Annotated in this window: 59 protein-coding genes, 1 tRNA gene and 1 other RNA gene; 39 read left to right on the forward strand and 22 right to left on the reverse strand. The window is 71.2% G+C overall.

Features of this window, described 5'->3' with window-relative positions:
* Window positions 1–726 precede the first annotated feature (726 nt).
* The gene (locus tag Dsi01nite_RS07935; protein ID WP_203845392.1) at window positions 727–1,356 is read right to left on the reverse strand and encodes an Rv3235 family protein; all 630 of its coding nucleotides are present in this window, start codon (window positions 1,354–1,356) and stop codon (window positions 727–729) included.
* A 149-nt stretch (window positions 1,357–1,505) separates the two neighbouring features.
* Window positions 1,506–1,745: a helix-turn-helix domain-containing protein gene (locus Dsi01nite_RS07940; protein WP_203845393.1), complete on the reverse strand. Its 240-nt coding sequence runs from the start codon at window positions 1,743–1,745 to the stop codon at window positions 1,506–1,508.
* A gap of 122 nt (window positions 1,746–1,867) precedes the next feature.
* Between Dsi01nite_RS07940 and Dsi01nite_RS07945 the strand changes: the two genes are divergently transcribed.
* Window positions 1,868–2,374: a DUF6912 family protein gene (locus Dsi01nite_RS07945; RefSeq protein ID WP_203845394.1), complete on the forward strand. Its 507-nt coding sequence runs from the start codon at window positions 1,868–1,870 to the stop codon at window positions 2,372–2,374.
* Here the strand turns inward: Dsi01nite_RS07945 and Dsi01nite_RS07950 are convergent.
* Entirely contained in the window at window positions 2,371–3,213 is an 843-nt protein-coding gene (locus tag Dsi01nite_RS07950; protein ID WP_203845395.1) for a hypothetical protein, read from the reverse strand. The two genes, Dsi01nite_RS07945 and Dsi01nite_RS07950, sit on opposite strands and share 4 nt — an antisense overlap.
* Window positions 3,214–3,318: 105 nt before the next feature.
* On the opposite strand from Dsi01nite_RS07950, the gene pruA reads away from it, so the two are divergent.
* Window positions 3,319–4,938 carry an L-glutamate gamma-semialdehyde dehydrogenase gene (gene pruA, locus Dsi01nite_RS07955; protein ID WP_203845396.1) on the forward strand — a complete coding sequence of 540 codons (1,620 nt, stop codon included), beginning with the start codon at window positions 3,319–3,321 and terminating at the stop codon, window positions 4,936–4,938.
* Here the strand turns inward: pruA and Dsi01nite_RS07960 are convergent.
* Entirely contained in the window at window positions 4,935–6,521 is a 1,587-nt protein-coding gene (locus Dsi01nite_RS07960) for a WYL domain-containing protein (RefSeq protein ID WP_203845397.1), read from the reverse strand. The genes pruA and Dsi01nite_RS07960 overlap by 4 nt on opposite strands.
* Before the next feature lie 26 nt (window positions 6,522–6,547).
* Between Dsi01nite_RS07960 and Dsi01nite_RS07965 the strand changes: the two genes are divergently transcribed.
* The 15 genes from Dsi01nite_RS07965 to Dsi01nite_RS08035 all read left to right on the forward strand — a co-directional run bounded on the left by Dsi01nite_RS07965 (window position 6,548) and on the right by Dsi01nite_RS08035 (window position 21,942).
* Complete coding sequence (locus tag Dsi01nite_RS07965) at window positions 6,548–7,369, forward strand: tryptophan 2,3-dioxygenase (RefSeq protein ID WP_203845398.1); 822 nt, start codon at window positions 6,548–6,550, stop codon at window positions 7,367–7,369.
* A 94-nt stretch (window positions 7,370–7,463) separates the two neighbouring features.
* Window positions 7,464–10,190: a serine/threonine-protein kinase gene (locus Dsi01nite_RS07970; protein ID WP_203845399.1), complete on the forward strand. Its 2,727-nt coding sequence runs from the start codon at window positions 7,464–7,466 to the stop codon at window positions 10,188–10,190.
* Between the two features lie 81 nt (window positions 10,191–10,271).
* Window positions 10,272–10,787, forward strand: a complete 516-nt coding sequence (locus Dsi01nite_RS07975; protein WP_203845400.1) for a PadR family transcriptional regulator — start codon at window positions 10,272–10,274, stop codon at window positions 10,785–10,787.
* Between the two features lie 88 nt (window positions 10,788–10,875).
* Window positions 10,876–11,991 carry a peptide chain release factor 2 gene (prfB, locus tag Dsi01nite_RS07980; RefSeq protein WP_203845401.1) on the forward strand — a complete coding sequence of 372 codons (1,116 nt, stop codon included), beginning with the start codon at window positions 10,876–10,878 and terminating at the stop codon, window positions 11,989–11,991.
* Between the two features lie 216 nt (window positions 11,992–12,207).
* Window positions 12,208–12,888 (forward strand): cell division ATP-binding protein FtsE, encoded by a 681-nt coding sequence (ftsE, locus tag Dsi01nite_RS07985; RefSeq protein WP_033367409.1) that lies wholly within the window; start codon window positions 12,208–12,210, stop codon window positions 12,886–12,888.
* 60 nt (window positions 12,889–12,948) lie between these two features.
* Entirely contained in the window at window positions 12,949–13,824 is an 876-nt protein-coding gene (ftsX, locus tag Dsi01nite_RS07990) for a permease-like cell division protein FtsX (protein ID WP_203845402.1), read from the forward strand.
* Window positions 13,825–13,971: 147 nt separating this feature from the next.
* On the forward strand, window positions 13,972–15,267 hold the full coding sequence (locus tag Dsi01nite_RS07995; RefSeq protein WP_203845403.1) for a M23 family metallopeptidase: 1,296 nt from the start codon (window positions 13,972–13,974) through the stop codon (window positions 15,265–15,267).
* A 57-nt stretch (window positions 15,268–15,324) separates the two neighbouring features.
* Window positions 15,325–15,804, forward strand: a complete 480-nt coding sequence (gene smpB / locus Dsi01nite_RS08000) for an SsrA-binding protein SmpB (RefSeq protein ID WP_203845404.1) — start codon at window positions 15,325–15,327, stop codon at window positions 15,802–15,804.
* 69 nt (window positions 15,805–15,873) lie between these two features.
* A complete protein-coding gene (locus Dsi01nite_RS08005) occupies window positions 15,874–17,250 on the forward strand; it encodes an SRPBCC domain-containing protein (RefSeq protein ID WP_203845405.1) in 1,377 nt (458 codons plus the stop codon).
* 65 nt (window positions 17,251–17,315) lie between these two features.
* Window positions 17,316–17,690: a transfer-messenger RNA gene (ssrA, locus tag Dsi01nite_RS08010) on the forward strand.
* A 743-nt stretch (window positions 17,691–18,433) separates the two neighbouring features.
* Window positions 18,434–18,910, forward strand: a complete 477-nt coding sequence (locus tag Dsi01nite_RS08015; protein WP_203845406.1) for an NUDIX domain-containing protein — start codon at window positions 18,434–18,436, stop codon at window positions 18,908–18,910.
* A 150-nt stretch (window positions 18,911–19,060) separates the two neighbouring features.
* Entirely contained in the window at window positions 19,061–19,432 is a 372-nt protein-coding gene (locus tag Dsi01nite_RS08020; RefSeq protein WP_203845407.1) for a nuclear transport factor 2 family protein, read from the forward strand.
* Window positions 19,433–19,624: 192 nt separating this feature from the next.
* Window positions 19,625–20,200, forward strand: coding sequence for a Uma2 family endonuclease (locus Dsi01nite_RS08025; RefSeq protein WP_203845408.1), 576 nt, complete (start codon window positions 19,625–19,627; stop codon window positions 20,198–20,200).
* Between the two features lie 105 nt (window positions 20,201–20,305).
* Complete coding sequence (locus Dsi01nite_RS08030) at window positions 20,306–21,283, forward strand: helix-turn-helix domain-containing protein (protein WP_203845409.1); 978 nt, start codon at window positions 20,306–20,308, stop codon at window positions 21,281–21,283.
* A gap of 146 nt (window positions 21,284–21,429) precedes the next feature.
* Window positions 21,430–21,942: a hypothetical protein gene (locus Dsi01nite_RS08035; RefSeq protein ID WP_203845410.1), complete on the forward strand. Its 513-nt coding sequence runs from the start codon at window positions 21,430–21,432 to the stop codon at window positions 21,940–21,942.
* Window positions 21,943–21,994: 52 nt separating this feature from the next.
* Here the strand turns inward: Dsi01nite_RS08035 and Dsi01nite_RS08040 are convergent, their stop codons facing one another.
* Both Dsi01nite_RS08040 and Dsi01nite_RS08045 read right to left on the reverse strand, forming a co-directional pair.
* Window positions 21,995–24,007 (reverse strand): glycoside hydrolase family 6 protein, encoded by a 2,013-nt coding sequence (locus tag Dsi01nite_RS08040; protein WP_203845411.1) that lies wholly within the window; start codon window positions 24,005–24,007, stop codon window positions 21,995–21,997.
* Between the two features lie 268 nt (window positions 24,008–24,275).
* Window positions 24,276–24,611, reverse strand: a complete 336-nt coding sequence (locus Dsi01nite_RS08045; RefSeq protein ID WP_203845412.1) for a hypothetical protein — start codon at window positions 24,609–24,611, stop codon at window positions 24,276–24,278.
* Window positions 24,612–24,790: 179 nt separating this feature from the next.
* Here Dsi01nite_RS08045 and Dsi01nite_RS08050 point away from each other — a divergent pair, with 179 nt between their 5' ends.
* From Dsi01nite_RS08050 to Dsi01nite_RS08080, 7 genes are all read left to right on the forward strand, one after another.
* Complete coding sequence (locus tag Dsi01nite_RS08050; RefSeq protein ID WP_203845413.1) at window positions 24,791–25,525, forward strand: metallophosphoesterase; 735 nt, start codon at window positions 24,791–24,793, stop codon at window positions 25,523–25,525.
* Between the two features lie 34 nt (window positions 25,526–25,559).
* Window positions 25,560–26,150, forward strand: coding sequence for a pentapeptide repeat-containing protein (locus Dsi01nite_RS08055; protein ID WP_203845414.1), 591 nt, complete (start codon window positions 25,560–25,562; stop codon window positions 26,148–26,150).
* Between the two features lie 350 nt (window positions 26,151–26,500).
* Complete coding sequence (locus Dsi01nite_RS08060) at window positions 26,501–27,019, forward strand: SigE family RNA polymerase sigma factor (RefSeq protein WP_203845415.1); 519 nt, start codon at window positions 26,501–26,503, stop codon at window positions 27,017–27,019.
* Window positions 27,016–28,230, forward strand: a complete 1,215-nt coding sequence (locus tag Dsi01nite_RS08065; protein WP_203845416.1) for a hypothetical protein — start codon at window positions 27,016–27,018, stop codon at window positions 28,228–28,230. The genes Dsi01nite_RS08060 and Dsi01nite_RS08065 overlap by 4 nt, the downstream gene beginning before the upstream one ends.
* 34 nt (window positions 28,231–28,264) lie before the next feature.
* Window positions 28,265–29,248 carry an aldo/keto reductase gene (locus tag Dsi01nite_RS08070; protein WP_203845417.1) on the forward strand — a complete coding sequence of 328 codons (984 nt, stop codon included), beginning with the start codon at window positions 28,265–28,267 and terminating at the stop codon, window positions 29,246–29,248.
* Window positions 29,249–29,298: 50 nt separating this feature from the next.
* Window positions 29,299–29,787, forward strand: a complete 489-nt coding sequence (locus Dsi01nite_RS08075) for an RNA polymerase sigma factor (RefSeq protein WP_239135766.1) — start codon at window positions 29,299–29,301, stop codon at window positions 29,785–29,787.
* Window positions 29,777–31,075 (forward strand): TolB family protein, encoded by a 1,299-nt coding sequence (locus Dsi01nite_RS08080; RefSeq protein WP_203845418.1) that lies wholly within the window; start codon window positions 29,777–29,779, stop codon window positions 31,073–31,075. The genes Dsi01nite_RS08075 and Dsi01nite_RS08080 overlap by 11 nt, the downstream gene beginning before the upstream one ends.
* A 178-nt stretch (window positions 31,076–31,253) precedes the next feature.
* On the opposite strand, the gene Dsi01nite_RS08085 is transcribed toward Dsi01nite_RS08080, so the two are convergent.
* On the reverse strand, window positions 31,254–31,592 hold the full coding sequence (locus tag Dsi01nite_RS08085) for a PASTA domain-containing protein (RefSeq protein WP_203845419.1): 339 nt from the start codon (window positions 31,590–31,592) through the stop codon (window positions 31,254–31,256).
* A 140-nt stretch (window positions 31,593–31,732) separates the two neighbouring features.
* Here Dsi01nite_RS08085 and Dsi01nite_RS08090 point away from each other — a divergent pair, with 140 nt between their 5' ends.
* Window positions 31,733–32,623: a sigma-70 family RNA polymerase sigma factor gene (locus Dsi01nite_RS08090; protein WP_203845420.1), complete on the forward strand. Its 891-nt coding sequence runs from the start codon at window positions 31,733–31,735 to the stop codon at window positions 32,621–32,623.
* A gap of 18 nt (window positions 32,624–32,641) precedes the next feature.
* Here the strand turns inward: Dsi01nite_RS08090 and Dsi01nite_RS08095 are convergent, their stop codons facing one another.
* Window positions 32,642–33,370, reverse strand: a complete 729-nt coding sequence (locus Dsi01nite_RS08095) for a hypothetical protein (protein ID WP_203845421.1) — start codon at window positions 33,368–33,370, stop codon at window positions 32,642–32,644.
* A gap of 97 nt (window positions 33,371–33,467) precedes the next feature.
* A complete protein-coding gene (locus tag Dsi01nite_RS08100; protein WP_239135767.1) occupies window positions 33,468–35,018 on the reverse strand; it encodes an MFS transporter in 1,551 nt (516 codons plus the stop codon).
* A gap of 61 nt (window positions 35,019–35,079) precedes the next feature.
* On the opposite strand from Dsi01nite_RS08100, the gene Dsi01nite_RS08105 reads away from it, so the two are divergent.
* From Dsi01nite_RS08105 to Dsi01nite_RS08120, 4 genes are all read left to right on the forward strand, one after another.
* Window positions 35,080–35,529 (forward strand): MarR family winged helix-turn-helix transcriptional regulator, encoded by a 450-nt coding sequence (locus tag Dsi01nite_RS08105; protein WP_203845422.1) that lies wholly within the window; start codon window positions 35,080–35,082, stop codon window positions 35,527–35,529.
* A 67-nt stretch (window positions 35,530–35,596) separates the two neighbouring features.
* Entirely contained in the window at window positions 35,597–35,986 is a 390-nt protein-coding gene (locus tag Dsi01nite_RS08110) for a hypothetical protein (RefSeq protein WP_203845423.1), read from the forward strand.
* Between the two features lie 63 nt (window positions 35,987–36,049).
* Window positions 36,050–36,730, forward strand: coding sequence for a response regulator transcription factor (locus Dsi01nite_RS08115; protein WP_203845424.1), 681 nt, complete (start codon window positions 36,050–36,052; stop codon window positions 36,728–36,730).
* The gene (locus Dsi01nite_RS08120) at window positions 36,723–37,736 is read left to right on the forward strand and encodes a sensor histidine kinase (protein ID WP_203845425.1); all 1,014 of its coding nucleotides are present in this window, start codon (window positions 36,723–36,725) and stop codon (window positions 37,734–37,736) included. Before Dsi01nite_RS08115 ends, Dsi01nite_RS08120 begins: the two co-directional genes overlap by 8 nt.
* 95 nt (window positions 37,737–37,831) lie before the next feature.
* On the opposite strand, the gene Dsi01nite_RS08125 is transcribed toward Dsi01nite_RS08120, so the two are convergent.
* Window positions 37,832–38,617 carry an S-methyl-5'-thioadenosine phosphorylase gene (locus Dsi01nite_RS08125; protein ID WP_203845426.1) on the reverse strand — a complete coding sequence of 262 codons (786 nt, stop codon included), beginning with the start codon at window positions 38,615–38,617 and terminating at the stop codon, window positions 37,832–37,834.
* A gap of 256 nt (window positions 38,618–38,873) precedes the next feature.
* Here Dsi01nite_RS08125 and Dsi01nite_RS08130 point away from each other — a divergent pair, with 256 nt between their 5' ends.
* The 6 genes from Dsi01nite_RS08130 to Dsi01nite_RS08155 all read left to right on the forward strand — a co-directional run bounded on the left by Dsi01nite_RS08130 (window position 38,874) and on the right by Dsi01nite_RS08155 (window position 42,566).
* Window positions 38,874–39,428, forward strand: a complete 555-nt coding sequence (locus Dsi01nite_RS08130) for a YqgE/AlgH family protein (protein WP_033367449.1) — start codon at window positions 38,874–38,876, stop codon at window positions 39,426–39,428.
* Between the two features lie 72 nt (window positions 39,429–39,500).
* Window positions 39,501–39,573, forward strand: a tRNA-Ala gene (locus Dsi01nite_RS08135).
* A gap of 519 nt (window positions 39,574–40,092) precedes the next feature.
* On the forward strand, window positions 40,093–40,356 hold the full coding sequence (locus Dsi01nite_RS08140; protein WP_203845427.1) for a hypothetical protein: 264 nt from the start codon (window positions 40,093–40,095) through the stop codon (window positions 40,354–40,356).
* A 1-nt stretch (window position 40,357) separates the two neighbouring features.
* On the forward strand, window positions 40,358–40,654 hold the full coding sequence (locus Dsi01nite_RS08145) for a ribbon-helix-helix domain-containing protein (protein ID WP_203845428.1): 297 nt from the start codon (window positions 40,358–40,360) through the stop codon (window positions 40,652–40,654).
* Between the two features lie 641 nt (window positions 40,655–41,295).
* The gene (locus Dsi01nite_RS08150) at window positions 41,296–41,778 is read left to right on the forward strand and encodes a SigE family RNA polymerase sigma factor (protein WP_203845429.1); all 483 of its coding nucleotides are present in this window, start codon (window positions 41,296–41,298) and stop codon (window positions 41,776–41,778) included.
* Between the two features lie 23 nt (window positions 41,779–41,801).
* Window positions 41,802–42,566, forward strand: coding sequence for a hypothetical protein (locus Dsi01nite_RS08155; RefSeq protein WP_203845430.1), 765 nt, complete (start codon window positions 41,802–41,804; stop codon window positions 42,564–42,566).
* A gap of 257 nt (window positions 42,567–42,823) precedes the next feature.
* Here the strand turns inward: Dsi01nite_RS08155 and Dsi01nite_RS08160 are convergent, their stop codons facing one another.
* Window positions 42,824–43,114 (reverse strand): ribbon-helix-helix protein, CopG family, encoded by a 291-nt coding sequence (locus Dsi01nite_RS08160; protein WP_203845431.1) that lies wholly within the window; start codon window positions 43,112–43,114, stop codon window positions 42,824–42,826.
* On the reverse strand, window positions 43,114–43,410 hold the full coding sequence (locus Dsi01nite_RS08165; protein ID WP_203845432.1) for a hypothetical protein: 297 nt from the start codon (window positions 43,408–43,410) through the stop codon (window positions 43,114–43,116). Before Dsi01nite_RS08165 ends, Dsi01nite_RS08160 begins: the two co-directional genes overlap by 1 nt.
* Before the next feature lie 161 nt (window positions 43,411–43,571).
* On the opposite strand from Dsi01nite_RS08165, the gene Dsi01nite_RS08170 reads away from it, so the two are divergent.
* Window positions 43,572–43,886 carry a hypothetical protein gene (locus Dsi01nite_RS08170; RefSeq protein WP_203845433.1) on the forward strand — a complete coding sequence of 105 codons (315 nt, stop codon included), beginning with the start codon at window positions 43,572–43,574 and terminating at the stop codon, window positions 43,884–43,886.
* Between the two features lie 12 nt (window positions 43,887–43,898).
* On the opposite strand, the gene Dsi01nite_RS08175 is transcribed toward Dsi01nite_RS08170, so the two are convergent.
* The 4 genes from Dsi01nite_RS08175 to Dsi01nite_RS08190 all read right to left on the reverse strand — a co-directional run bounded on the left by Dsi01nite_RS08175 (window position 43,899) and on the right by Dsi01nite_RS08190 (window position 46,737).
* Window positions 43,899–44,408 (reverse strand): hypothetical protein, encoded by a 510-nt coding sequence (locus Dsi01nite_RS08175; protein ID WP_203845434.1) that lies wholly within the window; start codon window positions 44,406–44,408, stop codon window positions 43,899–43,901.
* Window positions 44,409–44,743: 335 nt separating this feature from the next.
* Window positions 44,744–45,523, reverse strand: coding sequence for a hypothetical protein (locus Dsi01nite_RS08180; RefSeq protein ID WP_203845435.1), 780 nt, complete (start codon window positions 45,521–45,523; stop codon window positions 44,744–44,746).
* A gap of 46 nt (window positions 45,524–45,569) precedes the next feature.
* Window positions 45,570–46,346, reverse strand: a complete 777-nt coding sequence (locus Dsi01nite_RS08185) for a hypothetical protein (RefSeq protein WP_203845436.1) — start codon at window positions 46,344–46,346, stop codon at window positions 45,570–45,572.
* Window positions 46,347–46,392: 46 nt separating this feature from the next.
* Window positions 46,393–46,737, reverse strand: a complete 345-nt coding sequence (locus tag Dsi01nite_RS08190) for a hypothetical protein (RefSeq protein ID WP_203845437.1) — start codon at window positions 46,735–46,737, stop codon at window positions 46,393–46,395.
* Window positions 46,738–46,841: 104 nt separating this feature from the next.
* Here Dsi01nite_RS08190 and Dsi01nite_RS08195 point away from each other — a divergent pair, with 104 nt between their 5' ends.
* Window positions 46,842–47,426 (forward strand): thymidine kinase, encoded by a 585-nt coding sequence (locus tag Dsi01nite_RS08195; RefSeq protein ID WP_203845438.1) that lies wholly within the window; start codon window positions 46,842–46,844, stop codon window positions 47,424–47,426.
* Between the two features lie 78 nt (window positions 47,427–47,504).
* Here Dsi01nite_RS08195 and Dsi01nite_RS08200 read toward each other — a convergent pair whose 3' ends face one another.
* Window positions 47,505–49,733: a putative bifunctional diguanylate cyclase/phosphodiesterase gene (locus Dsi01nite_RS08200; RefSeq protein ID WP_239135768.1), complete on the reverse strand. Its 2,229-nt coding sequence runs from the start codon at window positions 49,731–49,733 to the stop codon at window positions 47,505–47,507.
* 101 nt (window positions 49,734–49,834) lie between these two features.
* Here Dsi01nite_RS08200 and Dsi01nite_RS08205 point away from each other — a divergent pair, with 101 nt between their 5' ends.
* Both Dsi01nite_RS08205 and Dsi01nite_RS08210 read left to right on the forward strand, forming a co-directional pair.
* Entirely contained in the window at window positions 49,835–50,812 is a 978-nt protein-coding gene (locus Dsi01nite_RS08205; protein ID WP_203845439.1) for a glycoside hydrolase family protein, read from the forward strand.
* Window positions 50,813–50,824: 12 nt separating this feature from the next.
* Window positions 50,825–51,358 (forward strand): hypothetical protein, encoded by a 534-nt coding sequence (locus Dsi01nite_RS08210; RefSeq protein WP_203845440.1) that lies wholly within the window; start codon window positions 50,825–50,827, stop codon window positions 51,356–51,358.
* Here Dsi01nite_RS08210 and Dsi01nite_RS08215 read toward each other — a convergent pair.
* The 5 genes from Dsi01nite_RS08215 to Dsi01nite_RS08235 all read right to left on the reverse strand — a co-directional run bounded on the left by Dsi01nite_RS08215 (window position 51,348) and on the right by Dsi01nite_RS08235 (window position 54,613).
* Window positions 51,348–52,001, reverse strand: coding sequence for an MOSC domain-containing protein (locus Dsi01nite_RS08215; protein ID WP_203845441.1), 654 nt, complete (start codon window positions 51,999–52,001; stop codon window positions 51,348–51,350). The genes Dsi01nite_RS08210 and Dsi01nite_RS08215 overlap by 11 nt on opposite strands.
* A 3-nt stretch (window positions 52,002–52,004) precedes the next feature.
* The gene (locus Dsi01nite_RS08220; protein ID WP_203845442.1) at window positions 52,005–52,877 is read right to left on the reverse strand and encodes a dioxygenase family protein; all 873 of its coding nucleotides are present in this window, start codon (window positions 52,875–52,877) and stop codon (window positions 52,005–52,007) included.
* A gap of 170 nt (window positions 52,878–53,047) precedes the next feature.
* The gene (locus tag Dsi01nite_RS08225; RefSeq protein WP_203845443.1) at window positions 53,048–53,269 is read right to left on the reverse strand and encodes a hypothetical protein; all 222 of its coding nucleotides are present in this window, start codon (window positions 53,267–53,269) and stop codon (window positions 53,048–53,050) included.
* Window positions 53,270–53,324: 55 nt separating this feature from the next.
* On the reverse strand, window positions 53,325–53,987 hold the full coding sequence (locus Dsi01nite_RS08230; RefSeq protein WP_203845444.1) for a phosphotransferase: 663 nt from the start codon (window positions 53,985–53,987) through the stop codon (window positions 53,325–53,327).
* 23 nt (window positions 53,988–54,010) lie between these two features.
* Window positions 54,011–54,613, reverse strand: coding sequence for a response regulator transcription factor (locus Dsi01nite_RS08235; RefSeq protein WP_239135779.1), 603 nt, complete (start codon window positions 54,611–54,613; stop codon window positions 54,011–54,013).
* Window positions 54,614–54,652: the final 39 nt, after the last annotated feature.

Here is a 54,652-nt window from a genome sequence, read left to right on the forward strand (position 1 = left end):
CGCGCTGCCCTCGGACCACGACGATTGCGCCAGCCACCACCACCAGCCGAGTCCGTCTCGACTCGCCGCGTCGATCCTTCCCCCACCCCGTGCTTCCAGACCCTCGCCCAATGTCACCGTTTCACCAGCGCTGCATTGCTGATCGAAGGCCGTGTCCGGCTGCCGTCGTCGGAGGCCTCGAACGCGTCGCCCGCACCGCCGCCCGCCCGGCGGCCACCCGGCGGCTTCGATCACGCAATTCACGGCGGCGTGGTGGGCAGCACCGGCGTGCGTCTCCGGGAGCACCTCGCATCGGATGGGGGGAGCCTGCCGCCGTGGTCACCGTGCAGGCGCCCACGAGGGCGCGCCGAATGTCGGGAGCTGAAGGGTGCCGTCCGGCGACACCTGGGTGATCGACAGGAGGCCCGGGTGGCCGCGGTCTCCTGTCGATCGCCGGCGACGCTGGCAACCGCGGAGTCGGGGTCTGGGAGTGGAAGCCCGGTGCGCCCGCCGCCCCTCCAGAGGGCGCACCGGGGGCCTGGTCGGCCCTTGCCGTCCGGGCCGCTGAGCAGCGGGGACCCGCCGGCCCCGCGAGGTTGGCCGGTGGGGTCCCCGCTGTCAGGTGGCCAGCCGGACAAGGGCTGGATGGTGGTGAGCCGCCGTCCTGCCCCGAATCGGGACGGTGGCTCAGGAGCGGGGTTGAGACCGGTGCGCCCGCCGCCCTCCCTCGGTGGGCGCACCGGAGCTTCAGACCACCTGGACCAAGGTGCACAGCCAGGTGGACGGATTGGGGCCGGGGCGGGCGGTGTGCTCCAGGCGGACCGCCATCGCCCAGACGGCGGGGCCCTGCTCGAGCACGGCGACGAGCTCGGCGACCCCGGGCAGCGGCTCGTTGACGAGCATGCGGCGGACGCGGACCAGGTGGCCCTGGCGGGCGGCGTGGGACGGGGGCATGCGGACCCGGACGGTGCGCCGGATCAACTGGTCGGTGACGGCGGAGCAGTGCTTCGGGTGGGTGACGCGGCGCAGGTGGGCGGCCGGGCGGTAGCCGTTGAGGATTTCGACGCACATGCCGACGAAGCGCTGGGCGGCGGCGTGCGGGGGTGGCGGGGCGGGATCGTCAGGGGGTGGGGCCGTGCGTCCGGGGCGGGAGGACGGGACCTGCGCCGGGCCGGGGAAGGCCAGCCAGTCGCCGGGGAGGAAGTCCATGCCGCCCGCCGGCTGGGACGGATGGCGGACGAGGGTCTCCTCGCACGGCGGGTCCAGGGGCGGTGCCGGGCGCACCAGGACGGCGATCGTCGAGGCCGCGGGTCCCCGGGTGCCGCCTCGTCCCGGGGCGCGGCGGCGCGGGCGAGCCGGAGTCGTGGTGGGCGCCATGACTGTTTCCCCCGATCCTTGCGTTTGCTTTCGTTTGCCTCCTTCTTTCTAAGACCCATCCGGAAGCCAGTCAAGGCAAACGTAGGCAAACGCAAGATCAACTAGAGCGGAAGAGTATGAAAAATGCGGAAAAGGTGGGAGGCGGAGCTTTACGCGAGCGGGTCGTCGTCGGTGCGCTCGACGAGCGGGTTGGTGCGCACCCACTCGGCGGTCTCGGCGTACTTGCGCGAGATGTACTCCTCGAGCTTGGAGCGCTCGATCCGCCACTGACCCCGCCCGCCGACCTTGATCGCCGGCAGCTCGCCGCTGCGGACCATGTGGTAGACCTGCGAGGTCGACACGTTCAACTGCTCGGCGACGTCGGCCATGAGCAGGAATCGCGGCTCCATGAGGCTCAGTTTGCCATCGTTCGCCCCCGACAGGTTGCGACGGCACCCCCGAAGGAAACGCGGACCGTGACACGCCCCCAAAGCGGAACCAAAACCGCGGCCGAAGGTGTAGGACAGGTGTCGTGACGAGTGACCTCACGCGTGTGTACCTGCCAGCGACCATCGCCCAGTTGGCCGTCCTGCGGGAGAGCGGCGAGCTGCCCCCGCCGGGGGAGGCGCACGCCGTCACGCCCGCGCTGCGGGAGTGGTATGCGGAAGGCGACGAGGAGGAGCTCGAATACGTCGCGTTCACGCGGGCGGCGCAGAGCGCGCTGCGGCTCCTGCGGCACGACCCGAAGGCGCCCCGCCGCCGGGTGGTGCTGTGCGTGGACCTGCCGGAGCGGTCGCTGAAGATGGCCGGGCTGGATCTCGGGTCCAGCCAGGTCGAGGTGTCGGGAAAGGTGCCGCTGCGGGCGGTCGCCGCGATCCACGTCGACGGCCGCGACGCCGAGCCGGAGGTGTCGGCCGCCGCGGACGTGGTGGAGGAGGCCGCCGCCGGCGACCCGGACGCGCAGTTCACCGTCGACGGCGCCGAGGATCACGAGCTGGAGTGGTACGACCCGTCCGAGCTGGACCAACTGGTCAGTTAAGCCCGGCGGATGGTCCGGCCGACGAGGATCATGGCGACGAAGGCGCCGGCGAAGAGCACGATCATGCCGTGGTTGATCTGCTCCGGCAGGCGGCTGTAGATGATCTGCGCGTCGAACTCGCTGTAGTCCTCGACGATCTCGGTCAGCGGGAGCCGGCCCAGCCAGCCGAGCAGCGTCGACACCAGGGTCAGGGCACCCGCGGCGGCGCCGGCTGCCGGGTACACCGGCCACGGCAGTGCGAGACCCGTCCGGCGCAGGTAGGCGAAGGCGACGGCACCGGCCAGGACGCCGCTGACGACGGACGTGGTCAGCTGCAGGCGGGACGCGGCCTCGGCCATCGTGCCGACGGTCTCCTGGTTGCCGAAGAGGTCGACGAGGTCATTCTGGAAGTAGGCGACGACCAGGCCGAGCCCGGTCGCGGCGACCCCGCCGGCGATCCCGGCGGCAAGGGGCCGGAACGCGGCGGTCGCACCGCCCAGCGCGCCGGTGACGGCGACGACCGCGGCCACGTAGGGCACGGCCGGCCCGTGGTGGTACGCCACCAGCGTCCCGGCCATGGCGAGCAGCCCGACGACCAGGCCGCCGGCAAGCCCCGCGAGCAGCGGGCGCCAGGGCAGCAGGCCGACGGCGAGGATCCCGGCGGCGCCGCCGGCCAGGATCGTCGCGAGCAGGATGCTGGGCAGCACGAGGGCGGCCAGGGTGGTGATGAGGAACTCACTCGCCGCGTTGGCGATGACGCTGTAGGTCGACCAGAGCGTCAACGCGAGCAGCACGAGCGCGACGACGACCACGGTGATCGGCCGGCGGGACGTGGACACCTTGGACGTAGCGGTACTCACGAGCAAGGAGCGTACGCGGAGCGACCCGAACGGCTGCTCAGGGGAGCGTGGGAGGATGAGAGGAAACCTCGTCAACGTTGCCGAGCAGAGATCTGGAGTTCTGTGATGGATGGCTTGTTCGCCGTGCCCGACCCGACCAACGAGCCGGTCCGCGGCTATGCGCCCGGGTCCGCGGAGCGGGAGAGCCTGCAACGCCGGCTGGTGGAGCTGGCCGGTGAGCGGTTCGAGCTGACGATGACGATCGACGGCAGGCAGCGGATGGCGGCCGGCGACGCGATCGACGTGGTGCAGCCGCACAACCACCGGCACGTGCTCGGCGTCACCCGCAACGCGACGACCGGCGACGCCGCCGACGCCGTCGAGGCCGCGAAGCGGGCCGCGCCGGGCTGGCGGGACCTGCCGTTCAGTGAGCGGGCCGCGGTGTTCCTGCGCGCCGCCGACCTGCTCGCCGGCCCGTGGCGGGACACGCTCAACGCCGCCACGATGCTCGGGCAGAGCAAGACCGCGATCCAGGCCGAGATCGACGCGGCCTGCGAGCTGATCGACTTCCTGCGGTTCAACGTGCACTTCGCCCAGCAGATCCTGGCGGAGCAGCCGAAGTCGTCGGCGGGAGTGTGGAACCGGTTCGACCACCGGCCCCTGGAGGGGTTCGTCTACGCGATCACGCCGTTCAACTTCACCGCGATCGCGGGCAACCTGCCGTCGGCGCCGGCGCTGATGGGCAACACCGTGGTGTGGAAGCCGTCGCCCACGCAGCAGCTGGCCGCGCATCTCACCATGCGGCTGTTCGAGGCCGCGGGCCTGCCGGCCGGCGTGATCAACCTGGTCACCGGCGACGGGCTGGCGACGTCCGAGGTCGCCCTGGCCGACCGCGACCTGGCCGGCATCCACTTCACCGGCTCGACCGCGGTGTTCCGCACGCTGAACCGGATCGTCGCGGAGCGGGAGTACCGCTCCTACCCGCGGATCGTCGGCGAGACCGGCGGCAAGGACTTCGTGATCGCCCACCCGTCCGCGGACCCGGCGGCGCTGACCACGGCACTGATCCGGGGCGCGTTCGAGTACCAGGGCCAGAAGTGCTCCGCGGCGTCCCGGGCGTATGTCCCCGCCAGCATCTGGGCGAAGATCAAGAACGACCTCGTGGACAAGGCCGACGGTCTCACCTACGGCGACGTGACCGACTTCAGCAACTTCGGCGGCGCCGTGATCGACCGGCGGGCGTTCGAGCGGCACGCTCAGGCCCTCGACCGGATCAAGAACTCGCCGGCGTGCACCGTCGTGGCCGGCGGCACGACCGACGACAGCGAGGGCTTCTTCGTCCGCCCGACCGTCGTGGAGGCCACCGACCCGGCGCACGAGGTGTTCACCACCGAGTACTTCGGGCCGATCCTCGGCGTGCACGTGTATCCCGACGCCGACTACGACGCCGTGGTCACGCAGGCGGAGTCGGTCGCGCCGTACGCGCTCACCGGGTCGATCTTCGCCACCGACCGGCAGGCGGTCGAGCGGGCGTCACACGCGCTGCGGTTCGCCGCCGGCAACTTCTACGTCAACGACAAGCCGACCGGCGCGGTCGTCGGCCAGCAGCCGTTCGGTGGCGGGCGCGCGTCCGGCACCAACGACAAGGCCGGCTCCTGGCACAACCTGCTGCGCTGGACGTCGCCGCGCACGATCAAGGAGACGTTCGTGCCGCCGACCGATCACCGGTACCCGCACATGGGTTAGACGGGCGCGACCGCGACGATCTTGTCGAGGGTGAAGGCCCGGTCGTCGCGGCGCAGCCGGCACCACGCGTCGATGTTGCCGCCCGACAGCTGGGCGTTGTCGATGACGCGTTCGGAGGCGCGGCCACCGGCGTCGACGTAGCGGATCCACACCGGTGAGCCGTCCTCCACCGCGGTCGCCAGCAGCTGGGCCTGTTCCGGGCGCAGCTGCGGCGCCCGCTGCCGGATGAGCTCGAGCGTGTCCGGCCGCCGCTGCTGGGGCACGAGCAATCGCGCCGCCAGCTCGCCCGGGTCCACGGTGGACCGCGCCGCCGGGCGGCGTTGGTGATCGACCCTGGCCCGGTGCAGCCGGACGGGCCCCGGGCCGGCGTCGCGGGCCGGCTGGTATCCCGCGGCCCGCAACGCGGCCAGGGTGTCCACCGGCGACAGCGCGGACCCGGCGACGGTCGGCGCGATCCGGCGTAGCTTCAACGGCGCGAGCCCCTCGGCGGCCACCACGTCGTCCAGCAGCGCCGTGTCGTCGCTGACGATGACGCTGCCGACCCCACGCACGTGCAGCGCGTCGGCCGCCGGCGCCGCGGGCAGCAGCCGCTGCGCCACGTCGGACACGCCGCGGCCGTCGGCGAGGGCCCGGCCGAGCGGGCTGAGCGCGCCCGACGCGCACACGCCCAGCAGGGTGGCCTCGGCCACGATCCCGATCACGACCGACCCGAGATCCTCCTGCGTCCGCGTCTGTAGCGGGGCCGTCCACCGGACGAGCGGCGCCAACGACGACACGTCGGCCACGGCGGTGTCCGGTGGCAGCTCGTGCATCGCCCGGACCACGACCTGCCGCAGCGGCGCGCCGGACCACCACTCCTTCAGCAGCCTGGCGAGCCGGTCCGCGGGGGCCCGCTCGGCCCAGTCGTCATAGGCGAGGGTCGGCACCAGCCGGACCCCGTCCGGGCCCAGCAGCCGCGCCGCGACCGCCAGGTCCGCCAGCAGCGTCACCGTCGGCTCGTCCAGCCCCGAGGCGAGCGCGAGCCGGCGCTGCTCGCGCACCGCGACCCCACCGGTGCGCTGCCGGCCCAACGGGCGGGCCGCCGCCGCGTCCAGCAGCACCGGGAGCCGTTCGAGCAGCAGCGTCGCCGCGCGGACCGCCGCGTCGCGCACCGCGGTCCGGTCGGCGGGCAGCAGCCTCGGCGCCGGCGGCACCGGCTGGAACGGCTCCGGCTCCTGCTCCGGCAGGTACGCGGCCGAGAACAGCGCGCCGTCGTCCTCCGACGGCCAGACGAGCGCCCGCTGGAGCAGCACCTGCAGGGTCGCGTCGAGGGTGGGGTCGTCCACGGCGACGTCGAGCCGGTCGGCGAGGTCGGGCAGCGACACCGGGCCGGGCCCGGACAGCGCCTCGAGGACCTGGACGGCGGGCAGCGGCAGCGACGCGACGATCTCGTCGACCCCGGTCCTGGCGGACAGCCGTGCGGCCAGTTGCACCAGGTCATCGGGGGGTGGTGCGCCGAGCGCATCGGGACGGCGGCGCAGCACGGCGCCCAACTCGTCCGGTGCCAAACGACTCAGCCAGCCGACCAGTGCACCTCTCGTCACGACTCGTGACCTTATAGGTTGAGGAGGTGACCAACCCATCGGCCGGCAACGTCGCCGGCAACTGGCAGGACGCGCATTTCGGCGAGCAGGGCGGGCGGCTCACGTACGGTGACTACCTGCAACTGTCCGGTCTGCTGGACGCGCAGGTCCCCGAGTCGGACCCGGCCGCGCACGACGAGCTCCTCTTCATCACCATCCACCAGGTGTACGAGCTGTGGTTCAAGCTCATCCTCCACGAGCTGACCGACGCCCGGGACCGGCTGCTGGTGGGGGAGACCTACCTGCCCCGCGTGCGGCTGGAGCGCTGCCTGGCGATCCAGCGGGTCCTGGTCGGGCAGGTCGACGTGATCGACACGATGACCCCGCAGGACTTCCTGCGCTTCCGCAACAAGCTGTCCCCGGCCTCGGGGTTCCAGTCCGCGCAGTTCCGTGAGATCGAGTTCCTCTCCGGTCTGAAGGATCCGACGTACCTGCAGCGCTTCCGCGGACTGTCCGATCTCGAAACCTCCCGGCTGACCCGGCGGCTGGACGAGCCGAGCGTGTGGGAGGCGTTCCTCGTCACCCTGGAGAAGGCCGGCTTCGCCGTGGCGAGCCAGGAGGACCGCATCGCGTCGCTGCTCACGATCTCCCGCGACCGGGAGCACTACGGCCCGTTCTGGGACCTGGCCGAGACGATGGTCGCCCACGACCAGGCCTGGTCGCTGTGGCGGGCCCGGCACGTCCTCATGGCCGAACGTCAGATCGGCACCAAGGCCGGCACCGGCGGCAGCGCCGGCGGCGCCTACCTGCGCTCGCGGGTCGAGCTGCGCTTCTACCCGGAGCTGTGGGAGCTGCGCTCGCACATGTAGCCGCGCTACTCCCTTCTTTGTGCCAACCGCCCCACCCGGTCCGTCGCGGGGCATCGACGCGGGCCTACCGTCCTAGGTGATGGGGAGGGGTCCGATGAAAACGAAGACCTTGCTTGGCAACCGGTACCGGCTCGAGACCGAGGTCGCCCGGGGTGCCATCGGCGCGGTCTGGCGGTCGTACGACGAGCAGACCGGCCAGTGGGTTGCGGTCAAGGTCATGCGGTCCGAGGCAGCCGAGGTGCCCGAGCTGGTCGACGGGTTCCTCGGCGAGGCCGAGCTGCTCGCCGGCCTGGACCACCCTTCGGTGATCAGGGTGCACAACCTGATCACCGGCAAGGGCCTGCTGGCCATCGCGATGGAGCTCGTCGCCGGCCCTGACCTGCGCCGCCGGCTGCGCTCCGACGGGCCGCTGCCGCCCGCGGTCGCCGCCGAGGTCGTCGCGCAGGTCGCCGACGCCCTCGCCTACGTCCACGCGGCCGGCATCGTCCACGGCGACGTCAAGCCCGGCAACCTGCTCGTCCCGCTCGACGGCGGCCCGGTGCGGCTCGCCGACTTCGGCGTCGCCCGCCGCCTCGACCAGCCGGCCGGCCCGACCCACGCCACCCCCGAGTACGTGGCGCCCGAGGTCGTCGCCGGTGGGCTGCCCAGCCCCGCCTCCGACGTGTATGCGCTCGGCGTGGTGCTCTTCGAGCTGATCTGCGGCCGGAGCCCGTACCGCGGCGGATCCCCCAACGACGTCCTGCGCCGGCACGCCGACTGCGTGCCCGTCCCACCGCCCGGGATGCCGGCCGCGCTCTGGCCGATCATCGAGGCCTGCATGGAGCTCGACCCGCGCATGCGCCCGGCGGCCGCCTCGATCGTGGGCCGGCTCCGGGTCGCGGAGGGCGCCCTGGACGGCTTCGAGCCGCTGCCCCGCCTCCCCGCCGAGGCGGTCACCTTCTGGGTCCGCTCCGCCGAGCTGACCGCCCCGGTGTCGGCGCCGGTCCGGCGGGTCGACTGGGTCCCGCTGCCGACCGCGCCCACCTCACCGGCCGCGGCGTCGGCGGCGCTGATGATGGCGGTGCCGATCAAGGACCTGCCGACCGAGCCCAACGGGCTGCCGCTCGGCGAGCTGCCGACGCAGGCGCAGGGGCCGGGCGCGTTCGCGGCGTCGGTCCGCCAGGACGTCGCCGACCTGCCGACCGCGCCGAACGGGTTCGACGCCGCGGACGTGGAACCGCCGACGGAGATCATCGTGACCCCGGCCGTGGCGGAGCAGTCCGTCGCGGCGGCGGCGGGGGAGCCGGCGGACGAGGCACCGGCTGCCGCTGCCGCAGCTGCGGACTCGGACTCGGACTCGGATTCGGAGGAGCCGACCGTCGTCGTGCACGAGGCGCCGGCCGCCGCTGTCCTGGATTCGGAGGAGCCGCCGGTCGCCGCTTCGGAGGAGCCGACCGCCGGTGTCCTGGATTCGGAGGAGCCACCGGTTGCCGCTTCGGAGGAGCCGACCGTCGTCGTGCATGAGGTGCCGGCTGTCGGTGTCCTGGATTCGGAGGAGCCGCCGGTTGCCGCTTCGGAGGAGCCGACCGCCGCTGTGGTGGTGGCGCCGGCCGTCGTGGAGGAGCCGACCGTCGTCGTGCTTGCCAAGCCGGTGGAGGCTGCGCCCGCCGGTGCGCTCGCGGCGCTGAACAAGGCGCTCGCCGCGCCGGTGGTCGGAGATGCCGCGGCCGCCCAGAATGGTGTCGTCGCGGAGGGTGGCGTTCCGGAAACCGCCGGTCCGGTTGCTGAGCCGGCTCCGGTTGCGGAGGCCGGTCTGGTTGCTGAGCCGGCCCCGGTTGCGGAGGCTGGCCCGGTCGACGAGACCGCCGGGCTCGCGCTCGTGACGGACGTGCCGCTGTGGGGTGCCGACACGCCGGCGCAGGATGGGAACGCCGCGCCGGTCGCCGATCCGGACGAGCCGCCCGCGGCGGACGCGTTCACCGCGGTGCTCACGCCCGGCATCCCGCACCAGCGGGCGGCGCACCCGGCCGCCCCCGATGCCATCCCGGCCGGCGCCGCGCCCGGCGGTGACGCGCGGCCCGCGGTGGCGGAGGAGCCGTCCACCGACGTGGTCGTGCCCGCGGCCTGGCCCGTGCTGCCCGATCCGGCCAACGCCCCCGCCGGCCCGCGCCCTGCGGTGCCGGAGGACCCGTGGAGCGCGCTGCCCACCGAGGTCCTGGCGTCCTCCGCACCGCCCCGGGCCGGCCAGGAGCCGCCGGCCGCTTACGAGCCGCCGATCGGTTTCGAACCGCCGGCCGGTTTCGAGCCGCCGGCCGGTCAGGAGCCGCCGGTTGGGAGCGAGCCGCCGGCCCTCCCGGACGGGCTGCCCTGGCTCCGGGCCGCCTCGGACGAGTCGGCCGAGCGTGCCGGCGACGGCGCGACCGGCCTGCCCGCCGACGCCCCGGCCGATGGTGCCGGCCGGTCCGACCGGCGGGTCCTCGTCGGTGTGGCCGGGGCGGTGCTGCTGCTGATCCTGCTCGGGATCGGCGGGGTCCTGCTCTCCGGTGTGTTCGACGGCGACGGCCGCCGGCCCACACAGGTGAACGCGACCACGCCCGCGGGTGACTCCGGTGCGTCGTCCGCGCCGAGCGCCGGGCCTTCCGGCGGCGCGTCGCCTTCCGTGGCGCCTTCCCCCGAGCCTTCCGCGGACGGTTCCGCCGCGCCCGGAGACGGCGGGAAAACGCCCACGAAGCGTCCGTCGACGGTGCCGTCGCCGACCCGGTCGCTGCCCGGTATCGGTGATCCACTGCCGCCGTTCCCGACGATGCCGTCCTTTCCCCCGCCGCCGAAATTTCCGTCCTAACTCGACTGTCGCGACGCGACAGTCGACAGTGGATTTGTCGAAATCCTGGACTGGGCCGGAGAAAGATGACAGCGTAGGTCCATGGCGGAATCTGGAGTCAACGCGACGGCGGCGGCCCTGCTCGGTCTGCTGCACGAGGGGCCGATGACCGGTGGGCAGCTGATGGCCGCCGCGCAGCGACGCCTCGGGGCCTACTGGTCGATGACGCGTAGCCAGGTCTACCGCGAGCTTCCCGCACTCGCCGCCGCCGGTTACGTGAAACTCGGCAAGCCCGGTGCGCGTTCGAGCCAGCCGTATGCGATCACGCCGGCCGGGAAGCGGGCATTCACCCGTTGGTTGTCGGAGCCGGCCGGTCGTGAGGCGCTGCGCAATCCCGTCGCATTGCGTGTCGCGTTCGGCGGGCAGCAGTCAGGTGCACAACTGCAGCAGGTCTATGCGCAGGCGTCCGAATATCACAATGCGGCGCTGACCGAGGCGCGGGAATTGGTCAAAGAGGCGAAGAAGTCCGGTGACGAGTTCTATGCCGCGTCGCTGGAGTTCGCGGTCGGCTATCACAAGGCGGCGCTCGCCTGGCTCAAGGGCGCACCCACCAAATAGCCTCGGGGCGCCCGTGACCGGTGCCGGTCGGTTCGCCGTACACCATCCACCGCCGGATACGCGCTCCGCTTCGGCGTAGTCTTTGAGGGTGACCGCTCTCGACCACGCCGAATCGCTGAAGCACCTTGATGGCATCCTGCGCAACATCGAGGCCGTCATCGACCTCGACCGTCTCCGGAAGGAGAAGGCCGAGCTCGAAGAGGCGGCCGCCGTGCCCAACCTGTGGGACGACCAGGTGGCGGCGCAGAAGGTGACCTCGCGGCTGTCCTACGTGCAGGGCGAGATCGGCAAGCTGGAGCGGCTGCGAGCCAAGCTCGACGACGCCGTGGTGCTGCTGGAGCTCTCCCAGGACGAGGACGACGCCGGCTCGCTCAACGAGGTCGCCGACGAGATCTCCGCGCTGACCAAGTCGATCGAGGAGCTCGAGGTCCGCACCCTGCTCTCGGGTGAGTATGACGCCCGTGAGGCGCTCGTCACGATCCGCGCGGGTGCCGGTGGCGTCGACGCCGCGGACTTCGCCGACATGCTCCTGCGGATGTACCTGCGCTGGGCGGAGCGGCACGGCTACGACACCGACGTCTACGACACCTCGTATGCGGAGGAGGCCGGCATCAAGTCGGCCACGTTCGCGGTGAAGGCGCCGTATGCGTACGGGACGCTGTCGGTCGAGTCCGGCACGCACCGGCTGGTGCGGATCAGCCCGTTCGACAACCAGGGGCGCCGGCAGACGTCGTTCGCCGCGCTCGAGGTCGTGCCGGTGGTCGAGCAGACCGACGAGGTCGAGATCCCCGACGACGATCTGCGCGTGGACGTGTACCGCTCCAGTGGCCCCGGCGGTCAGGGCGTCAACACGACCGACTCCGCGGTGCGCCTGACCCACCTGCCCACCGGCATCGTGGTCTCCTGCCAGAACGAGCGTTCGCAGATCCAGAACAAGGCGACCGCCATGACGGTGCTGAAGGCCAAGCTCCTCGCGGTGAAGCGGGCCGAGGAGAAGGCGACCATGAACGAGCTCCGCGGCGACGTGCAGGGCTCCTGGGGCGACCAGATGCGCTCCTACGTGCTGCACCCGTACCAGATGGTGAAGGATCTGCGCACCGAGCACGAAACGGGCAACCCGTCGGCGGTCTTCGACGGCGACCTCGACGGCTTCATCGACGCCGGCATCCGGTGGCGCAAGCAGCGCGAGCTCAACCCCGCGTAGGTCCGCCAAGGGCATGATCATCGCATTGGAATGCGACGATCACCTTGGGTAACCGATTGATCGAAGCCGCGAGTGTGATGTACGTCACTCTCGCGGCTGAAATCACGTGCTGCCCTGCGGTTCGGGTCAGCTCTTCGGGTTCGCATTTAGGGCAAACGACGCGCGACGCACTTCGTGTACTTGGCGTGGATGTCACACCGCGTAGACTCACGTCCCGTGATTCGGCTTGACCACGTGACGAAGACGTATCCGAAGGCGTCCCGCCCCTCACTCGACGATGTTTCCGTCAACATCGAGAAGGGCGAGTTCGTCTTCTTCATCGGACCTTCCGGCTCAGGCAAGTCCACGATCATCAAGCTGCTGCTGCATGAGGTCACGCCCAACAAGGGCAAGGTCGTCGTCAACGAGCGCGACGTGACCTCGATGCGCTCGTGGCGCATCCCGGCGTTCCGCCGGCAGATCGGCTGCGTGTTCCAGGACTTCCGTCTCCTGCCCAACCGCACCGCGTACGAGAACGTCGCCTTCGCCCTCGAGGTCATCGGCAAGTCGAAGGGCGTCGCCCGTCGCGTCGTCCCCGAGGTGCTGGAGCTCGTCGGGCTGGGCGGCAAGGAGCACCGCTACCCCCACGAGCTGTCCGGTGGTGAGCAGCAGCGGGTCGCCGTGGCCCGCGCGTTCGTCAACCGGCCGCTGATCCTGCTCGCCGACGAGCCGACCGGAAACCTGGACCCGGACACGTCGATCGAGATCATGCGGCTGCTCGACCGGATCAACCGGACCGGGACCACGGTCGTCATGGTCACCCACGACTCCAACATCGTGAACCAGATGCGCCGGCGGGTCGTCGAGATCGAGAGCGGCCGGATCGTGCGCGACCAGCCGCGTGGTGTCTACGGCTGACGACCTCAGTCGTAATCCACCTCTGACTTTGCCGGGTCCGCTGGGAAGGAACCCCACCCGATGCGCTTGAAGTACGTCCTGTCCGAAGTCCTGACCGGGCTGTGGCGAAACGTCACCATGACCATCGCGATGATCATCACGATGACCGTGTCGCTGACCATGCTGGGCGCCAGCCTGCTGCTGTTCTTCCAGGTCAACAAGATGGAGGACTTCTTCTACCAGCGCGTAGAGGTCTCCATCTTCCTCAAGGCCGACGTCACCGACGAGCAGCGCGACGGCATCAAGAGCGCACTCGACGGCAGCGCACTGGTCAAGGAGGTGACGTACGAGAGCCGCGACGATGCCTGGAAGCGATTCCAGACGCAGTTCAAGGACGCGCCCGACCTGGTGAACGCGACGAAGAAGGAGTCGCTGCCGGAGTCGTACCGGGTGAAGCTCAAGGACCCGACCAAGGTCAAGGAACTGACCGCTGAGGTCGGCACCATGCCGGGCGTCAGCGACGTCGTCGACCAGCAGGAGCTGCTGAAGAAGGTCTTCGAGCTACTGGGCGCGCTGCAGACCCTGGCGCTCACCGTCGCCATCATCCAGGGCGCGGCCGCGTTGCTCCTGGTGGCCAACACGATCCAGGTGGCCGCCTACAGCAAGCGCCGCGAGGTCGCGGTCATGAAGCTCGTCGGCGCCTCGAACTGGTTCATCCAGTTGCCCTTCGTCCTGGAGGCGGTATTTGCCGGTCTGCTCGGCGCGCTGCTGGCCTTCGGGGGGTTGGTCGCGGCGAAGTTCTTCTTCATCGACGGCTCGCTCAAGGCCCTGGCCAACGTCCTGCTGCCGATCGACTGGAGCAGCATCTGGCTGATGCTGCCGGTCCTCTGCGGCGCCGGCGGCCTGGTCAGCGCGATCACCGCCTGGATCACGCTGCGGTTCTACGTGCGCGTCTGACCTGCACGAACGTCAAGGGGTGGGCCGGTTTCGGCCCACCCCTTTCGTATATCCGAAGTGCGCCACGATAGGGGCATTTCGCCAAAATTCCGGACTTATGGGTCTTTTCCTGCGTACGGTAACCCTCAAGTGGTACTGGAGGGTTATGTGAACCGGATCGGGATCATCTGCGCCATCGGCGCCGTCGTCGTGCTGCTCGGCAGCGGCACGGCCGGACACGCCGACGCCCGCGACGACAAGGCGCGGGTGGACCGCCAGCTCCAGGAGACCCAGGCCACCCTCGAGGCCGCCACCGAGCGGGCCCAGCAGGCCGCCGCCGACCACGCCGCGGCGACCGCCGCACTGCCCGGCGCCCAGGACGCCCTCGAGGACGCGAAGGGCCGGGTCATCGCCGCCGAGGCGGCTGCCCGTCAGGCGCAGCGCGACCGGGACGCCGCCGACGCCGTCGTCGAGGCCGCCGACGCCGAGTACGACGGCGCCAAGGCCCAGGTCGAGCAGGGCCGCGACGACGTGTCCGCGTTCGTCGCGGCCGCGTACAAGGGCAGCGGGTTCGCGATGTTCAACTCGATCCTCGAGTCCGGCTCGCCGAACGACCTGGCGATGCGCATCTCCTACCTCGACCGGGTCGCCGCCGAGAGCCAGCGGGCCCTCGACGAGCTGACGATCGCCAGGATGTCGGCCAAGCAGCGCTCCAGCGCCGCCGAACTGGCCCGGCAGAAGGCCGCCCAGGCGGCCGAGCAGACCCGCCAGGCGCTGCAGGACAGCATGGCCGCGCAGGCCGGCGCCGAACAGGCCGCCGCCGACGTCAAGACCCTGATCGACAAGAGCGCGCAGGCCGAGGCCGTCGCCAGCTCCGAGCGCACCGCCGTCCTCGCCCGCTATCAGCAGCTCAAGGTCGACAGTGACCGGATCGCCGGCGAGCTGCGGGCCGAGGCGGCGGCGGAGGCCGCGGCGGCGGCGAAGGCGGCCAGGGCTGCCGGTCGGCCGGCTGCCAGCGGTACCCAACTGACCACCGCGATTCCACCGAGCAGCGGCGCGTTCTTCCTCATGCCGGTGCACGGCTGGAAATCCAGCAACTACGGCATGCGCTTCGACCCCGTCTACAAGGTGTACCAACTGCACGCCGGCATCGACGTCGCGGCCGGGGGTGGGCAGCCGATCGTCGCCGCCGCCGACGGCAAGGTGGTGCGGGCCGGCTGGGCCGGCGGCAACGGCAACTACACGTGCATCTCCCACGGCATCTACCAGGGCAAGGGGCTCGCCACCTGCTACGGGCACCAGTCCCAGATCCTGGTCAAGGTCGGCCAGACCGTCCGCCGCGGCGAGCTCATCGGCCGGGTCGGCACCACCGGCGCGTCCACCGGCAACCACCTGCATTTCGAGGTCCGGCTCAACGGCAGCCCGATCCAGCCGCTGAGCTGGCTGCCCGGGTGTCTCTGCTGAAACAGCCTTGCCCCGCGCGTTACGCTGATACTCCTGTCAAGATTTCTGGAGGGGTCGATGCCGCGCGAAAAGGGACGCAAGCTCGTCGCGTCCAACCGGAAGGCGCGCCACGACTACGAGATCCTCGAGGAGCTCGAGGCCGGCATCGCGCTCACGGGCACCGAGGTCAAGTCGCTGCGGGCCGGCCGGTGCTCGCTCGTCGACGCCTTCGGGCAGATCTCCGACCGGGAGGTGTATCTCCATGCGATGCACATCCCCGAATACACGATGGGCACCTGGACCAACCACCCCCCGCGCCGGGTCCGGAAACTGCTGCTGAAGCGGCAGGAGATCGACCGCATCGGGGCAAAGGTTCGGGAGAGTGGCCTCACGCTGGTGCCGCTTTCGGTGTACTTCTCCAACGGTTGGGTCAAGGTGGAAATCGGCCTCGCCCGCGGCAAGAAGTCCTACGACAAGCGCCAGTCCCTGGCGAAACGTGATGCCGAGCGGGAGATCTCTCGCGTCATGGGCAGCAGGAACAAGGGCAGAGACGAGTAAATCGTCCCGGGTGGCTGAGTAGTTTACGACGGGCAAGCGAGCAATGCGTGCAAGCCCTATAGTCCGTGCGTGACCGAGATTCGGGTCGATGTCGACCTCGAGCACCCGCCCCCCGCGGTGTGGCGTGCGCTCACCGAGGCGCACCTCGTCACCGACTGGCTGCCCACCACCCGGTTCATGGTCCGCGACGACGGCACGTTCACGTTCCAGGCGGGCACCCTGGCAGGCCTCGAAGACCCGATCGAGGGCGAGATCGTCACCACCGAGGCGCCGCACCGGCTGGTGATGCGGTGGTCCGGGGAGAACCTGCACACCGTCGTCGCCCTCACCCTCGACGAACTGCCCGGCGACGGCACCCGGCTCACCCTCACCCAGAGCGGCTTCCTCGGCCCGCAGGGCACGATGCGGCGCAGGGTGTTGCGCAGGACGTACCAGCAGCTCTTCGAAGGCCCGATGGCGGCGACGCTGGCCCGTCAGGCCGCCGACCCGCCGGCCGCGCCCACGGTCACCGACCCGCCGGCGGCCGTGCGGCGCAACGACGGCGGCCCGTTCAACCGGCTGCCGCGCCAGCTCAACTCGCCGAGCCGGTCCGCGCCCGGCCTCAGCTCCCAGGTGCGCTCCACCGCCGGACCCCGCCCGACGACCACGATGCCGGGCTTCGCCGCCGCCGTCCTGGGCGCGAGAGCGACCGGTGTCGCCGCCGTGCCGGCCGCCCGCGTCGACGACTCCGTGACACCGGGCCATCAGTTCACGCATCGGCGGGGTGCGTTCGCATCTTCCGCGTTTTCCGCGTTTTCCGCGTGGGTACGCCGAAGCTGGCACCGCATCGTCACCGCGCGTGACTGGTCGGCGGACCGTCGTAGCCAGGCCGTCGCCGCGGCGGCCGCGATCCTGCTGCTGCTGGCGATGATCGCGCTGCTCGTCGGCAAGGCCACCGCGCCGCATCCGGCCAAACCGCCCCGCACCGGTGGCGGCGTCGAGGGCCCGGCCCAGGCCACCGTCCCGGCCGCACCCGCGGAACGCTCCCAACGCGTCGCAGTGGTCCCGGCGACCTCGGCACCCACCGGCTCGCCCCCGGCGCCGGCCACGTCCGCGCCCAGCGCCACCACCACCGGCCCGCAGCTCACCGCCCGCACCCGCACCGAGGACCTGACCCTGACCTCCTACCGGGTCACCGTCACGATCGCCAACCCGAGCACCGCCCCGAGCACCGACTGGACCGTCGTCATCGTCCTGCCCCTGCTCGACCTCACCGTCCGGGACGTCGACGGCGCCGTCATGTCCCGCACCGGCCTCAAAGTGATCTTCACCCCCGTCGACAGCACCCGCACCATCCGCAACGGCGGCTCCGTGACCGTCCGTTTCGAGGTCGAGGGCCTCGGCGTGCGCAACACCCCCCTCGACTGCACCATCGACGGACGCCCCTGCACCCAGGTATCGGGATGAAAAGCTGGTGGGGACGCGCTACGCTAGATCAGCCGCTACGGAGCGGCAGCCAACACCACCCGCGCGGGGGTGACTGGTTTCGACTTTGTGCGCCGCGCTAGGGGAAGCGAGTCGAGGAAGCCGACGTTGTCTCGTGAATCAGTCGTCGGAAAGTTATAAGCGCCAATCTTAAGCGCTCCGATCTCGCTCTTGCTGCCTAAGCAGGAGTAGCAGATCTGTCGGTCCGGGTTCGCCTTCGACCCGATCACCGGCATCAGCTAGAAGGCTGGCCAACCGAGTCCTGTCGCGGGGCTCGTGCGGCGAGATCAATCGCGACTGGACCCGTCATACCGACTCGCTCGCATGATCGGTAGGGCCGAGTAGAGGCACAGCGAGCTGCGCTCGGAGAAGCCCTAGCAAAGCAACGAAGGACCCGGGTTCGATTCCCGGCACCTCCACCGCCGAACGCCCCCTGCTCACGCAGGGGGCGTTCGCCGTTGGCGGTGTCGTATTCCCCGCGCACCGGCTTCGCCGGCGCTCCCCAGTGGGGGAGCTTCGCTCCACCCACACCCCCTCAAGACCGTGCCACGGTTGCTGTGGTCTGCCGGCGGACATCCCTGCTGGCGCAGGGGTGTCCGCCTTTGGCTGGGGCGTGTTTCTCGCGCAGCACGGCGTACTTGTACGCCTGGTCGGGGATCGACCAGGTGTCCGCCTTTGGCTGGGGCGTGTTTCCCGCGCAGCCGTTGGTCGCTCTTCGGAAGGGGTCTCACCCCGCGACCCACGTTCGGCGGGGTCTCGTGCTGCTGGCGTGCCGCCGCCTGGCAGGGGTCCGCTGGGCGTGCATTCGGGGCCGGGCGCCAAAGGCGTGCCGCTGGCCTGTCCGCTCCAGTTCGAATTTCGCCGAGGTGCTCGCAGTCGATCCAAGAGAGCGTTGAGCGCTAGATCAGTGGTCGTCTGCCGTGTCGCCGTCATCGGAACGCCGCGGCCGCCCAGCTGCCGAGGTTTAGACCGCGAGGAAGTCGACGTCGTATTTGTGGATGTGGGCGTCGCGGGTTACCAGTGTGAGTTCTTCGAGCTGGGCCTGCGCAGGGGCTGGTCCAGCGGGTTCAAGTAGGTCAGCGTTGGCTTCACCGTTCCGGTTCGGATTCCCCGCGCGCGAGCAAGCGATGGGGTCTGACAGGTTTGGGGCCGTTAGGGTCGCGCCATGACCCGCCGTATCGACTTTTTCGACGACCCTGCCGCCCCTTCGGTGACCAGCATCGTGCCGTCCGCGAATGTCGTCGTGGTCAACGAGTCCGGCGCCCTGTTGCTGATCCGCCGCACCGACAACGACAACTGGGCGCTGCCCGGCGGGGCGATGGATCCCGGGGAGTCGATGACGGACTGCGCTGTGCGGGAGACCTTCGAGGAGACCGGGATGCACGTCGAGGTGACCGGGCTTGTGGGCATCTACACCGACCCTCGGCACATCATCCTGTACACCAGCGATGACGAAGCTCGGCAGGAGTTCTCGATCGTGTACACGGCCCGGCCGGTCGGCGGCACGCCGACGCCGAGTTCGGAGTCGCGGGAGGTGCACTGGGTCGCGCCGGCTGATGTCGAAGGGCTCCAGATGCATCGGTCGATGCGGTTGCGGATCTCGCACTATCTCGCGGGCAACGGGAAGCCGCATCTTGGATAGTGGCGGCGCGCACCAGGTGGAGCGCTGGTGGTGTGACCGGTTACCGGGCGCCGTGGCGGGTAGGGACGCACCTGTCATGTCCCGACGGTCGTGTGTTCCGGGGCGTCAGGTGGCGTTGGACCGCACGATCGCAGTGAAGGGGGAACGGACGTGCAGGAGGACCGTTTGCATCGCGAGTTGTCCGCTGCTGTGGCCGAGCTGCGGACCGCCTTCGTCGAGCACGACCGGAACAAGGTCGCAGCGCTCATGACCGAGGACCACGTCTCGATCATGTCCTACGCCCGCTTCGATGGGCGTACCCAACTGCTCGACCACTTCAACGACTTCACCTTCCAGAGCCTCCCGGCAGATGACCTGACCACGACGCCGCTCGGCCCCGACGCGGCGCTCGTCAGCTTCCGCGGCACGCTCGAAGGCACCTATGCGGGCAGGCCCGTGCCCCGCGATGTGCTCGTCGGCGAGGTCTGGCTGCGCCAGGACGGGAGCTGGCGTGAGGCGACCTATCAGGAGACTCCGCTCTAGAGACCTCGCGGCCGCGAACCATTGCCGGCTTGTGCGGCCCTCCGGCGGCGGAGCCCCGCTCCATTCACGGCACAAAGTAGCCATACGGCAACTTCTGGCCTAATGTATTCGGTGTTGTCTTGACGGCGTGCATCGCCACAGGCCTGTCGCCATGGCAGGCCTGTGGCAGCAGCCGTCGGGAGGTGTGAGCTGATGGGCGTTGCTGTGCTGGAGCACGAAGGGCCGTGGAGTGAGGACGAGTACCTTGCGCTCGGCGTAACGTCAGACCGGATCGAGCTCCTGGACGGGAGTCTTCTGGTGAGCCCGGCGCCGAGCAAGCGGCACCAGCGACTTTCGTCGCTGCTGTTCGTGGAGTTCGACCGGGCGGCCAATGAGGCTGGACTGTTCGCGTTGGGAGCGGTGAACGTCCGGCTGCAAAGTGGGCGGATCATGATTCCCGACCTCGTCGTGGCGGACACCGATGAGGACGGTGCGGTGATCGACGCTCCCGATGTGATGCTGGTGGTCGAGATCGTTTCCCCGGGTAACGCCGCAGCCGACCGCTTGGTGAAGATGGACCTGTACGCCAAGGCCGGCATCAAGCTGTACCTGCTCGTCGAGCAGGAACCACCGGGTTCCGTGACGTTGTGGTTGTTCCAGCTTGACGGCGCGCACTACATGGAGCACGCGGTAGCGAAAGCCGGCGAGGTGCTGTCCGTCGAGGAGCCGTTTGCATTCGAGCTCGACCCGACCGACTTGTTGAGCCGGGTGCCCCGCCGGCTCACGTGACCGGATTCACGGAGCCGGGGTTCGGCGAGTCGGGTCCATGACTGGACGGGTTTTCGCTGGTCACGGTGGGAGGCTCTGGGCGGATTCATCGGTATCGTGGTTTGGGTGATCGAGCTGTTGTTCGAGCCGGGGGACCTGGCTCGGATCCGCTTCGCGCGTTCGCCCATGCATGAGGTCATGAGCAGCATGCGGGTGGCCGATCACGCCGGGCGGGCCCGGATGCATGAGCCGTGGGTGCGGTCGGTGCGGGGGCCTGTCGCCGCGTTGCGGCTCGAGTTGTTGCGGCCGTTGCTCGCCGATCCGCGATACGTGCCGGAGTTTCTGATGCCGTCGCCGGACCGGATGGACATGAGGTTCGCCGACGAGTTGGCCCGGGTCCGGACGGCGCCGGAGGCGGCGGTGCGGGCACAGCTGGACCTGCTCGGTGGTGATGCGCCGCTGCCGGAGGCGCTCCGTCCCCTGTACGAGAATCCGGAGCGGCACCTCGGCCGGTTGGCCGTCGAGGTGCAGGCCTACTGGCGGGCCGCGATCGAGCCGGTGTGGGCGCGGCTGGCGGGACTGCTCGACGCCGAGGTCGGGTACCGTGCGGACCAGCTGACCTCCGGCGGGATCGTGCGGCTCCTCGGGAACCTGCATCCGGAGCTGGAATACGCGGACGACGCGTTGCGGATCCTCTGGCCCACCTGGCGGTCGCAGCGCCGGCTTGACGGTGCCGGGGTGCTGTTGGTGCCGTGCGTGTTCGCGTGGCCTTCGCTGCTCGTCGACACCGACCCGCGAGGTCCGACGCTGGTGTACGGCCCGCGCGGCGTCGGGCAGGTCTGGGACGGCTCGGCCCGGTCGTCGGCCGCGCCGGTCGCCGATCTGCTCGGGCGCAGCCGGGCGGCGCTGCTGGTGCGCCTCGACCTGCCGCTGTCGACCACGCAGGTCGCGCGGGACCTCGGGCTGAGTGCGGCGTCGGTGAGTGAGCACTTGTCGGTGCTGCGCCGCTCGGGGCTGGTCACGTCCCGCCGGTCGGGGCGGCAGGTGCTCTACCAGCGCACGGCCCTCGGCACCGACCTTCTGGGAGCGGCGAGCATCCGGTGAGAACCGAGTCGCTGGGAGCGGCGAGCATTCGGTGAGAACCGAGTCGCTGGGAGCGGCGAGCATTCGGTGAGAACCGAATCGTGGAGCGGCCGCATCGGCTGAGCCCACCATGTCCGGGACAGAGCAACGGACATGAGGAGGCATCCATGCGCGTGGTGAAGGCGCTTGTCCTGGCGGCGGCGATCGTGGCGGTGAGCGCGGCGCCGGCGGCCGCGTCCGGGTCGGGCGGTGGTGGCTGGGAGCCGACGAGCACGCCGCCGTTCGTCATCCCCGCGGGGGACGTGTGCTCGTTCGAGGTCAAGGGCGACATCGTCCGGGACCGCGAGCGGATGCGCACGCCCGCCACCTATCCGGACGGCTCGCCGAAGGTGCAGGACTTCGAGGGCGTCCTGGTGATCCGGTACACCAACACCAGCAACCACAAGTCGGTCGTCCGGGACGCCACCGGCTCGATCCGGGTGTACTACCTGCCGGACGGCACCAGGGTCTCGCAGCTCAAGGGCCACAACGCCCTGCCGATCAAGGCGACCAACGTCGGCTTCCCCGGCGGGGACTACATCACCCGCGGCGACTTCGTCGTGATCCGGCATCCCGACGGCAGCCGGGAGGTGCCGGTCCAGCTCGGCACGATGGAGAACCTCTGCGTGACGCTCGCCTAGACCGGCAGAGGGCCCCCGACGACGTCGGGGGCCCTCTGTGGAGCGGGTGGTGTTACAGCGCCGGGTAGGCGTTGGTCATGAGCTGCTGGAACTGGGCCGAGAACCACGCGCCGGAGACCGGGGCGTTGGGCAGGGCGCCGCTCATGCTGTTGCCGTTGCGGCCGTTACCGGTGTACGTCGGGTCGCACATCCCGTCGAAGCCCTTGCCGCCCGGGTTGTTCGGGCCGGTGGGGATCAGCGAGCTGGAACCGTCGGACTCGCCCGGGGGCTTGATCCAGACGTACGCGTCGATGCCGGTGGCCGGGGTGGCCCGGGGACGCTCGCCGAGGCCGGCGCCGCTCTGGTTGCACCAGTTGCCGGCGTGGATGCGCCGGTCGATGCGGGAGGCGTTGACCCAGGTGTTCATGTCGGTCGAGGTGCTCGCCGCGGTCGGCCGGGCGGTGCCGCCCCAGCCGTTGCGGGAGGTGTCGATCAGCATGCCGATGTTCGAGTTGAAGCCGAGCGAGACCAGCTTGGTGCGGAAGGCCTGCGCGAAGGTCAGCTCGTCGGTGTAGAAGTTCCAGTCGACCCACTTGGACTGGCGGACCGACTGGCCGCCGACGGTGGCACCGATGGTGACGAACGGCTCGGTCAGCGCCGAGTAGTTCGCGGTGTTGGTGATGAAGCCGTCGACGGTGGCGAAGCCGCCGGTGGCACCCTGCGCCACCTGAGCGAACAGCGTCGCGGCGGGACCGAAGTTGCTGTCCCAGCCGAGCCAGCCGTGGTGCGCGGCGTCGATGTAGTTGTAGGTGTTCGTGCCGGCGGCGTGCAGCTTGCTCAGGGCGTACTGGATGCCCGTCGAGTAGTTGCCGTTGGCCTTCATGACCGCGCAGGCCGCGGTCGCGCCGGCCTCACCGCCGGCGTTGGTGACGATGTTCGGCAGCGAGTCGATCTCGACGATGTTGACGATCCGGATCGACTTGTACTTCGGGTCGGCCTCGATCGCGGCGATCGGGTCGATGTACTCGGTCTTGTACCGGTCGATCTCTGTCGGCCCGAGCTCACCGTTGGAGGCGAGTGCGGCGCAGTCCCGGCCGGGCAGGTTGTAGATCACGAACTGGGCCAGCGTCGCGCCCTGGGCGAGGGCGTTGTCGAGGTGCTTGCGCATGCTCGTGGTGTAGCCCGAGCCCGCCGGCGCGGTGATGGCGTCGATCGTGTCCAGCCAGACACCGGTCGGCTGGTTGGCGATCCGGCTGCCACCGGCCTCGGCGGCGGCCTTGGCCGACCAGTCCGGGTTCACGTAGACCTTGGCGCCGACGTACGGGTTGTCGACGTGCGTCGGGTCGGTGCCGCCGGTGGTGACCGTGATCGGCACCGCGGTGCTGGTGGCGGTCGCGTTCGCGGCGTTGAAGACCTTGGCGGACAGCGAGTACGAACCGGCGGCGACGTTCGTCCAGCTGTAGGTGTACGGCGAGCTGGTGTCGGTGCCCAGCAGCGTCGTGCCGTTGTAGAACTCGACCTTGCTGACCGTGCTGCCGGGGGCGGTAGCGGTCGCGGCCAGGCCCACCGTGGCGGGTGCGGTGAACGAGGAGCCGGACGACGGGCTGGTCAGCGTGACGGTCGGCGCGGTCGGGTTGGTCGACGTGGACTGCGACGCCGACGGGGTCGGGGACGTCGTGGTGCCGCCGGTGCACGCCGTGCCGTTCACCGTGAAGTTCGCGCCGGCGGGGTTGGCGCCGCTCCAGGCACCGTTGAACCCGAACGAGATGGTCCCGTTGGTGGCAACGGTGCCGTTGTAGCTCAGGTTCGTGGCGTTGACGTGCACGCCCGACTGCGTCTTGTTGGCGTTCCAGATCTGCGTGATCGTCTGCGACGAGTTGCCGAAGTCCCAGCCGACGTTCCAGCTGGTGAGCGGGTCGCCGAGGTTCGTGACATCGACCTGGGCCCCGAAACCGCCGGGCCACTGGTTGGTGATCGTGTACTTGGCCGAGCATCCGGCCGCCGCGAAGGCCTGGTTGGCGAGCACGACGACACCGCCGGTGGCCGCGAGCGTGGCCGCCGATATGAGGGCGATTTTGCGCCTCATCGAGTCTCCTTACATTGATGAACCACGGTTGGTGCGCCATCACGGTCCGCACCGGCGCAGCACCCCGTCAAGGCAACCGATCGCGGCATGCCGTCTACCTCGTGTGCAATCGGAAAAGTGCCTGAAACTTTCGTCGCGAACTCCCTGCCGACCAGCGTTTTCATGGTCGGTGGGGCGACGATCGGCACCCGCGGCGACCGCTCCCGGCCGGCCGGAATGCGGATGATTCACCCGGGTATTCGCATTGCTCGACCCGTGCCGGGAATCGCTATGTGGCAGCGCGTTCCGCGCAGGTGAAACACGCGGACCGGCGCTCCACCGAGAACAGGTGACGGACGACGGTGACCTGCTTCGCGGGGATGCCGCACAGCGTCACGTCGCCGTCGATCGCATGTTCCGTATCGTCGGCGGACGCGTTCGGGGCGGGCGTGAGGCCGGCGGGGAAGGAGGCCTCCGCAACGGGGTGAAGCGGCCGCGCGGCGATCACCGGACGCGAGTGCTGCGGCATGATCACGACGAACCGTCGCGCCGCCGTGACCACCTCCGCCGCGCCGAACGGGCCCTCGGTCCGCAGCACCTCGTCGGCCTGCCGGGCGCCCTCCATCGCCCCGTGCAGCCGGAGCGATGACCGGACGTCCCCGGCGGACGCCCCGCGGAGCCACGGGTGGACCGGTGCGCCCTGCTCGAGCGCCTCGACCAGCGGGCCGCGCAGGCGGTCGACGCGGGCCGCCCGGCCGGGATTGGATCTCGAGGTGGGGCCGACGCGGGTCGTACCGTCGGACCGTGACCCTCATCGCGCACATCAGCGACACGCACCTCGACGAGGACGACGGCGGCCGCAGCGTCGAGCGGGTCGAGCGCGTCATCCGGTACCTGCGGGGCCTGCGCCGCCCCGTCGACGCGGTGCTGGTCACCGGTGACATCGCCGACCACGGTCTGGCGCCGGAGTACTCGGCCGCGCGGGTGTTGCGGGGGCTGGGCGTGCCACTGCTGCAGTTGCCGGGCAATCACGACCAGCGTCCGGCGTTCCGGCAGACCCTCCTCGACATGCCCCCGCATCCCGGGCCGGTGGACCAGGTGGCGCGCGTCGGCGACCTGGTCTTCGCGTTGTGTGACTCGTCGATCCCCGGCCGCGACGACGGATGGTTGGCGGACGAGACCCTCGCCTGGCTGGACACGGTCCTGGCGGAGGGCGCCCCGTCGCTCGTGTGCTTCCACCATCCACCGGTGACGATCGGGCATCCGGTCGCGGACCGGATGCGCCAGTTCGGGGAGGAGCGCCTGGCGGCCGTGCTCGCCCGCCACCCGAACGTCGTCGCGCTGCTGTGCGGGCACATCCACAGCGCGACGGTCAGCGCCTTCGCGGGGGTGCCGCTGCTGGCCGCGCCGGCGGTCGCCTCCACGCTGGTCCTGCCATGGGAGGGCGACGGCGGCCTGGACCGCGTCGCGCCGCCGGCGCTGGCCTTCCACCTGTACGAGGACGGCCGCCTCACCACCCACTACCGCCTCTGCCCCTGAGGTTTTTGTCGTACCCGGGTGAGAGGCTGTGCGCATGGCTGTCACGCACACGATCTACGACGAGGACTGGACCGACCACCACGCGGTCGGCCTGGAGCATTCCGGGGTGGCGTTCGTCGACGTCGACATGTGCGAGGCCACCAACGAGCGGTCCGTGTTCACCGAGTGCACGTTCACCAACGTGCGGTTCAACTGCTCCACGCAGACCGACGTCGCGTTCCTCAACTGCAAGTTCGTCGGCTGCAACTTCTTCGACGCGACGTTCACCCGCTGCAAGCTCGTCGGCAGCGCGTTCGACCGGTGCACCTTCGAGCTGCTGAAGGTCGACCAGGGCGACTGGTCCTTCGTCGCGATGCCCGGCGCCAAGCTCGGCAGCGCCGAGTTCACCGGCGTGCGGATGCGCGAGGCGGACCTGAGCGGCGCCCGCTGCGAGGGCGGCTCCTTCCGCGACGTCGACCTGTCCGGCGCGGCGCTGCAGAAGGCCGACCTCACCCGGTGCGACTTACGCGGCAGCGACCTGTCCGGCCTCGACCCGCAGGCCACGGAGCTGCGCCAGGCCATCATCACCGCCGACCAGGCGACGACGATCGCGATCGCGCTGGGCCTGGACGTGCGGGTGGCCTGATCCGCCCGGTCCGGACGCTGTCGGGACGTCGTTCGGTCCTCTTCGTCGGACCTTTCCCCTGCGAGCGCTGTCGCGGGCCGGTCGTGCGAACCACCAGCACGCGACCGTGATCACCGGGAAGATCCACTCCGCGGGCCGGATCGGTCATCCGGCGCCGCGCTGCTGGGCCTGGAGGTCGCACGGGTGGTCATTTCGTCCCTTTTGTCGAACTTGTGGTCGACGTGAGTGCCGTCGCGTGAGGTCCGCTCACGCGTCGCCGGCACGGGGGCGAGGCGAGTTCGGTGAGGCGTGCAACCGCGACGACCGTGGCATGCGTTGAAGTCGCGACATGCAGGGAGAGGGAGACGTGGATGCGGGCAGACGCCCAGCGTGAGTACGTCGAGTACGTGACCGGCGCCATGCCGTCGCTGCGCAGACTGGCGTACATCCTGTGCGGGGACGAGCACCGTGCCGATGATCTCGTGCAGCAGGCGATCACCAAGTTGTACGTGAGCTGGCAGCGGATCCGCGACGTCGAGCACCTGGACCAGTACGTGCGCACGATGGTGGTCCGGGGGTTCATCGACGAGCGGCGGCGCTCGTGGTTCCGGGTGGGGCTGATGGCCGCGCCGCCGGACCCGCCGCAGCCGGGAGAGCCGACCGCGGACGTCGAGGAGGCCATCGTCCTGCGGGCCGCCCTCGCCAAGGTGCCGCGGCGGCAGCAGGCGGTGCTCGTGCTGCGGTTCCTGTGCGACCTGCCGGTGGACGAGGTCGCCACGATGCTCGACTGCTCGCCCGGGACGGTGAAGAGCCAGACCGCGCGCGGGCTGGCAACCCTGCGCCGGCACGTCGAAGCGACCGATCTGGCCGAAACACGGAAGGGAAGATGACTGTGGAATCAGACGAGCAGGACGGCGCGACGCTGCTGCGGCCACTCGCCGGCGGGCACCCGCACGGGAGGTCCACCGTGGACATCGCGAGGGCGATCGCGGACGGTGACCGGCACCACCGGCGGGTGCGGCTGGTCGGGTCCGCGGGGGCGGGCGCCACGGTCGTGCTGGTGGTCGTCGCCGGTTGGACCGTCGCCGCGAACAGCCCGCAGAAGCCGGCACCGGCGGCCACCAAGGGCAGCACGAGTCCCAGCACCGGTCCCACCGTCGCCGCGGTGGGCTGCACGGTGCAGCAGCTCGCCACGCCGGAAGGGGAGGGGGTGCGGGCGGTCATCGGCGGGGGAGACCCCACCGGGAAGTACCTCGTCGGGCGGACGTATCCGGGCGGGCGGCCGTCGACGGTCGTGTGGGAGAACCTACGGCCGCGCAAGGTGCCGATGCAGGGGGAGGACCCGTCGCTGACCGGCGCCACGTCGACGGGGGTGTTCATCGGCTCCAGCTACACCGGCGCCGACACGCTGACAGCGTGGGTGTACAAGGACGGCAGGTTCCTCAAGCTCGCCGGTAGCGGTGCCATCGCGTCGGCGATCAACGAGCGGGAGGTCATCGTCGGGTCGGTGCAGGGCCGGCCGGCGATGTGGGCGTCGCCGACGGCGCAGCCGACGATGCTGCCGATGCCCGCCGGGAAGGGCTGGACCGGTGGCGCGAGCGGCGTCGACGACGACGGGACCATCGTCGGCACCCTGGAGAACAGCGAGGTCAAGGGGGGACAGGCGTACGTGTGGCGGCCCGACGGCACCGTGACGAAGCTGGCGCAGCCGATGGTGCGGGGCAAGCCCGCGATGGACTACCGCGCGCGTACGGTCCGGGGTGGCTGGGCGGTCGGCTGGGCGTCGTACGACGAGCCCGACCGCGGCCCCAGGTGGCTCGCCGCGCCGCGGTGGAACCTGCGCACCGGCGCGGTCGACTCGACCGACGGCGTCTTCACCACGATCAACGCCCAGGGGCGCATCGCCGGGCAGCTCGCCGTCATCGCGCCCGACCGCACGACGGTGGCACTGCCGCTGCCCAGCGGGTTCGACGCGAAGAGCGCGATGGTGATGACCGAGGCGATCAGCGACGACGGGACCGTCGTGGCCGGATACCTCAACGACCGCAACGGCTCACTGGACGCCCAGCCGATCGCGGTCGTGTGGAAATGCGGGAGTTGACCTGGAGCGCGCTCCAGCTGGCAGCGTGACGTCCATGACGGAAACGAGGAAACTGGGCCGCAGCGGCATCGAGGTCAGCGCACTGGGGATCGGCTGCTGGGCGATCGGCGGGCCGTTCTGGGCCGGGGACCAGCCGCTCGGCTGGGGTGAGGTCGACGACGACGAGTCGATCCGCGCGATCCGCAGGGCGCTCGACCTCGGCGTCACGTTCTTCGACACCGCCAACGTCTACGGGGCCGGGCACAGCGAGAAGGTCCTCGCCCGGGCGCTCGGGGACCGGCGGGCCGAGGCGGTCATCGCGACGAAGTTCGGCGGCACGTTCGACGAGCAGACCCGCCAGGTCGGACCCGACGACGGCACGCCCGAGGGGATGGGGCGGGCCGTCCGGGAGTCGCTGCGGCGGCTCGGCACGGACTACATCGACCTGTACCAGCTGCACATCAACGGCCTGCCCATCCCGCAGGCGCTCGACCTGATCCCCGCGCTGGAGGACCTGGTCGCGCAGGGGCTGATCCGCGCGTACGGCTGGAGCACCGACTTCCCGGAGCGGGCGACCGCGTTCGCCGAGGCCGGCGTGCACTGCGCCACCATCCAGGCGGACCTGTCGGTGCTGCGGGGCTCGTTCGGGGTCATCCCCGTCGCCGACGAGCACGACCTGGGCGTCATCATCCGGGGGCCCCTGGCCATGGGGCTGCTCGGCGGCAGGTACACCGCCGAGTCGAAGCTGCCGCAGGACGACGTGCGGGGGCTCAGCCCGGAGTGGATGACGTACTTCACCGACGGGCGGCCGACGGCGGAGTTCCTGAACCGGATCGACGCGGTCCGGGACGTGCTGACCTCCGGCGGGCGCACCCTCGCCCAGGGCGCGCTTGCCTGGCTGTGGGCGTACAACGGCCGGACCGTGCCGATCCCCGGCTGCCGCACCGTCGCGCAGGTCGAGGAGAACGCCGGCGCGCTCGCCCACGGCCCGCTGAGCGGGTCCGAGCTGGCCGACGTCGAAAAACTTCTGGGCCGGTAGGCCGGGAGAAGGAACCAACACGGCCACCTGTGCGCCTGCACCATGTGACCGTGGTGACTGACGAAACCGTGCCGGGAGGCCTCGACCATGAGGCCTTCCGGTCGGTGTACGCCGCCCACTACCCGACGCTCGTCCGGCTGGCGTATCTGACGACGGGCAGCCTCGCCGCGGCGGAGGACGTCGCGCAGGAGGCGTTCATCGAGTGGTTCCGCCGGGGCGACCAGGTGCGGGAGCCGCTGCCGTTCCTGCGCCGGGCGGTGGTGTCGCGGTGCACGTCCTGGGTGCGGCGCCGCCGGCTCGAACGCCGCCACGCCACCGAGGTCACCGAGCCGGTCCGGCGGCCGGACGGCGACACCGAGGCCGTGCGGGCCGCGCTGCACAAACTGTCCCACCGGCAGCGCGCGGCGGTCTTCATGCGCTTCTACCTCGACCTGCCGGAGGCGCAGATCGCCGCGGCGCTCGGCTGCCGACCCGGCACGGTCAAATCGCTGCTGCACCGGGCCCTCGCCGCGATCAAGGAGGACCTCGATGACGCATGACCCGCACGCCCGCATCGGCGCGGCCGTCAGGTCCCTCGCCGACGGGGTCCACGTCGCCACCCCCGACCCCGCGATCCTCCTTGCCAGAGCGGCCCGTCCCGCGCGGGCCGGCCGGTGGCGACCGTTGCTCAGTGCCGCCGGTGTTCTCGGTGTACTGGTGGCAGCGGCCCTCGCCCCAGGGCTGCTGGCGCAGCCGGGGGCGCCCACCGACGGGACGGTGCTGCCGGCCCGCCTCGCGGACCTGTCGCTGCTGACCGCCCCCGTGTCCGAGGCGCCCGCCGGCCCGGCCGTCCTCACCTACGTGCACGGCAGCGCCGGCCCGCGCTGGCTGCACACCACGCAGACCGTCGTCGTCGGGGTCGACGGGCACACGTACCGGCGACTCGACGAGGCCGAGCGGCGCGGCGGCCCGGCCGAGCCCGGCACCTGGCAGGACGCCCCGGCGCTGCTGGCACCCGACGGCACCCGGGTCGCGGTCGGCAGCGTCAGCGCCGCCCGGGACCTGGCCGTCGTGGACCTGCGCACCGGCCGGACCCGGACGCACCCGACCACGTCGACCGGCATCGTCAGGCCGCTCGCCTGGTCGCCGGACGGAACCCGGCTGGTGTACACCACCGGCGACACGGACACCGCCCTCCTCGACCTCACCACCGGCACCTCGACCACCCTCGGGCGGCCGGCACTGGCCGCCGCCTTCGCCCCCGACGGCCGGCGCGTCGCCGTGCAGGGCCTCCCCGAGACGGAGGTGGAGCCGCAGCGGACGGTCCGCGTCGTCGACCTCGACGGCGGTGACCCGGTCGAGTTCGCCGCGGCCGGGTTCGGGGTGCTCGTCGCCGGGCCCAACGCCTGGTCGCCGGACGGCCGGTGGCTGGCCCTGGCCGACAACGCCGGCGCCGGCAAGCTGGAGTGCCGGCTCACGTTCCTGCCGACCGACCCGGCGGACCGCACCCCGCCGCCGGCGCCGGTCGCCACCGCGCAGGAGATCGCGCTGGTCGGCTGGGCGGCCCCGGACCGCCCGCTGATCACCCAGGGCGGCGCGACCGGTCACCGCACCATCGTCGAGGCCTTCGACCTGCGCCGGCTGTCCACCGTCGACGGTTCAAGCAGCACGTACGACCTGCAGGCCGCCGCCGGCCTCCTCCCCGGCGCGCGCGTCGCCCCGGCGGGCGCCGCCGAACGCGGCCCTTGGCCGGTGTGGTTACGCCTCGCCGCCGCCGCGGGCGTCCTCACCGTGGCCGGCCTGGTGTGGCTGCTGTGGTCCCGCCGGAGTCGACAGACCCGTTTCTGACATTGGAGGTGCCGGTCCGGCCCAGGAGCGATCCCAGCCTTGGCGGGGTCCGGTGGTCTTTCGCCGAGGCCCGTTGCGGCCTGGTCAAGGACATGCACCGGCAGCCACGGACCGCAACCAGCAGGGCCGGCAGGTGGAAGACCCGGCCCGGGGTCGCACCCCCGGGCCGGGAAACCTTCTACTGGATGACCTCGCAGCCCTTGGGGGGCTCGATGCCGACGACCAGGTCGACCCCCGAGCCGCGCAGCACCAGTGTCTTCGCCGCGGGGTTCTGCTTGATGACCCGGCCGAGGTTCACGCAGTCCTCGACACCGGAGCTGCCGGGTCCGGCTCGCAGGCCGGACTTGAGCAGGTCAGCCTTCGCGTCGGCGAGGGGTTCGCCCACGACGTCGGGGACGAGCACGTACAGTCCCGGCGGGGCCGGGTCGGTGGAGCCGGCGTGCGCGGCCGGCGCGGTGACCAGTGCCGCCGCGGTGACGACCAGCGCGAACAGCCCCGCGCGCAGTGGGGTACGCATCGTTGTGCCTCCTCGTGTCTGTGTGGATGCCACGAGTGTGGGCAGCGCCACTGACGCGGGCCTGATGTGCGGCTGACGAACGGTCACATCCGGGGGCCGGGCCGGGTCACGCTGGTGACGACGCACCGGAGGAAGCGAACATGACCGACGACGAGTGGCTGGCACGACGGTTCGAGGAGCATCGCGGGCGGTTGCGGGCGGTGGCGTACCGGATGCTCGGCTCCCTCAGTGAGGCCGACGACGCCGTGCAGGAGGCGTGGCTGCGGCTGAGCCGGCACGCCGGGCGGGACGACGAGGCCGGCGCGATCGACAACCTGGGTGCCTGGCTGACCACGGTCGTCGGGCGGATCTCGCTCAACCTGCTGCGGTCCCGGGCGACCCGGCGGGAGGAGCCGTTCGACGTGCACGTGCCCGACCCGGTCGTCAGCCCGGCGGCCGGCGGCGACCCTGAGCAGGAGGCCCTCGTGGCCGACGCGGTGGGCCTCGCGCTGCTGGTGGTGCTGGACACCCTCGATCCGGCGGAACGGCTCGCGTTCGTGCTGCACGACATGTTCGCGTTGCCGTTCGACGAGATCGCACCGATCGTCAACCGGACCCCGGCCGCGGCGCGGCAGCTCGCCAGCCGGGCCCGCCGCCGGGTGCAGGGGTCCGCCGCGGTGCCCGACGCCGACCTGCCCCGGCAGCGGGAGGTCGTGGCGGCGTTCATGGCCGCGTCGCGATCCGGGGACTTCGACGCGCTGGTCGCGGTCCTCGACCCGGACGTGGTGCTGCGCGCCGACCACGGCGACCAGGTGCCAGCGGCGGCCAGGCGCCTGCGCGGGGCCGAAGTGGTCGCCCGGCAGGCGCTGATGTTCTCCCGGTTCTCGGAGTTCTCCCGACCGGCCCTGGTCAACGGCGCGGCCGGGCTGGTCACGTCCCCGGAGGGCCGGATCCTGTCGGTCATGGGCTTCACGATCCGGGGCGGCCGGATCACCGAGATCGACATCGTCGCCGACCCGGTGCGGCTGGCCGCGCTGGACATCACGCCGTGAGCCGCGGTGCCGCGGTCGTCAGAACGAACTGTCGCACAGGTTGACGGTGCGGTCCGGGTTGACGTCGTCGACGGTGACCGTCCAGGTGCGGCCGTCGGTCGCGACGAGGGAAAGGTGGGTGGCGTCGGTGAACCGGACCGACGCCAGCAGGACCGCCGGCACGTCCTCGTGCCCCGATCCACCGGTGGACTTGCTGATGGTGTTGCTGCCGGAGGCGCACACGACGTCGGTCTGGCCCTCGCGGCCGAGCCAGCCGGTGGTGCGCAGCCGGTAGTGCCGGGCGTCGGCGTAGTGCAGGACCAGCTCGAGGTCGCCGCCGGGTGCGGTCGCCACGAGAGACGGGTCGGTGTGGACGACGTCGCGGTCGACCTTGGCGACGATGTTCGCGGCCCCGCCGACGCAGCCGGTGAAGAGCAGCACGATCGTGCTGAGCGCCGCGGCGGCCTTGGCGGCCGTGCGGTTGCGCAGCCCGAGGAGCGCGGCGGCGGCCAGCCCGGCGAAGGCCGCCGCGACCGTCGGGGTCCACCGGGAGGGAAGTTCCATCGGGATGAACCCCACGAACCGCCACGACGTGTACCTGACGACCGACAGCCCCACAATGACGATCACGAGCGTCGCGACGCTGAGCACGACCAGGGCGAGCGCGGCCCGCCGCCGCAGCGGCCCGGGCGACGAGGCATCCGGCGCCGGCGCCCAGCGGTCGAGGTCGTCGTCGGTCGGGGTCTCCTGAGCCGGATGGATCGTCATCGCTCGTCACCAGTCCAGGACTCGAAGTCGGGACCGCGCGCCGGGGAGCTGACCTGACGCCCCCCGGCGCGCCGTCATGCCCCGCTATCGTCCAGCGTCAGCCGGTCGGTGACAAGACCCGGTCGCCTTCCACAGCGGGCTTCCGGGCGCGGAACGCGAGCAGCAGCAGTACACCACCGGCAAGCGCTACGACAGCACCGGTGGTGGCCGTGATGTGCATCGCGGTCATGAATGCCTGGTCCGCCGCGGTGGCCAGGTCGGGTCGGTGGAGCTGCTCCGCGACCGCCCGGGTGTGTTCCGCCGAAGGGGCGGCGGCGTCGTGGGCCGCCGGCGGCAGCCCGGCGAGGGCCGGCGCGATCCGGTCCCGATACGTGGCGGTCAGGATCGTGCCGAGCAGCGCGATGCCCAGGACGCTGCCGACCTGCCGGACGGTGTTGTTGACGGCGGAGCCGGCGCCCATCCGGTCCAGCGGCAGCACCGCGATGACCGCGGCGACCGTCGGGGCGATCACCATGCCCATCGCGATCCCGCTGACGAACCCGACGGTGCAGAACCACAGCAGCGGTGTGTCGAGGCCGAACGTGAGGTTGGCCAGGAACCCGGCGGCGACGACCAGCAGCGCGCCGCCGCTGACCGGGCCGACCCCGTGGCGTTTCGCCAGCCGCGCGCCGAGGCCGGAGCCGACCGCGACCCCGATCGCGCCCGGCAGGAACGCCAGGCCGGTGTCCAGCGCCGACATGCCGCGGGCGCCCTGCAGGTAGAAGTTGCCGTAGAACATCTGCCCGGTGATGCCGAAGAACAGCGCGGCCAGGGCGAGGTTGCCGGCGCTGAAGCGGCGGTTGCGGAACAGCCGCGGGTCGAACGACGGCTCGGCCGAGCGCCACTCCACGACCGTGAACAGCGTGAGGACCGCGAGGCCGCCGAGCACCGGCGCCCACACCTGCCAGCGGGTCCAATCGGTGTTCTGGCCGGCCTCGATCAGGCCGTACGCCAGCAGCGCCAGACCGCCGGTCGACAGCAGCAGGCCGAGGGGGTCGGGACGGCGCCGCTGCACGAGTTTCGGGTTGGGCACCACCAGCAGGACGCCCACCAGGGCGATCGCGACGACAGGGAGGTTGACGAGGAACACCGAGCCCCACCAGAAGTGGTCGACCAGGACCCCGCCGAGCAGGGGGCCGAGCGCGACGCCGACGCCGCTGGACGCGGACCAGGCCGCGATCGCGCCGGCCCGCCGCTCGGCCGGGAACGTCGCGCCGATGATCGCCATCGAGGTCGGCATCATCATCGCGCCGCCGAGGCCCATCAGGCCGCGGGCCAGGATCAGGCCGGTGGCGCCGCCGGCCCAGGCGGCCCAGATCGAGGCGGCGCCGAAGACCGTGAGGCCGGCGACGAGGATCGTGCGGTGCCCGTAGCGGTCGCCGAGCGCGCCGGCGGCGAACAGCGCGGTGGCGAACAGCAGGGCGTAGGACCCGACGGCCCACTGCAGCTCGCCGGGGGTCGCGCCGAGACCGGTCCGCGGGTCGGCGATGCGCTCCAGGGCGATGCCGAGGATGGTCGTGTCGATCCAGATCAGCACCGCGGCGAAGACGAGCACCGACAGCACGCGGCGTTGCTGGGGTAGGTTTATTGACAGGTCCCTGACGGTCATGACTTCACTCTGGCAAGAACGTCAGGTACCTGTCAACTGTCGCACGGCGCACAATGGTCCGGTGAGTACCGAAGAAGCCTGCTCCACGTTCCTCGTCCGGCACGCGTGGCTGAGCCTGCGTGGTGTGGTCGCCGAGGCGCTCGTCGAGCACGACCTCTCGGTGGCGCAGTTCGCCTCCCTGCTCCTGCTGCGGGAGTCGCCGGGCATGTCGGTGGCCGACGTCGCCCGCAAGGTCTCCACCGCCCGCCAGTCGGCCAACGAGATGCTGGGTGGCCTGGAGCGGGCCGGCCTGGTCGAGCGCCGCCAGCACCCCACCGACCGCCGCTCCCAGCAGATCTTCCTGACCCCGACGGGGTCGGCGCGGCTCGAGGCCGCCCTGCCGACCGTCCAGGCCGTCGAGGACCGCCTCTCCGCCGGGTTCACCGAATCGGACCTGGCGGTCGTTTCCGCCTGGTTGCACCGCATGGCGGGCGCCTCAGCCGGGATCAATGAGGAGATTTCGACCCTCTGATCTGGACATTTTGTGCTCCAGGTCACACCATGGAGGGACTGGCGTACTCGCGGCGGAGGTGCGTCCCATGGAACTGCTCGGTGGCATTCAACGGGTGGAGCACGCGATACAGACGCCGGCCGGAGACCCGGCCTGGCGACCGGCGGTCACGCAGGCCGTCGCCCAACTCAAGGCGGCCTTCGCCGCCCACGTCCGGGAGACCGAAGGTCCGTCCGGGCTCTACGCAGGCGTTCTCGGTGACGCGCCCCGGCTCGCGCAGGGGCTCTACGGGCTCGTCGGCGACCACGAGACCGTCTGGGAGGCCCTCGACAAGCTCGAGGGGCACCTCGAACTCGAAGGGCACCCGGTGGTCTGCCAGGACGCCGTCCGCCTGATCCATGAGGTGTGGCAGCACCGGCAGCGCGGCGCCGACCTGCTCTACGAGGCGTACGACACCGACCTCGGCGGCGAAACCTGACGGTCTCCTTACAGGCCCGCCGCGGATTCGGCTGCGCCTGAAGCGGCGCTCTACGCTCGGACGATGGGGCAGCGTGTACTGGTCGTCGACGACGACCCGACCGTCAGCGACGTCGTGCGGCGATACCTGGAGCGGGAGGGCTTCACGGTCGAGCTCGCCGGCGACGGGCAGCAGGCGCTGGACGCGTACGACGCCGAACGCCCGGATCTCGTCGTCCTCGACCTCATGCTGCCCGGCATCGACGGGCTGGAGGTCTGCCGCCGGCTGCGGGTCCAGGACCGCACCCTGCCGGTCATCATGCTCACCGCGCTCGGCGAGGAGTCCGACCGGGTCCTCGGCCTGGAGCTCGGCGCCGACGACTACATCACCAAGCCGTTCTCGCCCCGCGAGCTGGTGCTGCGCGTGCAGTCCGTGCTGCGCCGGGCCGTTCCGCCCATGTCGGAGGACGTCTTCGTCGACGGTGACCTGCGGGTCGACGCCGCCCGGCGCACCGTCATGCTGCGCGACCGCGAGCTGGCCCTCACCGTCCGCGAGTTCGACCTGCTGGCGTTCCTGATGCGCAACCCCGGCCGGGTGCTGCGCCGCGCCGAGCTGCTCCAGCAGGTCTGGGGCTGGACCTTCGGCGACCAGTCGACCGTCACCGTCCACATGCGACGCCTCCGGGAGAAGGTCGAGGACGACCCGGCCCAGCCCCGCCGCATCCTCACCGTGTGGGGCGTCGGCTACCGGTACGAATATGCGTGACGTCCTCCTCACCTTCCTGATGGCCCTCGGCGGGTCGCTCACCGTCGCCGTCGCCGGGCTGCTGGTCCTGCGCGGGCCGCTGCGGGGCCGCTCGGTGACCGCGCACATCGTGGTCCTGCTGCTCGTCACCGTCGTCAGCGTGCTCGCCGGCATCGTCGGCGCCTCGCTGGAGATGTTCATCTCCGATCACGACCTCCACGTGCTGCTCATCGTCGTCGGCACCGCCGCCACCGTCAGCCTCGCCGCGGGGCTGTGGGCCGGGCGGCGCCTGGCCAGGGCGAGCATGTGGGCCACCGAGGCGCGCGAGCGCGAGCGGGAGGCCGAGGCCCGGCGCCGGGAGCTCGTCGCCTGGGTCTCCCACGACCTGCGCACGCCTCTGGCCGGGCTGCGGGCCATGACCGAGGCCCTCGAGGACGGCGTCGTCGCCGACCCCGCGACGGTCGCCGACTACCACCACCGCATCAGCGCCGAGACCGAGCGGATGGCGGCCCTCGTCGACGACCTCTTCGAGCTGTCCCGCATCAACGCCGGCGCGCTGCGCCTCACCCTGTCCGACGTCCCCCTCGGCGACGTGGTCTCCGACGCGATCGCCTCCGCGACGCCCCTCGCCGAGGCCGCCGGGATCTCGCTCGTGGCCGGCTCCGACGGGTGGCCGACCGTCCGGGGCTCCGTCCCGGAGCTCTCCCGCGTCGTCAACAACCTCGTCCGCAACGCGATCCGCTACACCCCGCCGGACGGCACCATCGTCATCACCGGCGGGCAGGACGCCACTGGTGGCTGGCTCGCCGTCAGCGACACCTGCGGCGGCATCCCCGAGGCGGACCTGCCCAGGGTGTTCGACGTCGCGTTCCGCGGCACGCCCGCCCGCACCCCGGCCCGCGACGCCGGCGGCGGGCTCGGGCTCGCCATCGTCCGCGGGCTCGTCGAGGCGCACCACGGGGAGGTCGCGGTCGACAACGTCAACAGCGGTTGCCGCTTCGTCGTGCACCTGCCGGCTGTCGCCTAGGCCGGCTGTCGCCCTGGGGCGGCTGTCGCCGTGCGGCGCTTCAGGTCGGCGCTGGGGCGGCTTCAGGCCGGCCCTGGGGCGGTTTTAGAGCGGTTTTAGACCGGCATGCCGTCCAGTGCGTGCTGGCAGGGATCGTCGGGGTGCTCCGGCAGCGCCGGGATCACGTCCAGCAGCACCGACCGCAGCCGCTCGGTGTTTGCCGCGAACGCGGCGAACACCTCGTCCATCGTCACCCCATGATCACCCTCGACCCCCGCGTCGAGGTCCGTGACCAACGCGATCGACGTGTAACACAGCGCCAGCTCCCGGGCCAGGACCGCCTCGGGGTGCCCGGTCATGTTCACGACAGCACCGCCCATCGCCGTGAACCACCGCGACTCGGCCCGCGACGAGAACCGCGGCCCCTCGACGACCACCATCGTGCCGTCGTGCGTCTCGATCCCGTGCTCAGCCGCAACCTTCGTGACCGCGGCCCGCCCCGTCGCGCAATACGGATCGGCGAAGTTCACGTGCACCGCGCCCGTGTCGTAGAACGTCTGGATCCGTCCCGACGTCCGGTCGATCAGCTGATCCGGCACCACGAACGTGCCCGGCCCCAGCTCAGGCCGCAACCCACCGACCGCGCACGGCGCCAGGACCTGCCGCACCCCGATCTCCCGCAACGCCCAGAGATTCGCGCGGTAGGGAATCCGGTGCGGCGGAAACCGGTGGTCCTTGCCGTGCCGCGGCAGAAACGCTGTGCGCCGCCCACCGACCGTAGCCACGGTCACCGGGTCGGACGGCGCGCCGAACGGCGTGTCGAGCACATGTTCCTCGGCGTCTTCCAGCAGCGAATACAGCCCGGAACCACCGATGACGGCAACGTCGGCGAGTGAGGTCACGCAACAGACCCTAACCGCGAGCGGCGGGTCAGGCTAATGTGCGAGACATGACGCTCGCACCCCGCCTCGCGACTCTCGCGGTTCTCGACGTCGGCTGGTGGGGCTGATGTCCTCATACGGGGATCTTGGCGGGGGCTCATCCGGAGGTCCTGACCCAGTCGGTGGGATATTCGGGGCACCGACCGGTCGGGGATCACCACGGCCGGGTAGCTCCAGCACCGGCCGCGGCACGTCGAAACAGCGTCGAGGGAGGGCGATGGAGTCGTTGACCGGCCGGCTGCTGGTGGCGACGCCCGCGCTCCGCGACCCCAACTTCGAACGCACCGTCGTCCTCGTCGTCGCCCACGAGGAAGGCGGCGCCCTCGGCGTGGTGCTCAACCGCGCCACCGAGGTCCAGGTCGCCGACGTCCTCGGCGGCTGGGGCGCCCTGGCCGGCGAGCCTCCCGTGGTCTTCGAAGGCGGCCCCGTCCAGCCCGAGGCCGCGATCTGCCTCGCCCGCACCCGCCCCGGCGTCGAAGACCTCGCCGGCTTCAACCGCGTCTCCGGCGCCGTCGGCACCGTCGACCTCTCCGGCGACCCCGACCTCCTCGTCGCCGGCGTCGTCGGCGTCCGGGTCTTCGCCGGCTACGCGGGCTGGTCCCCGGGCCAGCTCGAGCGCGAGATCGAAAGCGGCTCCTGGTTCGTCTTCGACGCCCTGCCCAGCGACGCCTTCGCCCCCCGCCCGGACGACCTCTGGCAGATGGTCCTGCGCCGCCAGGGCGGCCTCATGGCAGCGGTGGCCCACTACCCGGCGGACCCGACGCAGAACTAGATACCCGCTGTGAGACCACCCGCGAGGTTGTGTACTATTCCGTGAGTGCCCGCGAGACCGGGGCACGCAGATGGGGACGTGGCGCAGCTGGTAGCGCACCACACTGGCAGTGTGGGGGTCAGGGGTTCGAGTCCCCTCGTCTCCACTCCATCAATCGGCGGACCCTGCTCACGGCGGGTCCGCCGTTTCGCGTCCGGTGATGTCGTCATTCCCCGCGCACGGCTTCGCCGCGCTCCCCGGTGGGGGAGCTTCGCTCCACCCACACCCCCTCAAAACCGTTCCGGGGTGCTCCTTTGTTCGAGCGGTTTTGGTGTTTCGTTTTCGCGTTGGTACGGCATGTGCTGGGCCCGATTTGAGTCGGGGGATCTCTTGCGGCTTGTTTCTGCCTCAAGCGGGGTGGGCCACGGCTTGGGGTTTGAAACGGCCTGGCTGTTCCGGGCGTCATTGATCGCTGGTTGCAGCGAGCTTGCTGAGCCTGCGGTCGATGCGTAGCCGGGTAACCGTTGTGGCCTTACGTCTTGCCTCGGACTTGGTTGCGCGGAGCGGGCGTCATGGGCGCGGACCTATGCGCCTGGTGGTCTTACTGTCCGGCGTTGAGGCTGGCCAACCCCGTCCTGTATTACAGGCAATACAGTTGACGGGCGTGAGCGACATTTAGTGGTGGATGCCGCAGCCCGACGAGCGCCCGCAGGCGGACCTCGGCTGTGGGCTCACGGTGGCGGACGTCGCCGAGGCGCTGGAGCAGCCTGCCGCATTGCAGTTCCAGCAGCGCAGTGAGTTGCAGCGCGCCTATATCGCTCCCGCCGCAGACGGGCAGCTCGTGTCGATCCTGTTGTTCCGCAATGAAGACTCGTTCGTCTGGCGGGTACGGGCTGCACGCTTGGCCAGCGCGGTTGAGACGGAAATTTGGAGCAGGAGGGACGACTGAGATGACGCAGGTTCCAGACTTCAAGGCGATGACGCAGGACGAACTGGCGGCGTGGTTCATGAACAATGACGCGAGCGCCCTGTTCGCATCGGGTGAACGCACGCACGACACGGCGGTGCAGGTCGACACCGAGGGTCAGCCGGTGAACCAACTCGTCTCGCTGAGGATTCCGAGCGACGTCGTGGCGCGGATCGACGCGGTGGCCGGCCGGGACCGGGAGGGCCGCTCAGGGATTATCCGCCAGGCCCTCTCGGAGTGGCTGGAGCGGCACGGTGGAGCGGATCAGGGAGCCGCCTGAGAGCCAGCCATGGCCGGTCGACCATGGGGAACGGCGGAGAATGGCGGTCGGTCGAGTCTGTCTGGCCAGGTCAGAATCGTTGCAGGTCAGGCGCCATCATGAGCCCGGTCCTGACAGTGTGGGGTTCGAGTTCCCTCGTCTCCACCACGGGGATGCGACCTGGGGAAACGTGAAACCGATTGGGCAGTGCCCGAACCGCCCTGGCGAATATCTGCCGTGACCTGGGCGAACGTGCGTGTCCGCGGTTGAGTGGCCATGCCAATGCGGTGACGGCGGAGTGTTCTCGACGGCAGGTTGATCGGCCGGACCGGCCACGGCGGATAGGACGGCGCCGAACCGTTGCACGGCTCACGGCAGCGAAGCGACCGATACCAGCAACCGGTCACTCCAAGATCACGTGCGCGCACATCAAGCAGTTCAGGATTCCGCCGGCCCTCGTCCGGACGGTGACGTACTGCAACTGGTCGCGGCTGGCCGCTGCGCACGGTCGGCGGCATGTCCGGGCACACGATCAAGCGCGACCGGACGTTGGCGGCGTTGTTCGGGTCGAACGCGAGACACAGGGAATCCGCGACGGCGTGCAACCCCGCGCGGGGGCGGCGCGGTCGTACGGCTGACACCCCCGGCCGCTGGAGGTCCGCTTGTCCAGATCCGACGACGAGTTCCACGCGTTCGTCGCCGAACGCCTTGATCGATGGCGTAGAAGCGCCTATCTGTTGTGCGGCGACTGGCACCTCGCCGACGACCTCGTCTCGCAGGCATTGGTCAAACTGCACCGGAGCTGGTCGAAGGCGCGCAGCGCCGACAACGTCGACGCGTACGCGCAGAAGGTGCTGACCCGGTGCTGGCTGACCGAGCGGCGGCGCCGCTGGCGCCACCTGGAACAGACGCACTCCGACCCGCCGCCCCCGTCGTACCTGCCCGACGACCGGGTGGTCGACCGGCTTCCGCTGGCCGACCTGCTCCGTTCGCTCGGGCCACGCCAGCGCGCAGTACTGATCCTGCGCTTCTACCTCGACCACTCGGTCGAGGAGACCGCCGAGATCCTCGGCGTGTCCCCCGGGACCATCAAGAGCCAGTCGGCACGCGCCCTGCAGCAACTCCGCATCGGAACGCCCCGATGACCCACCCAATGGAAGGAACGTTGATGCAGCAGTTGTTCGACGAAGTGATCGGCACGCCGCCGCCCACGGCCATCGACTCGCGGGCGATCGTACGCCGCGATCGCCGGGTGCGCGCCACGCTGTGGAGCGCGCTCGGCACCACCGCGATTGCGGCCGGGCTCGCGGTGGTCGTACTCGCCACGGGCACCGGGCCTGCCGGCACGCCACCCGTGGGCGCGCCACCGGCCGACGCCTCGGTCCTCCCGGACAACCGCCTCCAACTGAGGTCGGCGACGCGTGAGGAGGCACAGGTCAGTGCCGGCCAGCTCAAGGCCGCGCTCGACGCGGCCGTACGGGCGGCGGTGCCGTCGGCACAATGGGACCCGAAGGGCTTCGACATCACCGTCATCGACGACGTGTCGCCGTTGGGATGGATAGGACCGGCCGAGGTCACGAACGGCGGAGCGAGGGGCAGTGTCAACGTCATGCTGCACGGCTTCTCCGCGTCCATGACGATCGATCCGCTGACCTGCGCGACGCTTGCGGCCGTTCCCGACAAGAAGGCAGACGGGCAGCGAGGTGACAACCCAGCCTCGGCTCCGCCGTGCGTCGACGCGAAAACGGCGTCCGGCAAGCCGGTAGTCACGTACACGGTGAACAGCAAGGATGTGAAAAGGTTCGAGGTCCGGATCGGGCTCGCAGACAACCGGGTCATGACCGTCACAAGCGGCGGTGACGACAAGACGCCCGCCCTGACCCTCGACCAACTCGTCCGGATCGCACAGGAGGCGACCGACCGCATCAAGTGATCAACGCGAGGGGACGAGTTGCGCGCCGGCCATCGCGCGCAACTCGTCCCTGAAGGTGCCGAAGCTGTCGCGAGCCCCGAAATCCGAACTCACGGATCTTCAGAATGCCGACGTACGCGCAACCTGGTCGCCGGGATCGTAGATGTCACCGTGTCCGGTCAGCACGCCGGCGATCGGCTGCCCGTCTGAGCGACGCAGCTGGTACTCGTACTTCTGCCCTCCGTCCGTAACATGCTCCGCGGTTCCCGGCCTTGGGGTCAGGCGGCTTCGGTGGTGTCGGGGTGGCGGGCCAGCCATTCGGCGACGGCGGTCCTGATGATGCCGGAGCGGCCCTCGCGGTCGCGGCCGGCGGCGGCGTCGAGGGCGTCGACCATGGCGGCGGGCATCTTGAGCGAGACCATCCTGCCGACCGGGGCGCCTGGCTCAGCTGACTGCACGAACTGGCCTTCGACCGGCCGGCCGGTGCCGACGAGGCCGCTCATGTCGTTGCCGGCGAACCACTCGGCGACCTGGTCGTCCGTCATGCTGTTCAGGTCAGGCTGTTCCATCACGCTGCTCCCGTCTGCTTGGCCCATTGGTCGATCTCGTCCGGCGTCGCCAACCGTGCGAAGCGGATCCGCCACACGAACGAGCCGTCGTCGCGGATCAGCAGGACGCGAATGAGCCGCGACATTCCCTGGCTCGGCGCGGTCACGGCCAGGCGCAACTCGCTGAGTTCGACCCGGTGCTGCTCGCCGTCGGCCCGCACCAGTGCCTCGGCCAGGTCGGCAGTGGTCAGGCCGTCCCGCAGGTCGGCCTCGGGCCGCTCGCTCGCCGTCGGCATGCGCCAGACGACCTCGCTCACGTATGAAGGGTAATACGCTTCATACGTGGAGGGCAGGCATGTACATCCCGAGGCCCCGGGATCGGCGTAAGAGGCGCGTCACCCGCCTCGCCGTTGCGGTCGTCCTCACCGTGGCGGGTCTTGGCTCCGGCTGGCTCGCTGTCGACGAGGCGCGGGGCGGTGTGGTCGACGCCGAGGTGGTCGGCATCAGCTACAACGGCGCTGGCCGGCGGGTGTACGACGTCCGGTTTGCGGTGGCCGGCCGGGTCTGCTCGGCGCGGGTGGACTCCGGCTCCAATCCGAAGCCGCGTGACGTGCGCATCGGTGGGACCTCGCGGCTTCGGTACTCGGCGTCGGACCCATGTCAGAAGGTGCGGGAGACGATCGCCGCCGGGCCCGGCCCGATACCCTTCATCGCCGCGGTCGTCGCGCTCGGTTTCTGGGTGGGCGTGTGGCGTCTCCGGCCGAGCCGATCCACCGCTGGACGATCCGACTGACGTGGCCGGGGTTTACCGGCGGCGGGATCTCCGGTGGCTGCCGAGGGCGTCGGTGAGCTTGTGGTGCTCGACCGGTTCCTCCTCGTCGGCTTCGGTCGGCCAGACCTGGATCAGGTGGTGCTCGATGGGTGTCTCCGGCGTCAGGTCGTATGCGGCGTCGCGGCCCCGGGCGTGCAGCCGGATGCGGTAGCCGCCCGGCCCCTGCCAGGACAGGAGCGGGTAGGAGATCTTCCGGTCGACGGTCTCGACGATGCGCAGGATGCCGTCGTGCGCCCAGAGGGTGAAGTCGACGACCTCGTCCCAGTCGTCGGTCCTGAGCGGGGGTGCCGCCTCGTGCAGCTCCAACGTCAGGCCGACGGGTCCGGTGCCCGTGCCGGTGATGACCGCCGCGGCGCCCGGGAACAGGTCGACGATGCCGCTGGAGTGGTCGGGGTGCAGCGGGGAGGGGACATCCTCGGCGATCCAGTAGCGGCTGTCACTGGTGTGCACGGGGCTGCTGATCACCATCGCCGGTCGGGTCATGCCGTTGCCTCCTGAGCTCAAGGGCGTCGGAGAGGAGGCTACGGCCGGAGCGCGACCGCGGCAGTTCGGCGACCGCGTATTGCACGCCCTCGCGGCCCTGGCCGGAGCCTTTGGCGCCGCCGTGCGGCAGGTGGTCGGTCCGAAACGACGGCGCCCACGTCGAGGAGCACCGTGGGCGTCATGAGGCGGTCCTCGACGGGCGGGTCCGCATTGTCGACATCAAATCCGTGGCCAGGTGCGGTGCATCGCTGGAGGGCACGCTGTTCGGCACCTGCTGGGCGGCCCGGACGCCGGGAAATGGTTCCGGGTCGATCCCGTGACGGGGAAGCAGCGCCTCAGGCGCCGGTCAGCGCCAGATCCGTGCCGGTCCGGATACCCGGCCCCGCCAGGGTCGAAAGGTTCCCGGCGGCGTCCGCGTGCACGACGCGGGTGCTGGCGTGGTAGCGGATGTTGAGGTTCTCCGCGAAGTGGCGCCCGTTGAGCAGGCCGCCGGCGGCCATGACGGTGCCGACGTCCAGCGCCCAGTAGCGGTGGCCCTGGTGCCCGTCGCGGTAGTGCACGGCGATCTCGCCGGACAGGTAGGCGTCGTAGACGACCCGGACGCCGAGGTTCATGCTCAGCGCCACCAGCTCGTCGCCGGTGTCTCCCGGCGGCAGGTCGACGCCGGCGGACTCGGAAAGGCCGGCGCCCCAGTCGTGGGTGTAGTCCAGGGCGGCGCCGCCGGCCGGGAACGTGATCGAGTAGCGGACCGGTTCGGTGGGGCTGACGCCGGCCGCGGGGGACCACAGGTGGGTCGCCGTGCACGTGAGGCGGGCGCCGGTGCCGGTCAGCGGGAGGCTGACCGGCATGGAGCCGACGCCGGTGACGGAGGCGCTCTGCACGACCAGGGTCGTGGTGACCGGGGACCAGTCGTGCGAGCGGTGCAGGAACCCGTCGAGCTGCGCGAGGTCCGGCGGCGCACCGAGGCAGGCCGCCACGGCCGCGGTGAGGGCGTCGCCGGACAGCCCGAACAGGTCGGTCTCGTCGTCGGTGACGGGATGGTGGTCGGCGCCGGTCGCGTTGATGCTGGACGAGGCATAACAGAGCCCCGCGATGATCGACAGCTCGATGCCCATGACCGCCCCCTGGTTGTAACGCCTCAGTTACGAAGCGTCCCATCCGTTACGGCAGGGCCGGCCTGGAACGCTGAAACCGCACCGAAGAAGCCGGGGCAGCCGGGGCGGCGGTGCGCACCTGCAGGATCGCGCTGAAGGTCTCGTCGTCGAGGCTGCGCTTCGAGGACGCGGCCAGGTCCGCCGCGGCGGCGGTCTCCCGCTCGAGGGTGGAGGCCTGCTGGTAGGCGCGGAACAGCCGGTCCCGGATGATCCGGCGCAGCCGCAGCTGCTGGGCGAACGGGTGCTCGGCGGGGTCCCAGCCGTTGCGGTGCATGAGGGCGTCGGCGAGGTTCGCCGCGGAGATCTCGCCGACCTGGTGGGCGGCGTTGACCATCCGCACCAGGTGCTGCCGGCGGCCGGCCGGGTCGTCCTCGGTGAGCGGGAACGCCTGCGCCCGCTCCAGCCGGTGGACCGCCCGCTCGGCCTCCTCGTAGGCCCGCCACGCGGCCTCCTGCGTGCGCTGCGCGGCCTCCCACTCCTCGCGCCGGCGGCCCGCCATCACGGACGTCCGCGAAGCGGCGACGGCCACCTCGTCGCTGTACCGCTGCAGCTCCTGAAGCTCGGCGGTGCGCCGTTCGATCGCGAGCTGGCGCTCCCGGGCGGCCTCCGGGTCGCGGACGGCCTTGCGCAGCCTGGCCCACCACGAGGGGCCGGCCGCGGCGCCCTGTCGTTTGGACAGGAACGTGAGGATGGTGAACGTGATGACGACTGCGGCGAGCAGCGCGGCCCAGATGGCCAGCGCCTCACGCATCCCGTGCGCGAGGTCTTGCAGAGCGGCGTCCATGAATGCACCTCGAGGGGGGATCGAGCGGCGAGAGGGGGAGTGCGTCTCAGGCCGAGGTGCGGGGCGGGGCGCGTCCGGCGACCGCGCCCACGGTGACACCGTCAAGAACAACTGCAAAAGCGGCAATGGTACGACCAGCAGGACCGACGGCCTGCGGATATACCGGGCCGGACCGGAGCGACGCCGGGACGCCCGCGGAGGGGCGGCGAACGGCCGACGGCGCCGCACTCACCGCCGTGACGACCGACGCGGCGACAGGCGGCACCGGACGGTCCACTGTGGACGGTGGCAGGGCCGGGGTGAAGCCGGCGCCGAGGATCAGCGCGCAGAGGGCGAGCGCGAGTCGTCGCACGCCACGCCGCAGACGGCTGGCGGGCGCAACGACGTACATGAGTCAAACATGCCCCTTCCGGGTGAAGGTCGCAACACGGGGGAGGTGCCGGGTGACCTGTCACACGTGAGAGCGAAGCTGGTCAACGCGGTAGCCTGGCCGCCGTGGATCTGACCGTCATCCTCGGGCCGATGAAGAGTGGCAAGTCCCTCGAGCTGGTGAGCCTGCTGTCGCCGCTGCAGTTCACCGACGTGCGGCACCGGGTGTTCCAGAGCGCCCGGCACGTGCGTGACGCGGGGGTCGTCTCGCGCAGCGGTGCCGCGCTCGCGACCGTGAAGGCCAGCTCGCTCGCCTCGGCGCTGGACGACGACGTGGACGTGGTCGGCATCGACGAGGTGCACATGTTCGCGATGTCCGACATGGCGGTCGTGCGGACGCTGCTGGAGCGCGGCACCAGGGTCGTCGCCGCCGGCATCGACCTGGACCACCGCGGTGAGCTGTTCGCGCCGGTGCGGGCGTTGCTGGAGCTGGGCCCCGCGTCGGTGACCTACCGCCGCGCGGTGTGCGACGTGTGCCGTGGGTTCAGCGCCGTCTACACGCAGGTGCTCGAGCACGGCGAGCCGATGCTGCGCGAGCTGGCGCCGTCGACCGCGCTGCCCGACGACGGCACGTACACCTATGAGGCCCGCTGCCGCACCTGCGTGGTGCTGCCCGCGACGACGCGAGTGCCCCGCCAGCTCGCCTCATGACCTCTCCTGCCCCGTGATCCGGTAGACCTTGTGTAGCCAGGGGTGCACAGGGTCTTCCGGATCATGGGAGCGGGGCGGCTAGGCAGCGGCGGAGGCGAGGGCGAAGGAGGGCTGCGGGACCGGACGGCCGAAGTGGTAGCCCTGCGCGAAGCGGTACCCGAGCCGGTACAGCTCCTGCGCCTGCTCCGCGGTCTCGACGCCCTCGGCGATCGCGTCGAGGTTGAGCCCGTCGCTGACGTTGATGAGCGCGGTGGCGATCACCGAGTGCCGGCCGGCCATGGTGATGTCGTCGACGAAGGACTTGTCGACCTTCAGGATGTCGACCGGGCAGGTCTGCAGCAGGCCCAGCGACGAGTGCCCGGTGCCGAAGTCGTCCAGGGCGATCCGCACGCCGAGGTCGTGCACGGCGTCGAGGGCCTCGATCGCCCGGCCGCCGCCGAAGACCGCGGTCTCGGTGACCTCGATCGCGAGGTGGTCGGCGGGGAAGCCCGTCGCCGCCAGGACCGCGGCGACCACCTCCGGGAAGTCGGGTTCGGCGAGCTGCCGGGCCGAGACGTTGACGGAGACCTTGCCGGGCGCCGCGTCGCCGAGGCTGGCCAGCCAGGTCGCCCCCTGTGAGCACGCCTCGAGCAGGATCCAGGCGCCGAGCTCGACGATCTGGCCGTTCTGCTCGGCGACGGGGATGAAGTCGGCCGGGCTCATGAACCCGAGCGTCGGGTGGTGCCACCGGATGAGGGCCTCCACGCCGACGATCTGCCCGTGCGGCAGCGCCACGATCGGCTGATACACCAGCTGGAACTGGCCCTGGTCGAGGGCCTCGCGCAGCTGGGCGCCGAGCAGGGCGTGTGCCGAGGCCCGCTGGTCGAGCTCGGGTCTGAAGCGCTGCTGGCGGGTCTTGTCCTCCTTCGCCGCGTACATCGCGACGTCGGCGCGGCGCAGCAGTTCGAACGGGTCGCGGGTGCCCGCGGCGTCGGCGACGCCGATGCTGGCCTGGACGAGCAGGTGCTGGTCGCCGGCGAAGACCGGCTCCTGCAGTGCGGTGGCGAGTTCGGTGACCATCGCGTCGGCGGCGACGGCGCCGGTGTCCGGCATGAGGACGGCGAACTCGTCGCCGCCGAGGCGGGCCACGACGTCGCCGGGGCGCAGGACCCCGCCGAGCCGCTTGCCGACGGCGGTGAGCAGCTGGTCGCCGATGGCGTGGCCGAGCCCGTCGTTGATCCGTTTGAAGTCGTCGAGGTCGATGAACGCGACCTGCGTGACGGTGCCGGCGTCGAGCTCGTCGCGGATCAGCTCCTCCAGGAACCGCCGGTTGGGCAGCCCGGTGAGGTCGTCGCGCATGACCAGGTCGCTGAGCTGGTCGGCCTGGTCCTGGACCTTGCCGACGAGCCCCGCGACGCGCACCAGCACCAGCAGGAACACGACGACCGAGACGACGCCGATCGCGAACCAGTCGACGTCGTGGCCGTCCAGGGTGCCCTGCAGCAGCAGCAGCGCCGGCGCGATGAGCGAGCTCACCGCGAGCACCGTCAGCCGGAGCCTGGACAGCGCGCTCTCGGCGGCGTCGGTCGGCTCGTCCATGCCGCGCATCGACGGGTGCAGCGCGGCGGCGGCGAGGCACACGTACGCCAGCAGCCACCCGCTGGCCAGGTAGCCCGCACCGAGGATGTCGTAGGTGGAGGTCAGCGAGTACGTGACGTCGGTGGCGAACATCAGCGTCAGGCCGGCCGCCAGCAGCCAGAAGCTGGCGGTCTTCGCCGCCCGGCCGGCCAGCAGGCGGGCGAGCAGCACCAGCAGCAGCACGTCGGCGGACGGGTAGGCCAGGGCGATGACGCGTTCCAGGACCGTCATCTGACCCGCCTCGGCGACGGGCCGCATCACGAACACCCAGAACAGCAGGCCGGCCCCGGCTGCGGCGATGCACGCGTCGATCAGCCCGGCGACGTCGCGCCCGTGCCGGCGCAGCAGCAGCCACAGGCCGCCGGCCAGCGACGGATACGCGCAGAGGTAGAACACGTCGGCGAGCGACGGCGACGGGCTTTCGTGCAGGACGAACTGGTAGATGCTCCAGGTGACGTCGCCGAGGACCCAGGTGCCGAGGCCGACGGCGAACCAGAGCCAGAGCGCCCGCCGGGGTGGCCGGTTGCGCCGGACGCCGACCAGCAGGGCGGTGACCGCGGCGAGCCCGATGAGCTCGAAGCTGAAGTTGGCCGCGTAGGAGTCGCCGGGCAGCAGCGGGTAGGCGACCGCCGCCACGCCACCGATCAGCAGCCAGACGAGCCACAGCCGCCCGGCACCCCGAGTCTCCACGCGTTGGTTATCGGCAAGCGTTCCGGTGCGGTTGAGGGCTCTGCAAGATAATACGTATTACCCTCTTGTGCGAAGCGTCGGGCTTTCCGAGACTCGGTCACATGTCACCTGTAACCCGCCGCCAGGTGCTGGCCGGTGCCGCCGGATTCGCCGGCGCACTCGCCATCCCCAGCATCGCGCCGACCGCGGCCCACGCCGCCGCCCCGGCAGGATTCCCGACCTACCAGTACCTCGGTCAGCCGCTCCCCGCGAGCCTGGCCTACAACCCCACCGGGGAGCTCATCTTCCCCTGCATCCGCGGGATGTACGACAAGATCAGCGGCGCCCGCGGCCGCTACTACCTCTACTACGCCCCGCACGACGCGCCCGGCGGGATCTGCCTCGCCTACGGCAACTCGCTGTCCGGCCCGTTCACCGAGCACCCGGCCAACCCGATCATCAGCCGGACCTGGTCGCCGCACTACTCGGTCAGCCACGTCTCGTCGCCGCACGTCGTGTGGAACGCCTCGACCAGGCAGTTCTTCATGTACTACCACGGCGAGAACACCACGACGCGCCTCGCGATCTCCAGCGACGGCATCAACTTCACCTACTACGGCACCGTGCTGACCACCGCGATGGTGCCCGGCACCACCGAGGCCACGTACGCGCGGGTGTTCGAGCACCGCATCGCCGCGCTCGGCAACAAGTACGTCATGGTCTTCATGGGACTCAAGAGCGGCCGGCGGATCTTCTGGGGCTGGTCCAACGACGGCAAGTCGTGGCAGTTCGACCCCAACCCCCTGGTGTCGCCCGCCGCCGACGGGCAGAGCGACCTGAGCGGCCCGCACCTGCTGTACCGCAACAACACCACCTACGTCGTCTACCACGGCTCATCCGGCGACATGTTCCTCACCGAGGTGGGCAACAACTTCGACAAGGAGATCCACCTCGGCGTCTTCCACGCCGCGCTGTCCGGCGCGCCGGACAACAACCGCTCCGCGGCGCCGTCGTTCGGCACCGACGGCGGCGTGCAGTACATGTTCTACGAGGCGGGCCAGCGCTCCGGGACGAAGATAGCCGTGGCCCGCGCCGTCTGATACAAAGCGGGCATGCTTGCCTGGGGTGTCGATTTCACCACCGCTGAGGTACGGACCGGGGTCCAGCAGACCGATGGGTTCACGTGTGGACCCACCGTCGCCATGGTGGCGTCGGCGCTGCTGGACCCCGCGTACGCGGACGGCGTCGCCGACTACGGCGCCGAGCAGCACCGCATCCACTCCGCCGCCAACTGGATCTGGCCCCGCAAGTTGGGCACCACACCCTGGGGCGTCGCCGCGACGATCTCCCGGCACGCCGCGGAGCTCGGCGTCCGGTATGGCTGGCGGCGCTTCCGGGGTCGCCGCGACCGGCTCGCCGACGTGACCGCCGCGGTCGACACCGGCTGGCCGGTCGCGATGCTCGTCGGCAAGGGCGTGCCCCGGCACTGGGTGCTCATCACCGCGCACCCGCAGGAGTCCGTGCTGCGCTGCTTCGAACCGGGGTCGGGCCAGGTCCGTGAGGTCACGATCGAGGAGATCCAGCAGCACCGGATCCCCCGGCTGGGGTTCCCGCGGGCCTACGCGCTGGTCCTGCCTACCGGCTGATCCTTGCCCTGACCTTGTCCTTGGTGCGCTCGGGCAGCTCGTCGGCGGCCGCGAGCAGGGGCAGCAGCTCCGGCTCCGCGGTCAGTGCCCGGAACGCGAGCCCGATCGTGACGTCGTGCGCCGGGGTGTGCACGACCTCGATCGCGTCCCCGGCCCGGATTTCGCCCGGCTGCAGGACCCGCAGGTAGGCGCCTGGAATGGCGCCCTCGGTGAACCGCTTGATCCAGCCCTGCTCGCCGAGCCAGGCGGCGAACGTGCGGCACGGGATCCGCGGCGCGGACACCTCCAGCAGCAGGTCGGCGCCGATCCGCCAGCGCTCACCGATGCGGGCACCGGTCACGTCCAGACCGGACGTGGTCAGATTCTCCCCGAAAACGCCGCCGGCCAACTCCCGGCCGAGCTCCGCGGCCCACCGGTCAAGGTCCTCCCGCGCGTAGGCGTACACGGCCTGGTCCGGGCCGCCGTGATGGCGCACGTCGCACACCACGTCGCCGGCGACCCCCGTCGCCGTCGTGCCGCGCGGGCCGGGCACCGTCACGCGGACCGGCCCGTCGACGGGACGCTTGTCGATGCCCGTGGTCGGCACGTTCGAGGCCGCGGTCGGGACCGGGGTGCCGGCGTTGACGGAGATCAGGTATGCCACCCGCTAGACGCTAGCGTCCGTCTGGATGGACCGTTTCGACAATCCCATGAAGTAGCCGTCGATCACCGACGTCGTGGGGGCGTCGGGCCGGTCGGCGGCGCCGAGCGTGACGAACAGCGGCGTGTAGTGCTCGACCGTCGGGTGGGCGAACGGCATGCCGGGTGCCAGGCTCGCGTACCGCGCCAGGGTGTCGACGTCGCCCTTGGCCAGGGCCTCGGCCGCCCAGGCGTCGAAGTCCTTGGACCAGCCGGGCGGGCCGCCGGCGCCGAGCCAGTGCTCACGGCTGAGGAACGGCAGGCCGTGCGTCATGAAGCCGGAGCCGACGATGAGCACGCCCTCCTCGCGCAGCGGGCGCAGCCGGCGGCCGAGCTCGAGCAGCCGGTCCGGGTCGTGGGTGGGCAGGCTCAACTGCAGCACGGGGACGTCGCCGAGCGGGTACATCACCATCAGCGGGACCCAGGCACCGTGGTCGAGACCGCGGCTGCGGTGCTCGTGCACGGGTTCGGAGTCGGGCATCGCGGCGGCGACCCGCCGGGCGAGTGCTCCCGCGTCGGGCGTGGCGTACTGCAGCCGGTAGAAGTGCGGGGCGAAACCGCCGAAGTCGTAGACCAGCGGGGTGCCGGCGGCGGTGCCGGAGACGCTGAGCGGCGCGGACTCCCAGTGCGCGCTGACGATGAGGACGGCCTTCGGCTTGGGCAGGCCGGCGGCCCAGTCGAACAGCTCCCGCATCCACGGGCCGTCCTCCAGCAGCGGCGGGGCGCCGTGGCTGAGGTAGATGCTGGGCAGCGCACCGTCGTCGGGTGTCCAGGAGCGCTGGTCCCGGCTGGCCGGGATCGCGGTGGCGAGGTGTCGGTCCAGCTCGGGCAGCGTCGTCATGGATTGAATGTAGCAACTAGTTGAGCGCTCAACAATATGCGTGGGCTGTGGCCGGCGTCTCCGCGCTCGTGGCTGGCTGTCCCCGTTCCCGGGCTTCGCGGTCGTTGTGATGGTTCAGGAGTTTCGTAGCCGTTTCGGCGGTTCCGGGCGTCGTGGCCGCTCCTGGCGGTTCAGGGCGTCGTGGCCGTTTCGGCGGCGCGGAGCAGCGCCTCGGCGACCGCGGGGGTCTCCTCGGCGCCGTACACGAGCAGCAACTGGCGGTCCGGGCCACCCCGGCCGTCGGTGGCGGTGGCGTGCTCCACCACGACACGCGTCGTGGACAACTGGTCGCCGTCGGCGACGTCCATCTCGGCCACGCCGATGTCGACCTGCCGGACGAAGAGTTCCTCCATGGCAAGAAGCGTGCCGCCCGCGCGGGTCCCGGACGTCGCCTCGCGGGAGTGAGTCTCAGTGGTGGGCTCTGGAGATGGTCGTGACCAGCAGCGCGGCCTCGTGCAGGTGCGCCTGCTCCGCCGCCGTCAGCGCCGGGTCCGCGGCCCGCCGCCGCACCGCGGCCTCCAGCTGCGACAACGGGTTGTCCCGCGTGCAGGACAGGAGCACGTCCAGGAACACCTCGGCCCGCTCCGCGAACGCGTGGCCCGGCTCGATCGCGACCTGGGCGACGATCAGGGCGCTCATCGCCACGTCGAGCTCGGGCGGGCCCTCGGTGCTGTTGCGCCAGTCGATGACGACCGGGCCGCCCTCGGTCATCACCACGTTTTCCGGGTGCAGGTCCAGGTGCAGGATCCGGGTGCCGGGGTCCTTCGCCGCCCGCACGCGCACCTTGTGCAGCCGCTCGAGGAGGTCCGCCAGGACGGTCCCGCCGTCGCGCAGGTCGAGCGAGCCGTCGGCGAGGGCCTGCAGCATGGTCGGCCCCTCGAGCCGCTCCAGGATCAGGTCGGCGCCGGTCGCCTCATAGACGCGGGGGACCGGATAGCCGTGGTCGGCGACATACCGCATGACGGCGGCCTCCGCGGTCACGTCCCCGCCGAGCCGGTAGCGCCGCAGCACCCGCCGCTCGTCGAGGGCGTAGACGTCCGCGTCGCGACCGCTCGCCAGTAGTGCCGTCATGCACCCACCCTATCGGTTGCTCCTTACAACCAACCGTTCTCGTCGGCGAGCCTCACCGCTTCCGCGCGGGTCCGGGCGCCGGTTTTGCCGATCGCCGACGACAGGTGGTTGCGCACCGTGCCCTCCGTCAGGCCGAGCTGCCCGGCGACGTCGGCGGCGGTGCCGCCCTCCCGGGCCGCCCGCAGCACGTCGGCCTCCCGCGGGGTCAGCGGGCTGTCGCCGCTGGCGAGGGTCTCCGCGGCCAGGGTCGGGTCCACCACCCGAAGCCCCGACGCGATGCGCCGCACGGCGTCGGCGAGCTGCCGGGCCGGGGTGTCCTTGACCACGAACCCGGACGCCCCGGCCGCCATCGCCCGCCGCAGGTAACCGGGCCGGCCGAACGTGGTCACCATGAGCACCTTGCAGCCCGGCATGGCCTTGCGCAGCGCGGCGGCCGCGGCGATGCCGTCGATCCCGGGCATCTCCACGTCGAGCAGGGCCACGTCGGGGCGGTGCTCGCGGGCCGCCGCGACGACCTCGTCACCGCGCCCGACCTCGGCCACGACCGTGAGGTCCGGCTCGAGGTCGAGCAGCGCGGCGAGGGCGCCGCGGACGAGCGCCTGATCGTCAGCGATCAACAGCCGTATCGGACTCACGAGGGGGATGCTGCCACACGGGGCCTGGGG

It is taken from the genome of Dactylosporangium siamense (genome assembly GCF_016862795.1).
Taxonomy (GTDB): domain Bacteria; phylum Actinomycetota; class Actinomycetes; order Mycobacteriales; family Micromonosporaceae; genus Dactylosporangium; species Dactylosporangium siamense.

Excerpts from the sequence above, each read along its gene's own strand:
- Dsi01nite_RS07935 (WP_203845392.1), bottom strand. The coding sequence starts at position 1,356 with ATGGCGCCCACCACGACTCCGGCTCGCCCGCGCCGCCGCGCCCCGGGA.
- Dsi01nite_RS07940 (WP_203845393.1), bottom strand. The coding sequence starts at position 1,745 with ATGGAGCCGCGATTCCTGCTCATGGCCGACGTCGCCGAGCAGTTGAAC.
- pruA (WP_203845396.1), top strand. The coding sequence starts at position 3,319 with ATGGATGGCTTGTTCGCCGTGCCCGACCCGACCAACGAGCCGGTCCGC.
- Dsi01nite_RS07970 (WP_203845399.1), top strand. The coding sequence starts at position 7,464 with ATGAAAACGAAGACCTTGCTTGGCAACCGGTACCGGCTCGAGACCGAG.
- Dsi01nite_RS07975 (WP_203845400.1), top strand. The coding sequence starts at position 10,272 with ATGGCGGAATCTGGAGTCAACGCGACGGCGGCGGCCCTGCTCGGTCTG.
- ftsX (WP_203845402.1), top strand. The coding sequence starts at position 12,949 with ATGCGCTTGAAGTACGTCCTGTCCGAAGTCCTGACCGGGCTGTGGCGA.
- smpB (WP_203845404.1), top strand. The coding sequence starts at position 15,325 with ATGCCGCGCGAAAAGGGACGCAAGCTCGTCGCGTCCAACCGGAAGGCG.
- Dsi01nite_RS08015 (WP_203845406.1), top strand. The coding sequence starts at position 18,434 with ATGACCCGCCGTATCGACTTTTTCGACGACCCTGCCGCCCCTTCGGTG.
- Dsi01nite_RS08025 (WP_203845408.1), top strand. The coding sequence starts at position 19,625 with ATGGGCGTTGCTGTGCTGGAGCACGAAGGGCCGTGGAGTGAGGACGAG.
- Dsi01nite_RS08035 (WP_203845410.1), top strand. The coding sequence starts at position 21,430 with ATGCGCGTGGTGAAGGCGCTTGTCCTGGCGGCGGCGATCGTGGCGGTG.
- Dsi01nite_RS08040 (WP_203845411.1), bottom strand. The coding sequence starts at position 24,007 with ATGAGGCGCAAAATCGCCCTCATATCGGCGGCCACGCTCGCGGCCACC.
- Dsi01nite_RS08045 (WP_203845412.1), bottom strand. The coding sequence starts at position 24,611 with ATGGAGGGCGCCCGGCAGGCCGACGAGGTGCTGCGGACCGAGGGCCCG.
- Dsi01nite_RS08055 (WP_203845414.1), top strand. The coding sequence starts at position 25,560 with ATGGCTGTCACGCACACGATCTACGACGAGGACTGGACCGACCACCAC.
- Dsi01nite_RS08060 (WP_203845415.1), top strand. The coding sequence starts at position 26,501 with ATGCGGGCAGACGCCCAGCGTGAGTACGTCGAGTACGTGACCGGCGCC.
- Dsi01nite_RS08065 (WP_203845416.1), top strand. The coding sequence starts at position 27,016 with ATGACTGTGGAATCAGACGAGCAGGACGGCGCGACGCTGCTGCGGCCA.
- Dsi01nite_RS08070 (WP_203845417.1), top strand. The coding sequence starts at position 28,265 with ATGACGGAAACGAGGAAACTGGGCCGCAGCGGCATCGAGGTCAGCGCA.
- Dsi01nite_RS08080 (WP_203845418.1), top strand. The coding sequence starts at position 29,777 with ATGACGCATGACCCGCACGCCCGCATCGGCGCGGCCGTCAGGTCCCTC.
- Dsi01nite_RS08085 (WP_203845419.1), bottom strand. The coding sequence starts at position 31,592 with ATGCGTACCCCACTGCGCGCGGGGCTGTTCGCGCTGGTCGTCACCGCG.
- Dsi01nite_RS08090 (WP_203845420.1), top strand. The coding sequence starts at position 31,733 with ATGACCGACGACGAGTGGCTGGCACGACGGTTCGAGGAGCATCGCGGG.
- Dsi01nite_RS08095 (WP_203845421.1), bottom strand. The coding sequence starts at position 33,370 with ATGACGATCCATCCGGCTCAGGAGACCCCGACCGACGACGACCTCGAC.
- Dsi01nite_RS08100 (WP_239135767.1), bottom strand. The coding sequence starts at position 35,018 with ATGACCGTCAGGGACCTGTCAATAAACCTACCCCAGCAACGCCGCGTG.
- Dsi01nite_RS08110 (WP_203845423.1), top strand. The coding sequence starts at position 35,597 with ATGGAACTGCTCGGTGGCATTCAACGGGTGGAGCACGCGATACAGACG.
- Dsi01nite_RS08115 (WP_203845424.1), top strand. The coding sequence starts at position 36,050 with ATGGGGCAGCGTGTACTGGTCGTCGACGACGACCCGACCGTCAGCGAC.
- Dsi01nite_RS08120 (WP_203845425.1), top strand. The coding sequence starts at position 36,723 with ATGCGTGACGTCCTCCTCACCTTCCTGATGGCCCTCGGCGGGTCGCTC.
- Dsi01nite_RS08130 (WP_033367449.1), top strand. The coding sequence starts at position 38,874 with ATGGAGTCGTTGACCGGCCGGCTGCTGGTGGCGACGCCCGCGCTCCGC.
- Dsi01nite_RS08140 (WP_203845427.1), top strand. The coding sequence starts at position 40,093 with ATGCCGCAGCCCGACGAGCGCCCGCAGGCGGACCTCGGCTGTGGGCTC.
- Dsi01nite_RS08145 (WP_203845428.1), top strand. The coding sequence starts at position 40,358 with ATGACGCAGGTTCCAGACTTCAAGGCGATGACGCAGGACGAACTGGCG.
- Dsi01nite_RS08155 (WP_203845430.1), top strand. The coding sequence starts at position 41,802 with ATGCAGCAGTTGTTCGACGAAGTGATCGGCACGCCGCCGCCCACGGCC.
- Dsi01nite_RS08160 (WP_203845431.1), bottom strand. The coding sequence starts at position 43,114 with ATGGAACAGCCTGACCTGAACAGCATGACGGACGACCAGGTCGCCGAG.
- Dsi01nite_RS08175 (WP_203845434.1), bottom strand. The coding sequence starts at position 44,408 with ATGACCCGACCGGCGATGGTGATCAGCAGCCCCGTGCACACCAGTGAC.
- Dsi01nite_RS08180 (WP_203845435.1), bottom strand. The coding sequence starts at position 45,523 with ATGGGCATCGAGCTGTCGATCATCGCGGGGCTCTGTTATGCCTCGTCC.
- Dsi01nite_RS08185 (WP_203845436.1), bottom strand. The coding sequence starts at position 46,346 with ATGGACGCCGCTCTGCAAGACCTCGCGCACGGGATGCGTGAGGCGCTG.
- Dsi01nite_RS08190 (WP_203845437.1), bottom strand. The coding sequence starts at position 46,737 with ATGTACGTCGTTGCGCCCGCCAGCCGTCTGCGGCGTGGCGTGCGACGA.
- Dsi01nite_RS08205 (WP_203845439.1), top strand. The coding sequence starts at position 49,835 with ATGTCACCTGTAACCCGCCGCCAGGTGCTGGCCGGTGCCGCCGGATTC.
- Dsi01nite_RS08210 (WP_203845440.1), top strand. The coding sequence starts at position 50,825 with ATGCTTGCCTGGGGTGTCGATTTCACCACCGCTGAGGTACGGACCGGG.
- Dsi01nite_RS08220 (WP_203845442.1), bottom strand. The coding sequence starts at position 52,877 with ATGACGACGCTGCCCGAGCTGGACCGACACCTCGCCACCGCGATCCCG.
- Dsi01nite_RS08225 (WP_203845443.1), bottom strand. The coding sequence starts at position 53,269 with ATGGAGGAACTCTTCGTCCGGCAGGTCGACATCGGCGTGGCCGAGATG.
- Dsi01nite_RS08230 (WP_203845444.1), bottom strand. The coding sequence starts at position 53,987 with ATGACGGCACTACTGGCGAGCGGTCGCGACGCGGACGTCTACGCCCTC.